This window comes from Kitasatospora sp. NPDC059599 (assembly GCF_042735125.1).
Taxonomy (GTDB): domain Bacteria; phylum Actinomycetota; class Actinomycetes; order Streptomycetales; family Streptomycetaceae; genus Kitasatospora.
The window spans coordinates 1-56,893 of the sequence record NZ_JBHWCL010000033.1 but is presented as its reverse complement, the minus strand read 5'-3'; the positions used below and the strand labels follow the sequence as shown (position 1 = coordinate 56,893).

Here is a 56,893-nt window from a genome sequence, read left to right as displayed (position 1 = left end):
CCGGAGCCGCCGACTCCCCCGCCGGAGCCGAAGAGGCCGGCGTAGGAACCCAGGCCGCCGCTGCCGGAGGCCGAGCCTGCGCCCGACGTCGAGCCGGAGCCGTAGTCGCCGAAGGAGGAGCCGAGGTCCAGGTTCCAGTCGGACCCGGTGGACGGCGGACGGATGCCGCCGCCGCTGCCGGTCCCGCCACCGCCGCCGCCACTGCCGCCGCTGCCGACCATCGCGTCGATGGCGTGCTGCCGGTCGGTGTAGCGCTGGGAGATGTCGGAGATCGGACGGCCGGTGGAGTCGAGCAGCGTGCCGTCCCCGGCGATGGAGCCGCCCTTGGGCACCACCACGGGGTTGCCGTCGCGGTCCAGCACGTCCTTGTCGTCGGGGCCGACCACCGTCCCGTCGTCGCGGATCTTGGAGCCCTTGGGCACCTTGGCGTTCTGCCCGTAGATGCCGCCGCCGGTGCCGGGCGGGACGTCCGAGCCCGGCGGGACGATCACCGGCTTGTGGTTCTTGTCGAGCACCTTCTGGCCGTTGGCGTCGTAGACCTGGCCGTCCTTGCCGATGTAGCCGCCGGGGGGCAGCAGCACCGGCTTCTTGTTGGCGTCGAGGACGGGCTTGTGGTCCTTGTCGAGGATCGGCGTGCCCGCGCCGTCGCCCCCGATGCCGGCGCCGCCGCCACCGCCACCGCCGGCCCCGATGACCGGGGGCGGCGGCGGCAGGTGGGTCTTGGAGCTGCCGCCCTTGCCGTCGCCGCCCTTGCCGCCGCCGGCGCCGCCCGACAGGTCGAACTTGCTGCCGCCACCGCCGCCACCGCCGCCGGCGCCGTCACCCAGGCCGAGGTCGCCGCCCTTGCCGTCACCGCCCTTGCCGCCGCCGGCACCGCCCTTGCCGTCACCACCGGTGCCGTCGCCCGCCCCCGGGCCGGGGGGCGCCGCGGTGGGCAGGTCCAGGCTGATGTTGACGTAGCCGCGGCCGAAGTCCGCGACCAGCGTGGAGTAGGAGGTGGCCAGGGCGTCCGTCGGATCCGTCCCGGTGCCGTACATGCCCTTCCGCGCGTCGAGGTACATGACGACGTTGGACAGCCAGATCTCCTTCGCCTTCTTCTCCAGGGCGACGTAGAAGGCGTCCTGGGTGGCGTCGCCGAGCGTCTTGGAGGGGATGGACGTCACTTGGCCGTTGGCGTCGAACACCGGCCTCTGGCCGTCCATCTCCTCCGCCAGCGCCCAGTAGATGGCGTGGGAGGGCCACAGATCCCCGGAGTCCCACCAATCCTTGTGGACGGTGTAGAGGCCGTTGACCGTCTTCGGTATCTGGTCGGCTGCCGCCTCCAGGTCCGCCGGGTGCTTCACCGTGTCCAGCTGGAGTCGCATGGTCTCCATCTCCAGCGCGTACCGCTTGAGCAGCATCTTGAACTCGCCGGCCGCGTCGCCCTGCCAGTTGCTGTCCGGGCCGTCGATCAGGTCGGCCCATTTCTTCGTCCGCGGGTACCAGGTGTCCAGCCAGGTGCCCACGTCCCGCAGGCCCTGCGCGGCGACCCGCAGGCTCCGGGGGTCGACCGTGCCGTTGCCGCCGCCGCCCGCCAGCGGCCCGAGGATCCCCTCGTGCTGGTGGATGAACTGGGACAGCGGCTTGTCCGCGTCGTTGCCCCAGTCCGTGTAGTTGACCGGGATCCCGATCAGGACAAAGTGGTTGACACTGTTGAAGGTGTAGTTCCACGCCCACCACACGTCGGGCTTGCTCTCGCCCGTCTTGGCCGTGTCCGCACGCCCGGTGTCCTTTGTTGTGCCGAAGTAGAAGTTGGCGCCGGACGTACCCTTCTGGACCTGGTCCGGCCTGATCCAGGACTTGGCCCCGGCGGGCAGCTCCGCGACCTTGCTCCTGTCGACGATCTTCTGGTCCGGGCCCGCGAAGAACGCGAGCACCTGCTCCCAGGTCCCGGCCATCAGTGCCCCCACATGCCTTGTACGGTCAACTACTGTGTTACTTGCCTGACTTGGGCGGAGCGGCGCCCGACACCTTGGTGAGGACCTCCATCATCTCGGCCGCCGTCATGGCTTCCTCGTGGGCCTCGTCCATGATGGTCAGCGTCAGCTGGATCTTCACCTGGGCCTGGCGCATCTGGGCCTTGAGGGTGCCGAGGTCGGTGGCCAGGCCGGTGGCCAGGTTCTTGAAGTCGAGGACGACCGAGTCCGCGAAGAACAGCCTGTTGCCCACCAGCAGCGAGTTGCCCGTGTCGTCCAGCATCCCCGCGTAGCGCTGCATCACGTTGTAGCCGGAGTTCTTGTTCAGGTCGTCCAGCAGGGCACCGATCTCCGTGTTCGCGAAGTACTGGAGGTCCTCCTTGTGGACGCTGAGCGTGTGCTCGTAGTTGGGCTCCGTGGGGGTGCCCATCAGCCGATGCCGGCGGCGGCGCGCTTGTCGGCGTCGCGCAGCAGGCCGTGCATGGTGCGCAGGACCTCGGCGCCCTTGACGATGTCGTCGTTCATGGTGCCGTTCTGGGTGGCGAGCACCTGGTAGAAGGCGTGGGCGGCGGTGGCGAGGTCACCGCTCAGCTGGGCCTCGGCGGTCTTGATGGCCGCCATGCAGTTGTCCATGGCGGTGTGCATGCCCTGGCCGGCCTGGGTGAGGGCGTCGGCGGCCTCGTCGATGTTGGCGTGGTTGAGCATGATGTTGGCCATCGGGGGTCCTCTCGGTGGGGTCGTCGGGTGGGGTCGTCGGGTGGGGCGGGCGTGGCGGGGGGCGGGGTCAGGGGTTGAGGCCGTTGTAGATGTCGGCGGAGGCGCCGCCCCAGTTGGCGCCGACGCCCGCGGCCTCGTCGTGGGCGGTGTTGACCTGGCCGTGCCCGGCGCTGAAGCTGCCGTGGAAGGTCTGGTAGGCGTTCTTGAGCTGCTGGTAGCGGTGCTGCCAGTCCTGGATCTTCCCCTGGTACTGGGTGCTGCAGGCGGCCTTGAAGTGCTGCTGGACCTCGCTGTTGACGTTCTCGACCTCCGTGCCGGCGCGCGTCATCGCGTCCATGTGGCTCTCCAGGGTCGCCAGGATGCCGCGGACGACCGCGTCGTCTGTCTGCAGGTTGGGGGCCATCGGGTGGTTCCTTTCGTCGGCCCGGGCTTGAGGATGCCGGGTTCATTTCAGGTCAACGGCGCCGTGTCGGCGGCGGGTTCACCGCGGGCAGGCGGGTGCGGGGGCGGCGGGCGCGGGGGTGGCGGGGGTGCCGGTGAGGGCGGCCGGGTCGAGGCTGGGGCCGGTGGGCAGCAGGGTCAGCAGTGCCTCGGGGATGCCCGGCGGGGCGGCGTCGCCGTAGCCGAGCTGCTTGGCGACGGCGGGTGAGGGCAGCGGGTACTTCACCCCGTTGTCGGTGACCAGGTAGAGGGTCGCGCCGGTGCCGGCGGTGGACAGGGCGCGGACCAGGGCGCCGCCGCCGGGGCGCACCGCGATGGTGTCGGCGGTGGCGCAGGGCGCCTCGACGCCGGGCTGGGCGGTGGGGGCGGAGCCCTGCAGGGCGGTGTCGTCGACGAGGGTGACGGCGGTGGTGGGCCCGGGGTCGCCGGGGCGCAGTTCGGCGCAGACGTCGCGGCCCTGGGGGGCGGTCAGGAGTTCGGGCACGGTGGTGGGCAGGGCGGTGGCGGCGGTGGCGGCGGGTGCGGGGGGTGCGCTGTGGGCGGCGAGGTCGGCGGCGCCCACGTCGGCGGGGGTGACGGCGGCGTTCTGGTAGGCGCTCTGCTGGGTGCGCAGGTCGTTGCGCAGCAGTTCGAAGGCCATCGGGGTGAGCGGGGTGAGTCCGGCGGGGGTGAGGAGGTAGTGGTCGCCGTTGGGGCCGGTGAAGAGTTGTCCGATGCGGGTGGGGTGGGTGGCGAGGTCGGGGCCGGGGGTGCCGCGCTGGTCGAGGTCGGGGGCGGCGAGGTCGGGGCCGGCGGGCAGGGCGTTGAGGAAGGCCTGGGGGACGGGCTGGGCGGTGGCGGCGCTCTGGCCGAGGGCCTGGCGGGCGCCGTTGCGGGTGTCCAGGCGCAGGCGGCGGCCGTGCCACAGGAGGTGGGTGGTGCCGTCGGGGGCGGTGACCAGGAGGGCTTGGTTGTCGGTGAGGGCGGTGCCGCGGGTGGCGGGGTCGACGGCGAGGGCCAGGTGCGGGCGGCGGTCGCCGGAGGGGCTGGGGCGCAGGGCGGCGCAGGCGAGCCAGGGGGCGGTGGTGAGCCGGCCGGGTTCGGGCAGGCCGTCGGGGGCGCCGAGGAGGCCGAGGGGGGTGCCGCGCGGGGTGTCGGCGAGGGAGTGGGTGCTGACCTGGTCGACGGTGAGCTGGTCGCCGGCGAGCAGGCGGGCGGTGGTCTCGTTGAGCAGGGGGTGCAGGGTGCCGTCGAGGTAGAGGTAGCGGGCGCCGCTCTCCTTGACCAGGACGAGGGTGCCGGGTTTCTTCCAGCCGGTGGCGCCGCCGGGGACGAGGACGCCGTAGACGGTGGCGCCCAGGCAGGCGAGGACGGCGAGGACGGTGCCGGTGACGATGCCGCGGGAGGTGCGTCCGGTGGGGGCGTCGGGGGCGTCGGGTTCGCCGCGGAGCATGCCGGTGGCGAGACGGCCCATCACGAACAGGTGGGCCTGCACCTGGTCGCGCTTCGACTGCATGGCGTGGTTCTCCTCGGGGGCGGGGCGGGGCGTGGGGCCGGCGGGGCGCGGTCGGGTGGCGGCGGGGTTCAGCCGGCGATGGCGCGCAGCCCGTGGTAGGTGCCGGCGGCGGCGAGGGCGAGCGGGAGGACCGTGACGGCGGCGAGGGTGTGCAGGAGGTCGGCGGCGCGGCCCCAGTAGGGCAGCAGGCGCCGGCCGGGGACGGTCCAGGAGACGGCGGCCAGGACGGCGGCGGTGGCGAGCAGGGCGGCGAGCAGGCCCAGGCGGGCGGCGGTGGACTGGCCGGCGGCGAGGTGGGCGGTGAGCAGGGCGGGGCCCAGGGCGCCGGGGACGAGGACGGCCAGGCGCTGGGGGATGCTGCCGATGCCGCGGGAGTGCAGCAGGAGCAGGAGGGCGAGGGCGCAGGTCAGGGCGGTGGGGGCCCAGCCGTCCTGGCCGGTGAGGGTGACCAGGGCGAGGGCGAGGACGGGGGCGAGGGTGAGGTGGAAGGCCGTCAGGAAGTCGTCGGCGACGGCACTGCGGGAGCGCACGGAGGCGGCGGGGACGGCTTCGATGCCTTCCTGGAGTTCCTCGGCGTTGCGGGGCAGGGCGGGCAGGCGCATGCCGGACAGGCGGAAGCTCAGGCCGGGCAGGAAGGAGGCGGCGGCGACGGGCAGGACGGCGAGGACGGCGGCGGTGGCGGGTGCGGTGAGGCCGGCGAGGAGCAGGGCGCCGGCGGTGGTGACCTGCAGGGCGAGCAGGACCAGGCCGAGGAAGAGCGGGGCGGAGCAGCCGACGGCGGCCATGGCGAGGACGGCGGCTCCGGCGCCGGCACAGCCGCCGGCGAGGAGGCGGGCTCCGGTGGCGGAGGGTCCGGTGCCGGTGGTGAGGAGGGCGCCGGCGAGGGCGAGGTAGGGCACGGCGGTGGTGCCGAGGGCGGTGCCGGCGCCGGCGTCGCCGACGGCGCGGGAGGCGCTGAGGGCGCCGAGGAGCAGGAACAGGCCGGTGATGGCGGCGGCGCCGGCGCGCAGGTGGGGCGGGCCGGGCAGGAGGAGGAGGGCGAGGCCGCCGGCGAGGGCGGTGACGGCCAGGGCGAGGGCGACGTGGTGGGTGAGGGCGGGGCGCCAGGTGTCGGGGCGTTCGCGCATGCCGGTGGCGACGCCGTCGGCGAGGTCGTCGTAGTGGACTTCGGGCAGGGGGTCGCGGCGCGGGCGCAGGTGGAGGTCCTCGCCGTCGTGCAGGCCGAGGGCGTCGGCGCCGAGTTCTTCGTCCAGGGGTGGTTCGCCGAGGCGTTGGAGGATCCAGCCGTCGTGTTCGGCGCCCTGTTCGTCGAGGTCGTCGCCGGCGTGGGCGAGGACGGCCGGCAGCAGGTCGGCCAGTGGCACGTCGGCGGGGACCGCGAGGTCGAACACCGCGTCGGGTGCGTGGAACCTCAGTCGGCACAGTCCGGCGACTGCGGTCCCGTTGGCGCTCCCGTTCAAGGCTCTCCTCACGTCCGTACGGCCTGGGCCGTCCCGCCCGGCGGGGCGGTCTCCCTCACCCTGGGCCACGGGCCGCGGGGGCTGCGGGGTTCACCGGCGGGTGGCGGGTTCCGTACGGCGGGTGAACCCGGGGCGGGGCGCCGTCCGTGGTCCTGGGCGGACGGCGCCCCGGACCGCGGGGGCTTCGCGGCCGTCCCCCCTGGTGCGAGGAGCCGTTCGTTGAGTGTGGTGCTGGTCGACCGTCCGCCCCGGCGCCCCGGTCCGGCGATGCCCGACGGCGAGATCCAGTTGCAGGAGCCGCCGGTGCTGCCGGAGGCGCAGAGCGGCATGTCGAGCATGATCTCGATGGCGCCGATGGCGCTGAGCTCGCTGTCGATGGTGTTCATGTTCCTGCGTCCCGGTGACGGTGGCGGGATGCTCGGCTACGTGGCGATGGGCATGATGGGCCTGTCGGCGGTGGGCATGCTGGTGACGTCGCTGATCCGCGGTTCCAGTGACCGCAAGCGGGAGTTGCGGGCCGAGCGGCGGGACTACCTGCGGTACCTGTCGCAGATGCGCCGTCAGGTGCGCGGGCACATCGTGCGCCAGCAGGAGGCGCTGGCGTGGCGGCACCCGGCGCCGGGGGCGGCGGCGTCGCTGGTGCGGACCTCGCGGCTGTGGGAGCGGCGCGCCGCGCACCCGGACTTCGGTGACGTGCGGGTCGGGGTGGGGCACCAGCGGCTGGCGGTGCGGCTGGCGCCGCTGTCGACGAAGCCGGTGGAGGACCTGGAGCCGTTGTGCGCGCACGCGCTGCGGCGGTTCATCCACGCCTACGGCACGGTCGCGGACCAGCCGATCGCGGTGTACGTGCGCGGGTACGCCCAGGTGCTGGTGCGCGGTGACGACCGGGAGGCGGCGCGGGCGCTGACGCGGGCGATGCTGGCGCAGCTGGCGCTGTTCCACGCGCCGGACGAGCTGCGGATCGCGGTGGTGACGGACGCGGAGCACCGGGAGCAGTGGGAGTGGGCGAAGTGGCTGCCGCACGCGCTGCACCCGGTGGACACCGACGCGCTGGGGCCGGTGCGGCTGGTGGCGGGGTCGACGGCGGAGCTGGAGCAGCTGCTGGGGGCGGAGTTCGCGGGGCGCGGGCCGTGGGAGCCGGAGGCGCAGCCGGGCCGGGACGAGCCGTTCACGGTGATCGTGCTGGACGGTCCGCAGGCCGGTGCGGGCAGCCGGGCGGCGCTGGCGGGGTGGCGCAACGCGGTGCTGCTGGACCTGGGTGACGCGTTGGAGTGGAAGCCGTTGCGGCACCGGTTGCGGCTGCGGATCGAGGAGGGCCGGCTGGCGATGGTCGGCGCGGACCGCAACCACCGTGACGAGGTGACGGAGCTGGGGCGGCCGGACGCGTTGTCGCTGCCGGCGGCGCGGCGGCTGGCCTCGCTGATGGCGCCGTACCGGCTCGGGGACCGGGTGGAGGCCGGGGAGCCGCTGGCGGGCGATTTCGACCTGGCGTCGCTGCTGGGCATCCGGGACCTGCACCGGCACGACGTGGTGCAGAGCTGGGCGCGGCGCGGGATCGCGGACCGGCTGCGGGTGCCGCTGGGGATCGCGGCGGACGGCACGCCGGTGGAACTGGACATCAAGGAGTCGGCGCAGGGCGGCATGGGTCCGCACGGGATGCTGATCGGGGCGACCGGGTCGGGCAAGTCGGAGCTGCTGCGCACGCTGGTGCTGGCGCTGGCGCTGACGCACTCCTCGGAGGTGCTGAACTTCGTGCTGGTCGACTTCAAGGGCGGTGCGACGTTCCTGGGGCTGGACCGGCTGCCGCACACCTCGGCGGTGATCACCAACCTGGCCGACGAGGCGGCGCTGGTGGACCGGATGCGGGACGCGCTGCACGGTGAGCTGGTGCGCCGTCAGGAGCTGCTGCGGGCGGCGGGCAACTACAGTTCGCTGCTGGACTACGAGACCGCGCGGGCGGGCGGGGCCGATCTGGAGCCGCTGCCGACGCTGTTCGTGGTGGTCGACGAGTTCTCCGAACTGCTGGCCGCGCACCGGGACTTCATGGAGCTGTTCATCATGATCGGCCGGCTGGGCCGGTCGCTGGGCGTGCACCTGCTGCTGGCCTCGCAGCGGCTGGACGAGGGCCGGATGCACGCGCTGGAGTCGCACCTGTCGTACCGGGTGGGGTTGCGGACGTTCTCGGCGATGGAGAGCCGGGGCGTGCTGGGGGTGCCGGACGCGTACCACCTGCCGTCGCAGCCCGGCAACGGGTTCCTGCGCAGCGACATCGCCACGCTGACCCGGTTCAAGGCCGCGTACGTGTCCGGCCCCTACCGGGCGCCGCGGCCCGCGGCCGTGCGCCGGCAGGCCGCGGCCGGGCAGGTCGCCGCGTACGGCACCGGGTACGTGGCGCCGCGTCAGCCCGTGCTGGTCCTGGAGGAGCCGGAGGTGGAGGAGGAGCAGGAGAGCGGCAGCCTGCTCGGCATCGCGGCCGGGATGCTGCTGGACGCGGGGCCGCCGGCGCACCAGGTGTGGCTGCCGCCGCTGGGGGTGCCGCCCACCCTGGACCAGTTGCTGCCGCCGCTGGCGCCGCACCCGGAGCACGGGCTGACCACGGAGGGCGCGGCGGGCCGCGGCACGCTGAGCGTTCCGGTCGGTGTCGTCGACCGGCCCTTCCAGCAGGTGCGCGACCTGCTCACCGCCGACCTGTCGGGAGCGGACGGCCACGTGGGGATCGCGGGTGGTCCGCAGAGCGGCAAGTCCACCCTGCTGCGCGCCCTGATGACGGCGCTCGCGCTCACCCACACCCCGCGCGAAGTGCAGTTCTACTGTCTGGACTTCGGCGGCGGGACGCTGTCCTCGCTGCGCGGGCTGCCGCACGTGGGCGGGGTCACCGGGCGGCACGACCCGGAGCGGGTGGTGCGCACGGTCGCGGAGGTCAACGCGATCCTCGCGCGGCGTGAGCAGCGCTTCGCCGAGCTCGGCATCGACTCGGTGTCGGCGTTCCGGCGGATGCTGGCGGCCGGTGAGCTGCCGCAGGAGGCGCACGGCGACGTCTTCCTGGTCGTCGACGGCTGGAACACCGTGCGCCAGGAGTTCGCCGACCTCGCGCCGGCGCTGACCCTGATCGCCCAGCGCGGCCTCAACTACGGCATCCACCTGATCGTGGGCACCACCCGCTGGGGCGAGGTCACCGGCGCGCTGCGCGACCTGCTGGGCACCCGCTTCGAGCTGCGCCTGGGCGACCCGGTCGACTCCGCGATCGGCATGCGCGTCGCGGGGACGGTGCCCAAGATCCCCGGCCGCGGCCTGACCGTGGACGAACTGCACTTCCTCACCGCGCTGCCCCGGATGGACGGCAACGGCAGCACCGACGACCTCGGCGACGGGGTCGCGGACCTGGTCGACGCCGTCGCCGAGCACTGGACGGGGCCGCGCGCGCCCGAGGTCCGGATGCTGCCGCTGCAGCTGCCCGCCGCCGCGCTGCCCGCGCCCGAGGGCCGGCTGCGCGTCCCGCTGGGCCTGCAGGACGTGTCGATGGACACGCTGTGGCACGACTTCGAGGAGACGCCGCACCTGGTGGTGGTCGGTGACAGCGAGTCGGGCAAGACGAACCTGCTGAAGCTGGTCGCGGCCGGCATCACCGGCGCCTACCGGCCCGACGAGGCCCGCATCATGCTGGTCGACTACCGCCGGGTGCTGCAGGGCGCGGTGCCGCAGGAGTACCGGCTCGGGCACGCGGTCGCCGTGGACGTGCTGCGCCAGATCGTCGACGGCGCGGCGCGGGCGATGGCCAACCGGCTGCCCGGCGCGGACATCCCGCCCGAGCGGCTGCGGCTGCGGGACTGGTGGGAGGGCCCCGAACTGTTCATCCTGGTCGACGACTACGAGCTGGTCGCCGGCTCCCCCGGCGGGATGGCCGCCCACCCGTTCGCGCCGCTGCTGGACTACCTGGCGCAGGGCGCCGAACTGGGCCTGCACCTGATCGTGGCGCGCAGCGCCAACGGCATCGGACGGGCCTCCTCGGACCAGCTGCTGCGCAAGCTGGAGGAGGTCAACACCCCGGCGGTGCTGCTGTCCTGCCCGCCGAGCGAAGGCTTCCTGTTCGGCAACACCAAGCCCCGGGCGTTCCCGCCCGGACGGGCCCTGCACATCACCCGGCGGCGCACCGTCCAGGTGCAGACCGCCGTCGTCGACGACACCGAAGGGGCGCAGCAGTGAGCGCCGGGACCGCGCCGGTGCGGCGCTGGCTGACCCGTCACCGCGACGTCCCCGCCGCCCCGGCGGTGCTGCACCAGGCGGGCCCGCACTTCGTCATCGCGCCCGGGCCGGCGGAGGGTGCGCCGGAGGGGGCGGCGGTGCTGCCCGCCGAACTCGCCGACGCGCTGGCCCTGCTGCCGGCCGTGGTCGGCACCGTGACGGTGCTGGCGGCGGCCGCCGACGCGCAGCCCGTCCTGCTCGCCGGCCTGGACGAACTGGCACGCACCGCGGCCGCCCGCCGGGCCGCCACCCTGGTCCTCGCCGCCTCCGGGCTGGCCGCCGACCAGGCGGACGGGCGGCGCCCCGCCCAGCGGATCGCCGAACTCGCCGCCACCAGCATCGTCGCCCCCGACGGCGTCGTCACCCTGCGGCCCGACGGGACCCTGCTGACCGGCGGCGCCGAGGACGGCGAACCGTCCTCCTGGTGGCTGTGCACCCCGGCCGGGCGCACCCGCCGGCTCGGGCCGGTGTGGCCGCTGCCGGAGACGGCGGCGGCCGCGGCTGCTGCTGCGGCTACGGCTACGGCGGCCCGGGCTCGGGCGGTGGACCCGGCGGGCACCGCGGGCACCGCGGGCACCGCAGGGCCGGTCGCGACGGGACCGGTGCCCGCCGCCGTCCCCTCCCCCGACCCGACGGCCCTGCCCGCACCGACGGCCTTGCCCGCCCCGACCGCAGGCACGGCCGTGCCGGTCGTGACCGGCCCGGTGCCCGCTGCCGTCGCCTCCCCCGCACCGGTTCCCGCACCTGCACCGACGGCCCTGCCCGCGCCGGTGGCGGGCACGGCGGTACCGGTACCGGTCGCGACGGGCCCGGTGCCCGCCGCTGTCCCCTCCCCCGCACCGGTTCCCGCACCTGCACCGACGGCCCTGCCCGCGCCGATGTCCCTGCCCGCCCCGACCGCAGGCACGGCCGTGCCGGTAGCGACCGGCCCGGTGATCCCTCGGACGCCACCACCCACCCCCTCCCCCGTGGCGGGCGGCGACCGCGACCCGTTCGACGGGGACCCGCTGGTGACCGTGCTGCCGCGCGGCTACTGGTTCCGCGACGAGCCCGCCCCCGACGTCCGGCCCGGCCTGCTGGCCCGCGCCACGGCGACGCCGGGCACCCTGGTCCTGGTGGTCGGTCACCCCGGTGCGCCGCTGCCCGCAGCCGCCGGCATCGCCGAGCGGCTGCGCCGCGTCCGCCCGGCCCCGGACGAACTGCTGGTCAGCGCGCCCTGGGCGCCCACCACGGCCCTGGTCGCCCTGGCCGCCGCCCTCGCGGCCGAGCTGGGCCGCGACGTGCGGGCCGCCGTCGGGCTGCCGATGCGCACCGGGGACGGCTGCTCCGCCCGGGTCCTGGCCGCCGACGGCATCCCCGGCTGGGAGCCGTGGCTGACCGAGCTGACCGCTTCCCCCGGCCGCGGCCGCGTCGTCGCCTCGGCCTGGCGTCCCCTGCCCGACGGCACCACGTCCTGCGGCCCCGCGCTCTACCGCGCGCCGGTGGCGGGCTGGCGTCTGGAGGCGGTCCCGGCCGGCCTGTGGCTGCGCCCGGAGGACCCGCCACTGGACCACGGCCCGCGGCTGCTCGACCCCGACCCGGCCCGTCCGGTGCTCATCGCAGGCGTGGCCGACCGTACGGTGCCGGCGGAGGTGCTGGCCGCCCTGAACGGCCTGCTGACGGCGCTCACCGTCCCGGGCGCGGCAGTACCGGGGCTGCTCCTGAACGCGGGCCCCGCACTGGAGACCGCCCACCCGGCCGAGCCCGGCCGAGCGCCGCTCCCCGACGCACCGGACACCGACCCCGGCTTCCCCGACCCGCCCACCTGGGCAGCCACCTCCGCCGGCCCCGACACCACGACCGGCACACAGGAACCCGCTCCCGCCCGTACACCGCTCCCCGACGCACCGGACCCGGACGACACCGACGCCCCCGGACAGGACACCGACCCCACCACCGACCCCGGCTTCCCCGACCCGCCCACCTGGGCAACCACCTCCGCCGGCCCCGACACCACGACCAGCACACAGGAACCCGCCCCCGAGCCGACGGCGCCGCCCGTCGGACCGGCCCCGGACGACACCGACCCCACCACCGACCCCGGCTTCCCCGACCCGCCCACCTGGGCAGCCACCTCCGCCGGCCCCGACACCACGACCGGCACACAGGAACCCACCCCCGCCCGTACACCGCTCCCCGACGCACCGGACACCGAGCCCGAACCGGCCCCCGAACCGGCACCGGAGCCCGTGACCGAGCCGGCGACGGCACCCGTCGATCCGGGCGCCCGACCCGCCGCCGTGGAACCCGCCGTCACCGAACCCGTCGCCGTCTCCGTGGACCCCACGGCCGGGCCGGACCGCGACGGCGACATCCGCAACGGCAACGGCAACGGCGTCAGCGGCACCGACGCCGGCGACAGCCCGGCCGAGGTCCCCGCCGTATCCCGGCTCATCGCGCCGGACGGCGCGTTCGCCGTCGGCCGTCCGTCCACCGCCGCGGAACGGGCGGCGTTCCGGGCCCTGCTGGGCCCGCACTTCCACCGCTACGCCAGCCGCGCCGAGCAGGTCGCCCTGCGGTTGCCGGCGCTGCGTTCGCAGGCCCGCGACGACCTGAAGGACGACCTCGCAGCGGTCTACCTGCACCACGCGGACACCGGACTCCCCGCGTCCCGGGCCGAGTTGGTGGCGGCGGCCCGCCGGCCCGGCGGCCCCGGGGCGCTGGACCCGTACCTGGCGTGTCTGGGTTCCGGGTTGCGCCGGCTGCCCAATCACCGGGGCCCCGTGCTGCTGGGCGCCGACGTGGACGAGGAGGTGCTGCGGCACTACGTGCGGGACGCGCTGCTGACGGAGCCCGCACCGCTGGTCGGGACTCCGGAGGCCGATCTCGTTCCGGGGACGTCGGCGGAGTTCCTGGTGTGGTCGGCCACCGGCCGCCGGACGTCCGTGATCGCCGAGGACGGGGACCCGGAGGTGGTCTTCCCGCCGGGCTCGCGTTTCCTCGTCCTGGACGTCCTGCCCGGTGCCGAGGAGCGTCCGGCCCGGGTGCTGATGCGCGAAGCGGACGCCGTTCCGGCCGCGGACGGGGCGGCGGCGGAACGCAACCAGCAGGCCCGGGTCCGGCTGCTCGCCTGGCAGGCCCGCCGCGAGCTGCTGACGCCCGATCAGCTGCGCCCGCCGGCCCGTCCGGAGCGGCTGGGCCTGACGCCGGGAGTCGCCACCGGGTGAGACGCCGGGAGTCGCCACCGGGTGAGACGCCGGGGGTCGCCCCCGGGTGAGACGCCCCCCGGGGGGCGCGGGCCGAGGGCGCGGGGCGGCCCGGGGCAAGGCGGCGCGCCCCTGTCAGATGTCAGGGACCGCCGCCGCCCGCGCGTTCCTAGGCTGACGGGCACCGGTCCGGCCGATCGCCGGGCCCCGCACCAGCCAAGGGAGTACCACCCCATGCGCAGGATCACCCACGCCCTGGCCGCCCTCGGCCTCGCCACCGCCGCCCTGACCGCCCTGGGCACCGGCAGCGCCGGTGCCGCCGACGGCTCCTGGGCGGGCTGCCCGTCCGGCGCGGTCTGCATCTACCCGCAGAACCAGAACCCCGCCGTCTCCCCCACCGACATCTACTACAGCTACGGTGCCCACAACCTGAGCAACCAGTACGGCAACCACTGGGTGCTCAACAACCAGACCGGCGGCGCGCACGCGCACCTGTGCCGCGGCTCGGGCGGCGGCGACTGCGTCTACGACATCCCGGCCCAGAACGGCGTCTACTACGACCTGGGCCCGATCAACTCGATCACCCTGGACCGTCCCTGACGATCCGCCACCATGATCCGGGGGTGTCCGCCGCCCAGGGGGAGCGGCGGGCACCCCCGTCCCTCGTGCTGCCGCCCCCCCCGGCGGGATCTTCACGAACACAACGAGCGGACGCGGATTGCCCGCAGACCGGTTTTGCTGATTGCTGTGACCGAGAAGGTTCGCCGGGTCGGTGCGATCAGTCGGAGCGCGCTGCTTTCCATATCCACGAGGTTCGGCGGGGCAGGTCGTCCAGTTCCTGGCGGCCGGTGCACCAGAGGAGCACCTGGACGGGGTCTCCAGGAGGGGCGTCGGGGAACAGGCGACCGAGCACGGCCGCGCATAGCGGTGCGGGCGGCTGCCAGTCCACGGCCAGTCCCTGCGTGATGTCGTGTGTGTGCAGCAGGGCTTCGGCGACGCCCATTGCTGCGAAGCCCTCGGGATCACAGGGCCCCCAGTGCCAGGCCCGCAAGGTCGGACCGGCTGCGGCCAGTACGCAGCTGAGGAGGCGGCCGCAGGCGGTGACCGTCTGGAGTACCTCGGCCGGGGAGGCAGTGGGGCGGATGTTCAGGTCGAAGGGGAGGTAGGAGTCGGCGGGACGTGCTGCCACCTGCCCCGCGTAGGCCAGCAGGTCGTGCCCGATGTGCGCCGCCGTCTCCCAGCAGCTCCACTTCAGCGGACCTGCCGGCACCGTCCAGTCCTTGTCGGCATGCGGTCCGAGTACCTTCAGCAACTCGGCCAAGGCCGTGTCGACGTCCCGATGGTCCATGCGGAGCTCCTCGTGAGATTCGTGCTGTGCAAATGGGCTGTGCTCGTGGCGTCTTTCACGCCGCTTGGGTTCCGGGTCGCCCGCTACACCGGGTGCCCTTCTCGCTGCGGATGCGGGCTCGTTCCTTGCGCTGGGCCGCGCGGACGTCGGGATGGCGGGCGTTGGCATTGCGCCGGCGCGGGTAGGCGTGCAGCGCACGGTGGATCACCTCGCGCACGGTGTCCTCGTCCGCCTGGACCGGCTGGGCGATCACCGGCACCCGGTTCCCGCCGGCGGAGGCCGGCAGCATCATGGCCCACCGGTAGCGCACGGTATTCGCGCTGCCACGGCGCACGATCCGCTGCACCTGCCGGCCCTCCTGGTCCGTAAGCCTGCGGCCCCTGACCGGCTCTGCCACCGGCCTCGCTCCTCCGAGTCGAACGTCTCGCGGCATCCGACCGGCTCAAGACCTGCCGGCACCAACACGGTGGACCTTCTCGGTCACAGCATTATTGACGTCATGTCCGCGCCCGGGGTTGACTCCCCCCACCCCGCCGTGAAGCCGCGGCGACCGCAGGGAGAGGCACCGAATTGAACGCCGTACTGCGTCGCGTCCTCGTCTCCACCACCGGCCTCGCGCTGGCCCTGTCCATGACCGCCGCCTGTGGGAAGGCCGGCGGCGACAAGAAGGACTCCGCCGGCGCCGGTGACACCAAGTCCATCGGCCTGCTGCTGCCCGAGAACGCGTCCTCGACCCGCTACGAGTCCTTCGACCGCCCGTTCATCGAGGCCAAGGTCAAGGCCCTGTGCGCGGACTGCAAGGTGCTCTACAACAACGCGGAGGGCAGCGCCGCCAAGCAGAAGCAGCAGTTCGACACCCTGATCGCCCAGGGTGTCAAGGTCATCGTCCTGGACGCGTTCGACGCCAAGTCCACCGAGGGCTGGGTCAAGGAGGCCGCCGCCAAGGGCGTCAAGGTCGTCGCCTACGACCGGCTCGCCTCAGGCCCGGTCGCCGCCTACACCTCCTTCGACAACGAGAAGGTCGGCGAACTCCAGGGCCAGGCCCTGCTCGACGCGCTCGGCGCGCAGGCCGCCGACGCGAACATCGTCATGATCGACGGCGACGAGGCCGACCCCAACGCCGCCCAGTTCAAGTCCGGCGCGCACAAGGTCCTCGACGGCAAGGTCAAGAAGGTCGTCTACGAGCAGTCCGGCGAGTGGAACCCGACCGTCGCCGGGCAGAAGATCTCCGCCGCCGTCACCCAGCTCGGCAAGAACGGCTTCCAGGCCGTCTACTCCGCCAACGACGGCATGGCGGGCGCCATCATCACCCAGCTCAAGGGCGCGGGCATCAAGGTCCCCGTCGGCGGCCAGGACTCCGGCCTCGACGCCATCCAGCGGATCGTCAACGGCGACCAGGCGTACACCATCTACAAGGCGTACAAGCCGCTCGCCGAGACCGCCGCCGAGATCGCCGTCGACCTCCTCCGGGGCAAGGACGTCAAGTCCGTCGCCACCGCGAGCGTCGACAGCGCCACCGCCAAGAACGTCCCGGCCAAGCTGCTGGACGCCAAGGTCGTCACCAAGGACAACATCACCGCCACCGTCATCGCCGACGGCCTCTACAAGGCCGCCGACATCTGCACCGCCGACTACGCCGCCGCCTGCGCCGCCGCCGGCCTCAAGTAGCCCCCACCCGCCGCGCTCCCCGGGAGCCCGAGCCGCCCGCTCCACACGGCGGTTCACGTGACCGGAGCACCCGTCGCTCCGCCCGCGCTCGGCCTCCAGGCCCTTCGGCGCGGTCGGGCCGTCACCGACGTCGACCTCACCGTCCGCGCCGGCACGCCGGCACGCCGGTGAGGTCCTCGCCCTCGTCGGCCATCCGGTACGCGCTCACCGGCCCCGGCGGCCGAGCAACCGCCACCCCCGCCTCCTCCCACCCCCAACCCACCAGCCGCGCGCGGGAAGTCGGCGGGTCCGACTTCCCGCGCGCGGCATGAGGTCGGCCGGAGACCGCATCCCCGGAGATGATCCGCAACGCCCGAAAGGAATGCCGATCACGACCGACCGCGTCGACCTGCCCGGCGCTTCCCGGGGCAAGTCCTGGTGCTTGCCTGAGCACCCGTCCTGATGTTCCGTCACCAGGATCGGGATCGGGATCAGAAGTATCCGATGCCGGCGATCTGCCAGGGTGCTCCGACGTGGGTGGGGTTGCCGTTCTCCTCCAGCACATCCGCCCGGCCGATGATGCGCTCGCTGGACAGGTACCAGATCTGGGTCTCGTTGGTGCCGGTGTTGTGCCAGAGGATGTCCGGGCTTCCGTCGTTGTCGAAGTCTGCGGTGCCTGCGATCTGCCAGGGTGCTCCGACGTGAGTGGGGCTGCCGTTCTCCTCCAGCACGCTCCGCCGTTGGGCGATGCGGTGGTTGCCGTCCATGAACCAGATCTGGGTCTCGTCGGTGCTGGTGTTGTGCCAGAGGATGTCCGGGCCTCCGAAGGCGTTGAAACCTGCGACGCCGGCGATCTGCCAGGGCACTCCGACGCGGGTGGGACTGCCGTTCTCCTCCAGCACATCCGCCCGGCCGATGATGCTCCTGTCGTCCATGAACCAGATCTGGGTCTCGTCGGTGCTGGTGTTGTGCCAGAGGATGTCGGGGCGCCCGTCCCGGTTGAAGTCTGCGGTGCCGGCGATCTGCCAGGGTGCTCCGGCGTGCGCGACCTTGCCGTTCTCGTCGAGCACGACCCGGCGGGTGGTGTTGCGCTGGTTGCCGTCCAGGTACGCGATCACGGTCTCGCCGCTGTCGACGAGGTGCGTGAGAACGTCCGCGATTCCGTTGCGGTCGAAGTCTGCCGCGCCGGCGATCTGCCAGGGTGCCGGGGCCCCGGTCGGGCTGCCGTCCGGGCCGACCACGGTCCGCCGGGTGATGATGCGGCTGTCGTCCATGAACCAGATCTGGAGCTGGTCGAGGCTGGTGTCGTACCAGAGGATGTCCGGCTGCGCGTCGCTCAGCAGGTGGTCAGCGGGTGGCCCGAGGACCTTGGCGGGCGCGGTCCCGTCCAGGGTGGGGCTGCCGTGCCTCACCGACACCGCCGGAACGGTCCCCTCGTCCCTGGCCGGGTCCGACGCGCTGTGCGCCGGGCCGGCACTCGGAGCTGTCAGAGCGGCGACAACGGCGATGGCCGCACCCACCAGGGTCGATTTCCTCCTGGGCATGGTGGTTCCTCCTGTACGTGCCCACGGCCTGACGCCGCGGCCTGTGATCCGACGGGCCGGAGGAGGCGCCCTTGCGCCGGCCGGCACGCCCACCCGGCGGCCCAGCACCGGGGCCGGCCGGCGAACCCGCCGGTGGTCCGGGGCGGAGGTGCGCTGCCTCGCGCACAGGCCGTTCCACGAAGTCGGCCGCCGGTCACAGACACCGGCCCGAAACCACTCCACTGCATGAAGCCCGGCGAACCGGCCCGTCACGTCGACACGCTCGGTGTCACGGTCGCGGATTCGGCGCGGCTACTCGCGGCCGGCGCTGCCGTCGCGCTCCGAGGGGAGCCGGGGTCGAAGGCCACCGCCCGGCCCGCCGGGGCCCGGGGTGACGGTTGGATGGGCGGAGTCCCGCGCCCCCCGACCGAAGGAGGAGTCTGCATGGCGATCGAGGCGGAACTCAAGGCCGTCGTACGCGATCCCGGACGCGTCCTCGCGCGACTGGAGGAGCAGTCGGAGCAGTACGGATCCGGCCGCGCCGAGGTCTACCACGACACCTACTACGACGCGCCGGACGGCAGCCTGCTGGGCGGCGACCGCGAACTCCGGATCCGCACCGTCCACGGGCCCGACGGCACCCGCACCGTGCTCACGTACAAGGGCGCCCGGGTGGACGAGGCGTCGGGGTCGAAGTGGGAGGCGGAAACACAGGTGGAGGACGCCGAGGCGACTCAGCAGATCATGCGCGGCCTCGGGTTCACCCCGCGCATCCGGTTCGAGAAGCGGTGCCGCAACCACGCCTTCGAGCGCGACGGCCGGCGGTTCCTCGCCACCCTCGTCCGTGTCCTGGAACTCGACGTCCCGGGACTCGATGCGACGTTCATCGAGGTCGAGACCGCTGCGGCCGACCGGGGCAGCCTCGGGGCGGCGCTCGACGCCGTACGGGCGGTGCTGGCCGACCTCGGGATCGGCGAGGACGACCTGACGACCGAGCTGTACACGGACGCGGTGGCCGCGACCCGCACCTGACGGAAGATCCGATGGCCCGCCTGATCCTGCCTCCTGCCCCCCTGGGGGTGCTGCGCAGGAAGTCGGCAGGTCCGACTTCCTGCGCACCGCAGGAGGTTCGCCCACCTCAGCAACCCAGGCACTCCCACCGCGCTCCTGGCAGCAGCAGTCACCGCCCGGGACCAGAGCAAGGGCACTACACAGGAAGTCGGCAGGTCTGACTTCCCGCGCGCGGCAGGGGTTCGCCCACCTCGGCGGCCCAGGCAGTCCTGCGTTCCCGGCAGCAGCGGTAGCAGTCTCCCTCCGGGGCCAGAGCGGGGGCGCTGCGTGGAAAGTCGACAGGGCCGACTTCCTGTGCGTGGGGTTCAGGTGTGGGTGGTGTGGGTGGTGGCTTGGGTGCGGCAGTGGGTGAGGGCGAGCTTGATGCGGGTGTCGGGGGTGGGGGTGGTGGTGAGGAGTTCGCCAGCGGTGACGAGGGTGGTCCAGTAGCGGGCCGGGTCGCCGGTGCGGGGCATGGGGTGAGCGGCGGCGAGGGAGAGGTAGGCGGTGGTGAGGTTGCCGGTGGTGAACCAGCGGTCGAGGCCGTGGCGGTGGCCGGGGCGGATGCCGCCCATGGCGTCGATGGCGACCAGGAAGAGGTCGATGACGGCGCGGTCGGTGTCGGTGAGGGTGGCGGGGACGTCGAAGACGCCGAGGGCTTCGAGGAGTTCGCCGGTGTCGGCCTCCGAGCCGGGCCGGGGGTGGGCGAGGAGGGCGGCGTGGCAGTCGTCGAGGCGGCGACTCGCCTCGGCGGCGGGGATGGAGAGGGCGAGGCACACCGCCCGGGCGCAGGCCAGCGGTTGACGGGTACGGCGGGCGAGGAGGGCGTAGGCGGCGGCCGGGGTCGTGCCCCGGGAGAGCGCGTGCCGGGCAAGCGTGGTCAGGGAGGGCGAAGGCATCGGGTGAGCGCTTTCAGACGGTGACGGCGACGGGGAGGGCAGGGGCGACCAGGGCCCAGACGAACTTGCCGATCCCGCCGGAGCGGGCGCAGCAACCCCAGCGTTCGGCCAGCGCGTTGACGAGGAACAGTCCGCGTCCGCACTCCTCGTCCGGGAAGGCCGAGCGGACCACGGGACGCCCGGATCCGGCGTCGTGCACCTCGATGCGCAAGCGGTCGCCGACGATCGCGAAGCGGACCTCGACCAGCCGGTCGTCGGGCGCGTCGCAGTGCCGGACCGCGTTGGCGAACAGTTCGCCGAGGAGCAGTTCCGCGGTGTCCGAGTAGCGCTCACCGGACGGGAAGCCGGCGAGGTAGGCCCGCAGGAAGAGACGGGCCAACGGCGTGCAGTCCGTACGGGAGTCCAGCCGGGCGGCGAACGTACGGGGGCGGAGGGAAACGAGCATGGGGGTACCTCGGAGGGTGGGCGGAGGACGTCACAGGGTCGCTTCGCTGTGTAGCGATACGGCTACTCAGCGACTCCACTTTCGCCTAGACTTCAGAGCTGTTCAACGTGTCCGTTCCGTTTGATTGATGGGGTGAATCACCGTGAACAAGCGGGAACTTGACCCTCAGTCCTCCCCTGCGGCCGAGTTCGGGGCGTTCCTCCGCCAGTCACGCGAGCAGCGGGGCTGGACTCAGGAGCACCTTGCGGGGTTGGTCGGCTGCACTTCGTCCCACGTCTCGGCTCTTGAAAATGGTCGAAGGAAACCAACTCGACAGATCTCGGCAGCACTTGACAGCGCGTTCGGCACATCGCAGGCGGGCACGTTCAAGCACAAGGCAAGCGATGTCAAGTACAGCGCACTGCTGGAAGGCTTCGCAGAGTTCGTCACTCAAGAACATCGGGCCGTTGAGTTGCGGCTCTTTGAACTCGGAATCGTGCCGGGCTTGCTGCAGACGCAGGAGTACGCAACGGCCATTGCGGCGGGCGCCGTGCGCCGGAGAAGCATCACTCAGGACCAGGCGGACGAACGAGTGCGCGTCCTCATCAGCCGTCAGGCGGGCATGCGGCGGGAACCACCGCCTTTGGTCCACGTGGTCATGGATGAGAGCTGCATCCGTCGGGCCGTGGGTGGAAGTGCTGTGATGGCGGCTCAGCTCGACCGTCTGGTCGAGTTTGCCGACGAGCCCACCGTGAGGCTCCAGCTTGCCCCGTACCAGCTCGGGGAGGACAGGGCATTTGATCTTCCGGTGTCCATTCTGACGTTGCCGGACCGATCGCTGATCTCCTATGCAGAGAGCGCGCATCAAGGCCGATTGGAACGGGATGCCAGCACCGTCGCGGCCGAGTTGGCGGCCTACTATCAGCTGCAGACGCATGCCCTTTCACAGGCGGACTCGGTGGCGATGATCCGCGAGCTTCGGAGGCAACTATGACCCTCGACTGGTTCAAGTCCAGCTACAGCAGCAATGGCGGGCAGTGCGTCGAGGTATCCGACAGCGCGCCTGGCACCGTCCCCGTTCGCGACTCGAAGGACCCTCACGGCCCCGTGCTCGCCTTCCCGGCGGACGCATGGCAGTCGTTCGTGACCGCCATCCGCTCCGGTGAGTTCGGCGACGTGTGACGGCCCCTGCGAACAGCCGAAGACCCCACGACCCGTCTGCGGGTCGTGGGGTCTTCGGCTGCTGCTTCCTGACATTGGTGCGGCGGGTGGGTTCCGCCGTTGCCGGATCCTCCGGCCAGAAGTGGCGGGGGCAGCGGCCCCCGAGATCGGCGCGGACGGCGAGGACCGCGCCCGGCAGCGCCCCGGACCGGACCTGGACCGCGTACACCCACGACACCTGGAGAACCACCGCGTGACCGTCGAACTCCGCCACCGCACCGCCCTGGACCCCGAAATCCGGCAGGATCTGCTGGATGTCTACGCCGACGTGCGCGCCCCGCTGCTGCACCTGCCGAACTACCGCGTCGCCGTGTTCGCCGAACGCCTCGACCGGCACGCCGTCGAACCCGGCTTCGGACTCGTCCTCGGCTACGACGGCGAACTGCCGGTCGGATACGCCTACGGCAACACCGTCGAGGCCGGCGACCGGTACTGGGCGCGTATGACCGAGCGCCTGCCCGACGGGTACACCGACACCCCGGCCCTGGCCGTCAAGGAGATCGGCGTCCGCACCCCCTGGCGCGGCACCGGCACCGCTCGCCGCATCCACGACGCATTGCTGGCCGAGCGCGCCGAAGACCGTGTCACGCTGCTGGTCAACCCGCTCGCCGGGGACGGCAAGGTCCAGCGCCTCTACGAGGCCTGGGGCTACCGGGCGTTCAACACCCAGCAGCCCTCACCGCACTCACCCCGACTGACCGCCATGATCCGCCCGACCCGCTGAACTCCCCCACCCACCGGGCAGAACCGCCCGTGAACGCCGCCGGACGGAGGCTGCGCAGGAAGTCGGCGGGTCCGACTTCCTGCGCAGCGGGCTCTGGTGCAGGCAGCGGGTTCGCTACGGAAGTGGGGGCGGGCGTACGTGCGGCGGGTATAGGGGTCGGGGGTGGTAGAAGCGCTGCCGAAGGCCGCATCCCGGGAGATGATCCGCAAGGCCCGAAAGGAATTCCGATCATGACCGACCATGTAGACCTGTCCAGTGCCTACTGGGTCAAGTCCTCGTACTCCAACAACGGCGGCGACTGCGTCGAGGTCACTGCCGACGCCCCCGGTCTGGCTCCCGTCCGCGACTCGAAGGACCCCCAGGGGCCGGCTCTGCTCTTCCGGGCCGAGGCGTGGGTGTCGTTCGTCGCCGCCGTCCGCAGTGGCGAGTTCGGCGACATCTGAACCGAAGCCTGAACCCGGCGGGCCGGACCTGGACCGCGTACATCCACGACACCGGAAGGGCTTTGATCATGGATGACCTGCGCAGCGCCGTTTGGCGCAAGAGCTCGTACAGCGCCCAGCAGGGACAATGCGTCGAGGTGGCCCTCGGGTCCGGCCAGATTCCGGTCCGCGACTCGAAGGACCTCGAAGGCCCCGCACTGGCCTTCCCCGCCGACGCCTGGTCGAGCTTCATCGCCGCAGTCCGCAGTGGCGAGTTCGGCCAGATCTGAACCGAAGCCTGAACCCCGGCCGCTGGGGCTGGGAGGTACCGGCCGGACGGGCAGGGCCCGGTGAGGATCCGGCGGCGGCCGTCGTCCGCGAGGTCGGGGAGGAGACCGGCTGGCGGCCCGGCCGGGTCGAGCCGAGTCGAGTCGTTGACCGAGTACGACTCCATGGGCGGCATCAGTGATGCCCACTCCCGCGTCCACCGCAGCATCGCCCAACGCCGCGACGCCATGCGGCGGTCCATCGCGATCACTACCGTCTGCCTCGCCAGGGCCCAGCTCGGCCAGGGCGACCTGGAGCCCGCAGTCGCCACGGCGATGTCCGTACCGGCCGAAGCCTCCGCCCATCCCCGCATCAAGCGGATGCCGGCGGCCTTCGGCACCAGCTTGCATGGACACGCGCCCGGCAGTGCCCCGGACCGGATCTGGACCGCGTACACCCACGACACCTGGAGAACCACCGCGTGACCGTAGAACTCCGCCACCGCACCGCCCTGGACGGCAAGGTCCAGCGCCTCTACGAGGCCTGGGGCTACCGGGCGTTCACCACCCAGCAGCCCTCACCGCACTCACCCCGACTGACCGCCATGATCCGCCCGACCCACTGAACTCCCCCACCCACCAGGCAGAACCGCCCGTGAAGGCCGCCGGACGGAAGCGGCGCAGGAAGTCGGCGGGTCCGACTTCCTGCGCGCGGCGGGTGGGGGTCGGCCTGCTCCTTGCCGGCCTTGCCGAAAGTGGTGTCGCGGTGTGCCTGTTCCGCCGGACGACGCAGCGGCGGGTCGTGCTGCCCTGGGCGCGCCGGCACGGCGTGACGCGCCGACCGAGGCGGTGCTCGGACGGCGCGTCACGACAGCAGGGCGAACGTTGCCCGATGTGCCTAGTGCAGGACGTCGAGGACGTTGTCGGCGTCGTTGACGAAGTAGACCGCGTCGTGGTCGAGGTCCAGCGCGAGGCCGAAGAGGGCGCCCGCGCCGGGCGGGGTGCCTTCGCTGTTGATCGTCTTGGTGGCCACCTGACGTCCGGTCCTGGTGGTCTCGACGATGTTGCCGTCCCCGCCGTTGACCGTGAGGATGTCGCCCCGGGGCGTGATGGCCATGCCCAGCGGGGCGTTGAGGTTGCCACCGGAGGTGACGACCCGTCCGGTGCCGGCGCTGTCCGTGCGAGTGATCGCGTCCGGAATGGCGGTGATCCGGCTCCGTACGGTGTCGGCGACGTAGAGCGTGCCGTCGTGCAGGCCGACCCCGGTCGGGCCGAGGACGAGGGCCGCCGGGTCCGTCCGCTCGGGGAAGCCGGAGCCGATCTCGGTGAAGGCCATCGGGACCGGCGGCTCGTCGCCCTCGGTGCACAGGCTGATCCGCAGGACGGTGCCCTGGTCGACCTCCGCGCCGCCGCCGGCGACCGTCCCGTTGAGCACGTTCGTGACGAACAGCTCGCTGCGCCCGCCGGAGCTGACGGCGGTCATGTCCCACGGCCCGTTGATGGCGTCGTTCGCGATGGTCTCGCGGACCGTCCCGTGCTTGTCGAGGACGAGCAGGCAGCCTGCCTGGGCGGTGGCGGACGTGCCGTCCGAGGTGGGGAGGCTGCCGACCACGACCCAGCCGCCGGGCAGGACGGTCAGTGCCGTGGTGAGGCCGACCCCGCCGGGGCAGGGGCCGGGCAGGGCGCCCGGGTCGATCGTGGCGAAGGTGCTCAGGGTGCCGTCCGGGGCGACCTGGACCAGGGTGGTGCCGGTGCCCTGGAGGTTCGCCGAGTCGTTGAAGTTGCTGATCAGGACGTTGCCCCGGCGCAGGCTGCCGGCGTTCTCGCGGATCGTGAACGTGCCGTACGGGTTCACGTCGCCGTTGGCGGGGACGGTGGACCCGACGAGGGACACGGTGTTCAGCCGGTCGAGGAAGGGCCGCGGCTCGGCGGCGCCGGCCGGGGTCGCGGCGCCCGGGGTCGCGGCGCCGGCCGGGGTCGCGCCGGCGGTCAGGCCGACGGTCAGCGCGACGGCTGCCAGCGCGCTCGGACATGCCCGAAGTCTCATGTGCAGTGCCTCCTGGAGGACGGGCCCGGACGGGATCGTCCCGGCCCGTGGAAGTGCTCGGATCGCCCCCAGGACGCCACGCTAGGCACGCACCACCGACCCCGCTCGACGACGTACACCGAATGCCGGGCGCCCGGGTGACGGCCGCGCCGGGCGTGCGGCCTCCCGGGCGAGGCGGGTGCGGATCGCCCCGGACGGGCCCGCGCTCACCGCCGTCTCGACGGCCGCCAGGGCGCGGACCTCGGCGAGGACCGTGGGGACGGCGTCGACCGAGCCGGAGTCCGGGACGGGCAGGCCCGGCGCCGGCAGGTTCGCGGCCGTCCTGTCCGGGGTCGTCGGGCACGGGAGCTTCCCGCTGCCCGGCGGCAGGACGGACATCGGCGGGTCGCTCGCCGGGTGCGGTGTCCGCGAGACGCGCGAGGAGGCCGGCATCGACGTCGAGATCACCGGGATCGTCGGCACCTAAGGGCTTGCAGATCATCAACACGTCGTCTTGATCTTGTCGTTGTCACTGCGGTTGTGGTCTCTGACTCGCTTCTGGAGGGCGTCGAGAGCGTCGGGCGGGGCGGTGGCCGACGGGATCGCGACGTCGTGTGCTTCGAACACTCTCCTGATCTTCAGGAGAGTGCGATGCATGGCGGTCCGGCTGCTGACGAACAGCACGGCGAGGGGTTCGGCGGCCAGGCCGACTCGAAGGTGGAGCACGGTGGCCAGGACCTGGTCGGGGAGGGCGAGCCGTGGCGGGCGGCCACGTTGGCCGTCCCCGTGCGGTGCCAGGGTCCGGGTGAGGTCGTCCAACTGCTGCCTACTCATCCCAGCCAGTGAGGGATCGGACAGTAGAGCCGGGTTCCACCCGGCCTCGGGGTTCTCCGGTGTTCGTGGTGCCGGGACAGCTGGGGTTGACTGCGGGTGGAGGACGTAGTTCCAGTCTCCGTGGAAGGCATGCCGGGCCAGCGGCAGGGCCGCCATCTCCGCGTCGCGCTGTCCGGCCTGCGAGGACGCCCTGAGGCGCCTCTGAAGGCTGTTTGAGGCCACGAAGAAGCCCCACCAGCTTCAGGGTGCCAGCGGGGCAGGCTCGAACTCTCAATCTCCTTTCACATGACTGGTTTTGGCCTTCTTGGGGCCGCCTGTGCAGCCCCTAGGCTCGACGACAGCCAATGGAGCACGGGACTCTTCTGTCTTGTCCGCACGAGGGGGGACCATGAAGTGGAAGTTGGGGCAGCGCGTAATGCGTGCTGCTGTGGTTGGCACGATGGCTGCGAGCGGCCTGCTCTTGGCGAACGCCCCGTCAGCCATCGCGGCCGAGTCCCCTGCCTGGGCCGCTCAGATCGGTCCGAGCGGCTCGGGCTGCTTCGTCTATACGACTTACACCAACAACATCGTGACGGCGCACATCTGGCAGCAGGAAGGGAACAGGACCGACCGGTGTGGTCTGCAGGTGCTGCACTACGGGCAAGACAGCAGCGGAACGGACCAGTACCGCAACTGGTGGCCTTCGTCGAACTCCGTCGCCTATACGAGCGGTGCCGCCACGGTGGTCGACGGCCCTGACTGGTACTACGGCCCGTGGACCAGCGGCAAGATGTGCGTATCCATCCTGGCCTTCGACGAGGTCTACTTGCCTCCCTACATCGCGCTGAGCAAGAACGTCTGCCCGTGGTGAGGGCTGTCGCAGAAGCCTGATTCGGGGTGGCTACGTCGAATCACCGTCTACGGTCAGGGCGCTGGTCAGCCGTGCGGTGCCCAGGATGACTGCAAGGGTAAGTGCAGCCTTCCCCGCGTCAGCGGGGGTCTTCGCCCCCGGGCCTTGTGCCCGGGGGCGACCGGCATTTCAGGCCTCGGATGCTCGGGCCGGTACGATGCCCAGGTGCACCGCGTTCACGGGCCAGTTGTCAGCTGGCCCGTGGAAGCAGGAGGTCTGCCCCCCGAGTTCCAACTCCGGGGGCAGCACCGTTTCCAGACCAGGGCCCAGTGAACGAACTGATCCGCACCCCCTGGCGCGGCACCGGCACTGCCCGCCGCATCCACGACGCGCTGCCGGTCGGGCGCGCCGAAGACCGTGTCACGCTGCCGGTCGACCCGGTCGCCGGGGACGGCAAGGTCCAGCGCCTCTACTAGGCCTGGGGCTACCGGGCGTTCACCACCCGGCGGCCCTCACCGCACTCGCCCCGACCGACCGCCGTGATCCGCCCGACCCACTGAACTCCCCCACCCACCGGGCGAAACCGCCCGTGGGGGCCGCCGGACGGAGGCTGCGCAGGAAGTCGGCGGGTCCGACTTCCTGCGCGCGGCGGGCCGGGGGCAGCACCGAATCTGTCACGGTGTCATGGCAGTTGTCGTAAAGGCCCGTTGTGCGCGTAATCACCGTGGTACGTTCCGTGGGCAAACTGAAAACAGGTGACCCCGGCGGTGCTACCAACACCCCGGGGTCCGGCACCAGGAGCCAACACTCCCCATGCGCGTTCATCGTAGCGCCCACGTGCGCGACTTCACCGTGTTGCCCAACGGCATGCTGCAGGACCGGCGGCTGTCCTACACCGCCCGCGGCCTGCTCGCGGACCTCCTCTCCCGCCCCGACGGCCGACGCGAGGACGGCCGGCAGATGGCCGACACCAGCCCTCAGGGGCGCGGCGCGGTCCGCAAGGCCCTCAAGGAGCTGACCCAGGCCGGGTACTACCGGGTCGAGAAGGTCCGTCTGCCCGACGGCACGATCGTCACCGAGACCCACGTGTACGACACCCCGCAGCTCGCGCCGCCGGGTGCCACCCGTCCGGTGCCCGGTGGAGCGGCCACCGGCGGTGCTGACGCCATTTCAAAGAACCGGTGGAAAGAACCACCCTCCCTCCCCCCGCGGCAGTCCGAACGACCGCCGCCCGCAACTCCCGGGGAGGAAACCGACGGGCAGCTGCGCGAGGCGGTGGCCACGCTGTTCCGGGTGGTCCGCCCCGAGCCGCGCCTGCGCCTGGGCGAGGCCGAGGCACGGGAACTCGCGCCCCTGGTCGCGCAGTGGCTGGAGCGCGGCAGCAGCGCCGCCGACCTCGCCCGGGCCCTGCTGCCGGGCCTGCCCGTTCCGATGCACTCGGCGGTCGCGGTGCTCCGCCACCGCCTGGAGCGCAAGCTGCCGCCGCCCGTCCGGGCCGCCGGGCAGCCCCCGGCGGCCCGGTACACCGAGTGCGCCCGCTGCCACGACCCGGTCCCCGAACCCGGTGTCTGCCGCCCCTGCGCAGGCCTTCCACCCCGCCCGGTCGGAGTCGGCGGGGGCGGGGCGGCTGCCCGTTCCGGGGCCGCCCGGGCCCGGGCGGCCCTGCGGGCCGGGACGACGGCCGGCCTGCCCCTGGACGGCCTCGCCGCCGCCTGACGGCCGGATGCCGCCCCGGGAGCGGATGGGCAGGCCCCGGGGCTCGCCACGGAGGCGCCGAGTGCATCCGGGGGCTGATGAGGATCCCGGAGAACGGCCAGGACTACGCACGCTTCCCCACTCGCTCCGGTGTTCAACCGAGTGGGGCGTTTCGGTGGGCGCCGAGGTCCCGGCCCCTGGCTCCTTCTTGATGCCGTGCCCCGCCAGGGCCGGAGCTCGCGCGGATCGCAGCGGCCTGCCGCGAAGTGGGGTAGGGGCTGCTGGGCGGGCCTCTGAGCTGGGCGGTAGGCTCCGCGCGATCATCGTCGGCCCGCGCGGGCCGGCCGAGCTGTGCGGGGGTTCTCCGATGACGTTCCGACTGCGTGCCCTGCGGGCGGTGGTGCTGCTGGGCGGCTTCCACCTGATGGGTGCGGGCCTGCTGGCGGCAATGGCCGTACTCGACTGGCTGCTGGTGACGCGGCTGCTCACCGAGCAGGCGGCCTGGTTCGAGGGAACCGTGCTGGCCGTCACCCTGTTCCTTGCGGTGGCTATCATCCGGGGCACGGTCGCCTCGCTGCGCGCAGGAAGGCTCGGCCCGGTGCCGGGGGCCGTGGCGGTCACGCTGCAGGAGCAGCCGGAGCTGTGGGAGGAGGTCCGCGCCGCCGCCCGGGCAGCGGGGGAACGTGCGCCGGAGGAGCTGTTCCTGGTCGGAGAGGTCAACGCGAGCGTCGCCGAGCAGAGCCGTCTCCTGGGGCTGCTGCCCGGACGGCGCCGGATTTCCCTGGGGCTGCCGCTGCTGGCCGGGCTGAGCGTCCCGCAACTGCGTGCCGTCCTCGCGCACGAGTTCGGACACTTCGGCCACGGGGACACCCGGCTCGGCGGCCTCACGATGCGTGGCCGGGCGGCGGTCGTGCACACCGTCCGGGCGTTCGAGGCCGGTGGCACCTGGCTGCACCACCCGGTAGGGCGCCTCTACGCGGCGTACGCCCGGATGTTCCTACGGGCTTCGCAGTCGGTCGCCCGTCAGCAGGAGCTCGTGGCTGACCAGGTGGCCGCCCGGCACGCCGGCCGCGAGGCGGTGGCCGCCGCGCTGCGCGTCACCTGGGTGCTCGAAGCCGCGCACCGCCACTACCTGGCGACGTACGCCGCCCTGGGTGCGCCGCTGGGGGCGCTGCCGCCGGTGGGCGAGGTAAGCGGCGGCTTCCGTCGGCTGCTCGCCGCCCGGACTGCGGAGCAACTCGCTGGGCTCGCCACCGGGAGCCGCCCGGCGCGCCCGCACCCGTACGACTCCCACCCGCCGACCGCGGAGCGAATCGCCTTGATCGAGGCGCTGCCACCTGGCGGCGTCGACCGGCCGGACGGCCCGGACGCGCTGAGCTTGCTGCGCGAGCCGGACCAGCTGTTCGCGGTGCTAGAGGCGCGCACGCTGCCACCGGAGGCTTCGGCGATGCGGCGAATCAGCTGGGACGGGCTCGTCATGGCCCGAGCGGTCGCCGATGCCGAGGGCTGGTCCCGCCCCCTGCGCCTCGCGGTGGCCAGGACGCTGCGCTCCTCGGAGCCGGACGGAGAACTGCCCGGGCTGGAGGAGGTACTCGACGCCTTCGACCGTGGTCTGCTGTGGCCGGAGGTGGCCGACCGGATGCCGAAGCCGCCCCAGGCGGCGCGGCTGACCGGGCAGTCGGCCCGCAACTTCGTCCGGCCCAGGGTCTTTGACGCGCTCGCGGGCCTGGTCCACCTCCGCCTGGTCGCCGTCGGGCAGGCCACGGCGGACATCGCGTGGGCAGGACGGCCCGGGCTGGCGCTGCCCGGGGCGTGGGAGGAGGGTATGGACGACGCCCTCGACGCTGCCACCGCCGACGCGCCCGACACCGTACCCCTGCGAGCCCTGCTCGCCTCGCAAGCCCCCGCGCCTTCCGCATGACGGTGTCGGTGACTTCAGCGAATACGGCGGCCTCTCCCGAATGGCATCCGTCTGCAGGTCAGCGCGCCACAGGGTGGGGAATCGCGTGAGCAGGTCCGAGGAACACCCGAGCCTGTGGTGGGGAAATCCAGGGAGTCTCATCAGGCGGTCCGGCACCGGCATGCTCAGGTGTGGAAAGGGGTTCTTGCGCAGGTCGACGAGGAACGCCACCACTGCGGAGGCACGTCGGCCGGCGTGCCCGGGTCGTCGAGGAACTCCTCGACGGCGGGGAGAGGGTGAGTGGGTCGTGCTCGTCGTCCGGGAAGTCGCCGTGGTCGCTCACCGGGCCCCGAGGCGGCGCAGGACCGCAGAGGCAGAGGTGCCGGGGGCTGCGCCGGCTTGGACGGCCGCGTGGATCCGGTCGCCTTCCGGGTCGCGGTCAAGCTCCGCACGCAGCCACCACCGCTTCAGCGCACCGCTGATCGTTTCGACGTCGGCCTCCCCCATCTCCCGGTAGAACTCCGTCCGCTGGGCCGGGGGCAGAGCGGCGGCGACGGTGTCCTGGGTACGCGGGATGGGCTGGTGGCCGTCGTGGTGGCCGTGCCGGGGCGCTGCGCTCACAGTCTCTCCGGGCGTCTCGTGCGGGCGGGACCGTTACCGGTGTCCCCGTCGGGGGTTCCTGGCGGTCCCCGGGGACTTCCGGTACCCGATGAGCCGCCGGTCGGCCTCCCCGGGGTCGGAGCGCGGCTTCCGGTGCGCGTGCCGGTCGCGCCCGCTCTTGTGTCCTCCGACCTGCCGGATCCGGCGGGTGGGGACCCCGCGCTCGCGGGGAGATCCGGGCAGCGCACCGGGTCGGCGGCGGTCCCGGACCGGGCGCGCCTCGGCGATCACGGTGCGCAGCGTGGCTGCGTCCGCACTGGTGAAGGTGGCGGCCCCGGCGTCGGGGAGGGCTTGGCGCAGAGGGTCCGTGTCGGCACTGTGCGGCTCGATGGCGTTGTCGGGCGCGGGGCCTGCTCGGGCATGGACCGGGCTTCTGCGGTCGGTTTCTCCTGGCCGCGCCGCACCGCCCGGCCCCGGCGCGAAAAAGGTGGAAGAGGTGACCTCGGGGGCGCCCGGAACGGCCCCTTGTGCGGCCTCGGCGGGGGCGTGGCCCTGCCCCGGGGGTGGTTCGCGACTGCCGGGGCGGGGGCCTTCGGGCGGGCGGTTCACAGGGCCGTCCACGCCTTCGCCAAACCGGCTCTGACCTGGCATTATTCCGAAACTCGCCTAGGCTGTGGAGCTCTGCCGGCCACCTTCGGAGGGGACACTGTGAGCCAGGGGAACAACACGTACGACGCCGTCCGTATCGAGGTGCTGGAGGGGTGGGAAGCCGTCCGCAAGCGGCCCGGGATGTACATCGGCTCGACGGGTGAACGAGGCCTGCAGCACATGGTGTTCGAGGTCGTCGACCGGGCGGTCAACGAGATCCTGGCCGGGTGCGCGGGCCGCGTCGAGGTCACGCTCACGTCCGACGGCGGCGTGCGCGTCGAGGACGACGGCCCGGGCGTTCCCGTCCACGAGAGCGGGGACGCCGGCAATCCCGGCCTCGAAACCCTTCTGACCCGCATCGGGACCAGGACCGGGCCCGGCGGCCGTCACGACGTGGCGGTCGGCGGTGTCGGGCCCTCCGTCATCAACGCCCTGTCGCGCCGGATGACGGCCGAGGTCCGGCGCGAGGGGACCCGCTGGGTGCGGGAGTACGCGCGCGGGGTGGCGGTCACCCCGCTCACCGAGGCGGGGCCGGCGGCCGGGAGCCCCGGAAGCGGCACCACCCTCACCTTCTGGCGCGACACCGACATCTTCGGGACCGCCGAGTACTCGTTCGACGGGCTGGCGGAGCGGTTCAGGGAACTGGCGCTGCTGAACCGCGGCGTGGACATCTCGCTGACGGACGAGCGCCGCCCGGGCGAGGACCGGTCGGGCGAGGGCCGGTCGGTTCGCTTCCGGTTCCCCGGCGGGGTGCGGGACTTCGTCGCCCTGCTCGACGCCGAGGAGCCGGCACCCGACCCCGCAAAGGCGGCGGGCGCGGGCCCGGGCGCGGACGCGGGCACGGACATCATCGCCTTCGAGGGCGAGGACCCGCGGATGGCGGGGACGGTGGAGCTGGCCTTCCGCTGGCGCGGCTGCGGTGCGGAGCGGATCCGGAGCTTCGTCAACAGCCGTCCCATCGAGGGCGGTTCGCACGTGGTCGGCTTCCGTGACGGGGTGGTGGCCGCGGTCACCGCCTACGCGAGGAAGCGGCTGCTGCTGACTGCGGCGGACCCTGGCCCCACTCCCGAGCAGGTCGGCGCGGGCCTGACGGCGGTCGTGTCGGTGAAGCTGGACCGGCCCGAGTTCGAGGGTTCCAGGCGCGACTGGCTGGGCAACGCCGCCGTGCGCACCTGTGTCGGCGAGGCCGTCCGGGAGCAGCTGGATGCCTGGCTGGAGGGGCACCCGGAGCAGGCGGCCGCTGTCGTCGGCCGGATCGTCCGGGGCGGCTGAGCCCCCGGCTCCCCGGCCCCGCTGCCTCCCACGGGGTGGCGGGGGCCGGGGTGCGGGTGCGTCAGGCCGGGTGGAGGCCCGGGTTGCCGGCTTCGGTGGTGAAGGAGGCGGCGGTGGACAGGGTGCCGCCGGGGCGGGTGATGTGGGAGACGACGCGGTGGTCGGCGCGGGCCCGGTGGCGGTCCAGGGTGACGACGGTGTAGCCGCGGCGGCCGTCGTAGAACTTCATGTGCGGGTTGGCGGCCATGAGGGTGGTCCAGTTGGACGGCTTCTGCTCGCCGTCGCCGTCGCTGCTGATCGAGGTGCCGACGAACTCCACGCCCACCGTGCGGGAGTCGGGGTCGTCGAAGTCGCGCTTGACGTCCAGGGCGTAGGCCACGTGGACGTCGCCGGTGAGCAGCACCAGGTTCTTGACGCCGGACCGGTCGACGGCCTTGAGGAAGCGTTCGCGGGCGGCCGGGTAGCCGTCCCAGGCGTCCATGGAGAGTTTGGAGGGCCCGGCGGTGGTGTTCCTGCGGCGGGAGAAGACGACCTGCTGCGGTACCACGTTCCAGGTGGCCCGGGAGCGGCGCAGGCCTTCGGCGAACCAGCGTTCCTGGGCGGCGCCCATCAGGGTGCGTGCGGGGGCGTCGGATTCGGGGGTGGGGTACTGCCAGCCGTCGCCGTTGGCCTGGTCGTCGCGGTACTGGCGGGTGTCGAGGATGTCGAACTGGGCGAGTCGTCCGAAGTGGACGCGCCGGTAGAGGGTCAGGTCGGTGCCGCGCGGCCGGGGCATGCGCAGCGGCTGGTTCTCCCAGTAGGCGCGGTAGGCGGCGGCGCGGCGGGCGACGAAGGGGGCCGGGTCCTGGTTCTTCTCGGGGATGCCGGCGGCGTAGTTGTTCTCCACCTCGTGGTCGTCCCAGGTGACGTACCAGGGGTGGGCGGCGTGCGCGGCCTGCAGGTCGGGGTCGTTCTTGTAGAGGGAGTAGCGCAGCCGGTAGTCCTCCAGGGTGGTGGTCTCGTGGTTGTGGTGGGCCGGCAGGGTGCGGTCGGTGTAGTGGCGGTCGCCACCGGCGGCGTCGATGCCGTATTCGTAGATGTAGTCGCCGACGTGGAAGACGGCGTCGACGTCCTCGGTCGCGAGGTGGCGGTAGGCGGTGAAGTAGCCGTCCTCGTAGGCCTGGCAGGAGACGAGGGCGAGGCGGGCGCTGTCGGGCCGGTGGCCGCGGGGGGCGGTGGTGCGGGTGCGGCCGGTGGGGCTGGCCCAGGGGCCGACGGTGAAGCGGTACCAGTAGGTGCGGGCGGGGTCGAGGCCGTCGACGTCGACGTGCACGGCGTAGCTGAACTCGGCGTGGGCGCGGGCGCTGCCGCGCTGTTCGACGCGGCGGAAGCGTTCGTCGCGGGCGATCTCCCAGCCGACGCGCACCGAGCCGGCGGGTGGCAGGCCGGCGCCGGGTTCCAGCGGGCGCGGGGCCAGGCGGGTCCACAGGACGACGGATTCGGGGGTCGGGTCGCCGGAGGCCACGCCGAGGGTGAAGGGGTCGTCGCCGATGGCGCGGGGGGTGAGTTCGGCGTCGGCGGCGTGCGCGGAGGGGAGGTTGACGCCGAAGGCGAGGGCTGCGGCGGCGGAGGTGACGGTCAGGAAGCGGCGGCGGTCGAGGCGGGCGGCGGCTTCGCGCAGCAGCCGGTCGGGGGTGGGGCGGTCGGCGGGGCGGGTCATGGGGGTGGCCTTTCGCTGCTCGGTGCTCGGTGCTCGGTGCTCCGGGGGTGTGCGAAGGGAATTGGAGTGGACCGCCCGGTCCTGCGGGGGTCGGGATTCCGGCAGCGGGGTGATCATCGGGTGGGAGACCCGTGAAGGTCCGACGTATCGTCACGAACCATGAGGAACCGGGGTCTTCGGGTGCGGAACGGCGTCGTGTCGGTGCTGTGCGGACGCCGGAGCCGGCGCCGGAACCGTTCTGCTCCGCCCGTGGTGGCGGCGGTGTGGCATCCGTGCCATGGGTGGGTCAAGTCCCCAGCAGGCGGGCGAAGCGTTCCAGAGCCCGGTCGGCGCGGTCGCGGTCGCCGGTGGTGGTGAGGTCGAAGAGCAGGCCGCGCAGGACGGCCATGACCAGGGTGGGGGTGGCGGTGTCGTCCTCGCCGTCGGCGACGTCGCGGAAGGCGGCGCTGAGGGTGTCGAACCAGTCGGTGATCGCGCGGGCGCGGTCCGGGTAGTGCTCGGGGTGGGCGAGCCCGTCGGCGTGGACCTCGAAGAACAGCCGGACGAACGGGGCGCGTTCGGGCGCGCTCAGCCACGCCCAGATGCCGCGCAGCCGTTGCGCGGGCGTGCCCGTTCCCGGTGGCGGGCAGCCGGTCAGGCGGGCCGCGCCGCGGCGGCGGGCCTCGGCGAGGACGGCGGCGACCAGTTCCTGCTTGCTGCCGAAGTCGTAGAGCAGCATGCGCGGGCTGGTGTCGAGGGCGGCGGCCAGGGGGCGCAGGCTGAGTCCGGCCAGGCCGTGGGCGAGGACGTGGTCGGTCGCCCGGGCCAGGGTGCGTTCGCGGCGGGCGGGGTCGGCGGGTCGTGCCACGGTGGCCGGTCCTTTCTGCGGGGCCCGATGATGCCTGGTCGGTTTCGGGCGGGACTGCCGGACGGGTTTATGGTACGACTGTTTCAAGAATGGTCGAAAACGGCGGGGCCGCCGTGACGAAGGGGGAAGCCATGCGGAACGAGAGCGTTGTGACGGACAGTCACGGAGACGGGAACGGAGACGGGAACGGAGACGGGCACGGCATCGGGCGGGCTCTGGTGCTCGGACCGGGGGGCCGGCCGGGCGCCGCGTGGACGGCCGGGCTGGCGGCCGGGCTGCGCGGAGCCGGGGTGGACCTGGGCGCGGCGGACCTGACGGTCGGCACCTCGGCCGGGGCGATCGTGGCCGCGCTGCTGGCCGGAGGGCAGGACCTGGAGCGCCTGGTGGACCCGGCCCGGCGCCCCGCAGCCGCCGCGGCCCCTGCCACTCCCCCGGTCCCCCCGGCCGCCGCGGCCCCTGCGGCTCCCGCCCGCCGGCCCGGTCCGGCCGTCACGGGCGAGGTGTTCGCCGTGCTCGGCCAGGGCCTGGACCCGGCCGAGGCGCGCCGCCGGGTCGGGGCCATCGCGCTGGCGAGCGCCGACGCCGGGGCCGAACGCGACCTGCTGGCCCGCCGCGAGGCCCTGATCGGCACGCCCGCCTGGCCGGAGCGGCGCCTGCTGGTGACCACCGTCGACGCGGTGGACGGCGAGCCCCTGGTGCTCGGCGCCGGCGACGGCGTGCCGCTGCTGCGGGCGGTGGCCGCCTCCAGCGCCTTCCCGGGGACGGAGGTGCCCGTCACGCTGCCCGGGGGCCGCCGCGGCATGGACGGCGCGCTGCGCGCGGGCGCCAACGCCGACCTGGCCGCCGGGGCCCGCGCGCTGGTCGTGGTCGAGCCGCTGGCGCACCGCCACCCGCCCACCGACCTCACGCCCTGGCCGTCGGCCGTGGCGCTCGCGCCCGACGCCGGCGCGCGGGCGGTGCTGGACTCCGAGCGGGCGGACTGGGACACCTGGGTCGGCGCGTACCGGGAGGGCGTGCGCCAGGGCGGCGAAGCGGCCGACCGGGTGCGCGCCGTCTGGGGATCCGCCTGACCCGCGACCCCCGTGCCTGACCGAGCGTCGGATCCTCGGGTTTTCAGACGACTTCGAGGTTGGCCATCATCCCCATGTCCTCGTGCTCGGCGTTGTGGCAGTGGAAGAGGTAGCGGCCGCGGTAGCCGTCGAAGCGGGTGATGATCTCCGCGGACTCCCCGGGGCGCAGCGAGACGGTGTCCTTGAGGCCGGCGTCGTGGGGCAGCGGGGGGCGGCCACCGCGGGTGAGGACGCGGAAGCCGGTCAGGTGCAGGTGGACGGGGTGGTGGACGTCTGCGACCAGGCGCCAGACCTCGGTGTCGCCTAGGCCGACGGTGACGTCGGTGCGGGCGGGGTCGAAGGGTTTGCCGCCGATGAGCCAGCCGTGGCCGCCGTTCATGCGTCCGGCGCGGAAGGAGAAGTCGCGGACGCGGACGGCGTCCTGGCGGCGCCAGTCGGGCAGGTCGGTGGCGAGGACGGGCGGGATCCGGCTGTCGTCGGCGGCGGGGCGGGCGACACGGAAGGCCATCACGTCGCGGGTGCGCCCGGTGCCGAGGCGGTTGACGATGCGGACCAGGCCGCCGGTCGGGACGGGGGCGAAGTCGATGACGACGTCGTGGCGTTCGGCGGGGGCCATCGGCAGGGTGCGGTGGGTGACGGGGGCGGCGAGCAGGCCCTGGTCGGAGCCGATCTGGACGAGGTCGAGGCGGCGTCCGTCGTCGGTGACCGCCTCCAGTGCGTAGTGGCGGGCGTTGGAGGCGTTGAGCAGGCGCAGCCGGTGGCGGGCGGCGTCGGTCTCGTGGACGGGCCAGGGGGCGCCGTTGACGAGGATGACGTCGCCGAGGACGCCGGCGAGGTAGGGCTCGCGCACGCCGGGGCGTTCGCGCAGGGTGGGGTCGAGGGACGGGTAGTGGAGGCTGCCGTCGGCGGTGAAGGCGCGGTCGGTGATCATCAGGGGCAGTTCGCGGGGGCCGGCGGGCAGGCCGAGGGAGTCCTCGGTGTCGTCGCGCACGATGTGCAGGCCGGCGAGGCCGCGCCAGATCGCGGGGGCGGTGAAGTCCATGCGGTGGTCGTGGTACCAGAGCAGGGCGGGGCGCTGGTCGTTGGGGAAGGTGTAGTCGCGGGTGAGGCGGCTGGTGACGGCGCGCGGGTCGGCCATGCCCTGGGCGTCCCGGGCCATGCCGGGCATGCCCGCCATGGCGTGCGCATCCGGTCCGGCGGCGGGGTCGGGCCAGGCGGCGGGCAGCACGAGGTCGGTGGGGTAGCCGTCGGAGGCGGCCGGGGTGCGTCCGCCGTGCAGGTGGACGACGGTGGGCACCGGCAGTTCGTTGCGGTGCGTCACGGTGACGGGGCGGCCGCGGCGGGACTCGATCGTGGGGCCGGGGAAGGTGCCGCCGTACGTCCACAGGCGGGTGCGCAGGCCAGGCAGGATCTCGGCGCTCGCCTCGCGCTGGGTGATCTCGTAGCGGTCGGCGGCGCCGTCGGTGGCGACGGGCCTGAGCACGGCGGGCAGGGGCAGCGGGGTCCGGAACGGGGGCGGCAGCGCGGCGGTGCTGCGCAGTTCGGCGCCGGTGGCGGCGGGACGGCGGGCGAGGGCGGCGGCGGAGGCCAGTCCGGCGGTGGTGAGCAGGCCGAAGGCGCCTCCGATGCCGAGGATCTGACGTCGGGTCAGGCCGAGCGGGCGGGGGTCGGAGGGGCCGGGGGCGGCGGTGCGGGTCTCGAAGTCCTCAGGCATGGTCGGCCTCCGGCTCCGGCCCGGTCTGCTGCGCCTGCTCCGGTCCGGTCCGGCGTTTCGGGGTGCGCGGCGGCAGCGGGGTGCGCGGCGGCAGTGGGGTGCGCCAGAGGGCGACGGCGAGGACGACGATCCCGGTGACGGTGGCCACCCCCAGCGGCAGGTGCAGCCACAGCGCGCCGCGCAGCCCGGCGACGTACTGCACGGTCTCGGCCGCGACCACGGCCAGCGTGGCGAGCAGCGGCCAGGAGCGGCGCAGCCGTACCCGGACCACGACGGCCGCGATCAGCTGGAGGTAGCCGAGCGAGGTGACGGCGTCGGCGCCGGCGGCGTGCCAGCCCAGGCCGTCGAAGTCGCCGCTGAGGTAGACCCCGGCGAACACGGGCTGGCCGGAGACGGCGACGGTGTGGGCGGTGACCAGGGCCCGCAGTGTCCAGCCGGCGGGCCCGGTCCGCTCCCCCGTGGCGGACCGGGCCGGTGTGCCCGGACGGGACCTGTCGGCTGCGATGGCCATGGCGCGCGTCCTTCCTCGCTCTGCTCGGGCCGCGCTGTTCCCGGTGCGCGGCCTGCCCATGACGCTATGACCCGCCGGTTATCGTGTCTAAGATCAATAGTGCTATGGCGTTATGCCGCAGAGGACATGGCAGCTGGGGGCGACCGGTGGACCTGAACACGCTCACCCAGTTCCTGGCGGTGGCGCGGCTGGAGCACCTGAGCCGCGCCGCCGAGGAACTGCGCGTCGCCCAGCCGTCGTTGAGCCGCAGCATCGCCCGGCTGGAGGCGGAGCTCGGCGCGCCGCTGTTCGACCGGGGCGGGCGGCTGCGCCTCAACGAGGCCGGGCGGGTGTTCCGCGGCCACGTCGAGCGCTCGCTCGGCGAACTGGAGGCCGGACGGCGGGCGGTGGCCGAGGCCGCGGGGCGGGGCCTGGGCACGGTGCGGCTGGCGTCGGAGACCTTCCTGGCCTTCAGCGGGCCGCTGGCCGCGTTCAAGCGGGCCCACCCCGAGGTGGAGATCGAGCTGCACCAGCTGTCCGCCGAGGAGATGGGCCGCCGGCTGCGGGCCCGGGAGATCGACCTCGCCGTGGCCTCCCAGCCGATCGCCGCCGAGGGCCTGGAATCCGTCCTGCTGCTGGACGAGGAGGTCGGACTGGCCGTCGCCCTCGGGCACCCGCTGGCCGCCCGCGCAGCGGTCGGCATCGACGACCTCGCCGACCAGCCGTTCATCGCCGCCCGGCCCGGGCACTGGCAACGGCGTCTGCTGGAGCGGCTGTTCGCCGGGCGCGGCCTGGTGCCGCGGATCGTCTGCGAGGGCGACGAGGCGGGCACCATCGCCGAACTCATCAGCGCGGGCCTGGGCATCGGCCTGGTGCCTGCCATCGCCCGGCGCACCGCCACCCGCCTGCCGCTGACCTGGGTCGCCGTCGACAGCCCCGACTGCCGGCGCGCCCTCACCCTCTCCTGGGGCGCGGGCGGGCGCCTGCCCACCGCCGCCCGCCTGCTGCGCGACGCCGTCGCCGCCTGGGACTGGACGGGCGGCGGACCGGCCTGACGACGACGGCGGCGGCCGGGCCTGACGGCGGGCAGCGGGCGGGGGCGGCCGGCGGCCCCCGCCTCGGACCGTGCGGGTACGAGCGGTTTGGCCCACAATGGGAGGAGAAACAGGACAGAGAGTGACGCAGAGTTAACGCAACCGGCACGCGGTTCCCCGTCCCGTGGCCTGTGTCCTCGTGAGTTCCGGCATGCCGCAGGAGCACTGACAGGTCGACGGTGCGGCGCGGTCGCGGCCTCCGGCCGGTGACGCCGCCGTCCGGCACGCCCTCCGGCGGGCCGGGGACGGCACACCCCGGGGAACGCGTACCCTGCGCAACCGTCGCCGACGCGAAAGCGGACAGGAACCGCTCCAGGAGCACCCGAGGTTGACATGGCCGGCAAGAACTCCGAACCCGGTGGGCCCAGCGGTATCGGCGACCGCCCACAGGACGACTTCGTGGCGAGGAACCTGTCCGACCCGACCGAACGGCCCCCCAGGACGCTCACACTCAGTGGCCTGCTCGGCGACAGCGACCGCACCGGCTTCCGGCGCCTGTACTTCAACAAACAGCTCGACTACTACGCCGAGTTCGCCTCCGCCGACGTCCTGTCGGCGGAGGACGTCGGCAGCGACCAGCCACCCTTCGTCGGCCTCGACGCCACCAAGGTGACCCTGCGTCGCGACGCCACCGTCCACTTCACCCAGGTGGCATCCGCCACCCCCGTCGACGAGTTCGACCTCGACCTGCGACTCGGGCAACCGCGCCGCACGGGGACGGTACCGACGACCCTGCCCGGGCCGGAGACCTTGCCGGGACCGACCTTGGACGGCTGCCGCACCGACCTCGGCTGCATCACCGACTTCGACTGTCCGACGGAGTTCAACACCGGCTGCAGGCACACATGCCAGTGCACCGCGGACACGGCGTGCGTCACCTTCGACAGCACGTGCCGGTGCACCGCGGACGCGAGGTGCGCCACCGCAGCGTGCCCCACCATCGAGGTCACCTGCCAGTGCACCGCGGACGCGGCGTGCGCCCGTATCGGCGTCACGGGCCGGTGCACCGCGAACGCGGCGTGCGCCACCATCTTCGACACGTGCGGGTGCACCGCGGACGCGTGCGTCACCCGTGCCGGGGCCACCTGCGCCACCTGCGCCACCTGCGCGGTCGTCACCAGCCGCACCTGCTTCGACACCTGCGACCCGAACGTGTTCACCTGCGGACCGAACCCGCAATGCAAGGTCTGACGACATCCGGCACGCTGTGGAAGCGGAGCAGGAACCTCACCAGTAGCATCCGAGGCCGAAATGACCGGCAAGAACTCCGAACCCGGTGGGACCGGCGGCATCGGCGACCGCCCACAGGACGACTTCGTGACGAGGAACCTGTCCGACCCCTCCGACCGCCCGCCCAGAACGCTCACACTCAGTGGCCTGCTCGGCGACAGCGACCGCACCGGATTCCGACGCCTGTACTTCAACAAGCAGCTCGACTACTACGCCGAGTTCGCCTCCGCCGACGTCCTGTCGGCGGAGGACGTCGGCAGCGACCAGCCGCCCTTCGTCGGACTCGACGCCACCAAGGTGACCCTGCGTCGCGACGCCACCGTCCACTTCACCCAGGTCGCCCAGGCCACCCCCGTCGACGAGTTCGACCTCGACCTCCGGCTGGGGCAGCCGCGACCGACGGGGATGGTTCCCCGCGGACCGGAGACCTTCCCGGGGCCGACGTTGCGCGGCTGTCGCACCGAATTCGTCTGCGCCACCGACTTCGGCTGTCCGACGGAGTTCAACACCGGCTGCAGGCCGCACACCTGCCAGTGCACCGCGGACACGGCGTGCGTCACCTTCGACAGCACCTGCCGGTGCACCGCGGACGCGGCGTGCGCCACCGCGGCGTGCGCCACCGTCGGCCCCGAGATGCGTCAGTTCACCGCGAACGCGGAGTGCGCTACCCAGACCACCTGCCTCACCTGCGGCGAGGCCACCTGCGCCACCTGCGCCACCTGCGCGGGCGCCACCTGCCGCACCTGCGACGGAGCCACCTGCGCCACCTGCGCGGGCGCCACCTGCCGCACCTGCGACCAGGCCACCTGCGACACCTGCCACGGCGCCACCTGCCGTACCTGCGACACCTGCAACCCGCACGTGTTCACCTGCGGGCCGAACCCGCAGTGCAGGGTCTGACAGCGTGGAGACGGGACAGGAACCGCTCCAGTAGCACCCGAGGTTGACATGGCCGACAAGAACTCCGGATCCGGTGGGCCCAGCGGTATCGGCGACCGCCCACAGGACGACTTCGTGGCGAGGAACCTGTCCGACCCGTCCGAACGACCGCCCAGGACGCTCACGCTCAGCGGCCTGCTCGGCGACAGCGACCGCACCGGGTTCCGACGCCTGTACTTCAACAAGCAGCTCGACTACTACGCCGAGTTCGCCTCCGCCGACGTCCTGTCGGCGGAAACCGTCGACAGCGACCGGCCGCCCTTCGTCGGACTCGACGCGACGAAAGTCACCCTGCGTCGCGACGCCACCGTCCACTTCACCCGGGTCGCCCAGGCCACCCCCGTCGACGAGTTCGACCTCGACCTGCGACTCGGGCCGCGCCGGGCCGGGACGGTGCCCACGAAGCAGCCCGCCGAGCCGCAGACCTGGGAGGCCGAGTGCCCCGGGCCGACGTTCGGCGACTGTGTCACCGAATTCGCCTGCGCCACCGACGTCGACTGTCCGACGGCGATCACCGTCTGCAAGCCTCGCACGTGCCACGTCACCGAGAACGGCACGTGCGAGACCTGTGTCGGCGCCACCTGCGAGAACACCTGCTTCCAGCAGACCTGCGCCACCTGCGGCGAGAACACCTGCGTCACGTGCGGCGGGGCCACCTGCCGTACCTGCGACCGGGCCGCCACGTGCGTCACCTGCATCACCTGCGCCACCTGCCGCGAGGCCACGTGCGTCACCTGCCGCGGGCAGACCTGCGTCACCTGCGACCGGGCCACCTGCGACACCTGCCACGGCGCCACCTGCATCACCTGCGACACCTGCAACCCGCACGTGTTCACCTGCGGGCCGAACCCGCAGTGCAGGTTCTGACAGCGTGGAGACGGAGCAGGAACCGCTCCAGTAGCACCCGAGGTTGACATGGCCGACAAGAACTCCGGATCCGGTGGGCCCAGCGGTATCGGCGACCGCCCACAGGACGACTTCGTGGCGAGGAACCTGTCCGACCCGTCCGAACGACCGCCCAGGACGCTCACGCTCAGCGGCCTGCTCGGCGACAGCGACCGCACCGGGTTCCGACGCCTGTACTTCAACAAGCAGCTCGACTACTACGCCGAGTTCGCCTCCGCCGACGTCCTGTCGGCGGAAACCGTCGACAGCGACCGGCCGCCCTTCGTCGGACTCGACGCGACGAAAGTCACCCTGCGTCGCGACGCCACCGTCCACTTCACCCAGGTCGCCCAGGCCACCCCCGTCGACGAGTTCGACCTCGACCTGCGACTGGGGCCGCGCCGACCGGGTGCGCCCCAGGGACCGGCCACCCTGCCGGGGCCGACCTTCGACGGCTGTCGCACCGAATTCGGCTGTCCGACGGAATTCAACACCGGCTGCAGGCCGCACACCTGCCAGTGCACGGACGCGGGGTGCGTGACCTTCGACGCCACGTGCCGCTGCACCGCGAACCCGGCGTGCGTGACCTTCGACGCCACGTGCCGCTGCACCGCGGGCCCGGTGTGCGGCACCGTCGCCACCTTCCGCTGCACCGTCGGCGTGGAGTGCGGCAACGTCGACACCTTCCGTTGCACCGCGGGCCCGGCGTGCGGCACCGTCGACACCCTGCGCTGCACCGGCCCGGCGTGCGGCACCTTCCCCACGCTCACCGAGGTCCCCGGCGAAGCGCCCCGGATCCAAACGGGCGCTCCCTGCCTCACCGAGTTCGCCCACACGTGCCAGACCTGCCCCGGTGACACCTGCAGCACCTGTGACGACTCCACCTGCAACACCTGCCACGGCGCCACCTGCCACGGCGCCACCTGCCAAGGCGCCACCTGCCAGGGCGCCACCTGCCACGACGCCACCTGCCAGGGCGCCACCTGCCACACCTGCGTCACCTGCCACACCTGTGCCACCTGCGCCACCTGCGCCGTGTGCCAGACCCGCTCCACCTGCAACCCGGACGTGCTCACCTGCGGACCGAACCCGCAATGCACAGCCTGAGAATCCGGCGCACCGTGGAGACGGAGCAGGAACCGCTCCAGCAGCACCCCGGAGGTTGACATGGCGGACAGGAACTCCGGATCCGGTGGGCCCCGCGGTACCGGCGACCGCCCACAGGACGACGTCGTGGCGAGGAACCCGTCCGACCCGTCCGGACGGTCGCCCGGGACGCCGACGCTCAGCGGCCTGCTCGACGACGACCGCTTCACCCACCGTGGACACAGCGTGTGTGGACACAGCGTGTGCAGGACCGGCGTATGCAACCGATGACGACACCCCGCACGACGCCGGCAGCAACGGCGACGGCAGCAACAGGAAACGGCGGCTGGGCGCCGCGGCTGGGGCCGGCGGCGGGGGAGCGCGCGCTCGAAGCCGCCCGGCTGATCGCCGACCGGGCCACCAGCCCGCCACGGGTACGGGCCGCGATCGAACTCGCCGCCCGGCAGACCTCGTTCCCCGGCTCGGTGCACTGGGACCCGGTGTCGCTGGCACAGGGGGACACCGGCCAGGCGCTCCTCTGCGCCCAGCTGCACCGCTGCTTTCCCGCCGAGGGCTGGGACCGCGCCGGGCACGCGCACCTCGCGAGCGCGGTGACCGCGCTGGAGCGGCGCGGCGGCGCCGGGCCGAGCCTGTTCGGCGGGCTGAGCGGCCTCGCGTTCTGCGCGGCGGTGCTGGGTGAGGGCCGCGGCTACCGGCGCCTGCGCCAGGTGCTCGACGCCCCGATCGCGGCGGCGAGCCTGTCCGGGGCGGCGGAACTACGCGGGCGCAGCGGCGTGCCGGTGTCGACGTTCGACCTCATCTCGGGACTGAGCGGCATCGCCACCCACCTGCTGCCCGCCGGGCCGGACCGCCCGGCGCACCCGGCGCTGGCGCAGGTGCTGCGCGCCCTGGTCGGCCTGGCCCGCCCCGACGGGGGCCCGCCCGCCTGGTACACCCCGGCGGCGCTGCTGCACGACGAGGAGCAGGCCCGCGCCTATCCGCTCGGCAACCTCAACTGCGGTCTGGCGCACGGCATCCCGGGCCCGCTGGCGCTGCTGGCGCTGGCCGCGCGCAGCGGGGTCGAGGTCGAGGGTCTGGAGGCGGCCGTGCGCGGGCTGGCCGGGTGGCTGCTGGCGCACCGGGCGGACGATGCGGCCGGGCCGAACTGGCCGGCCGTCGTCCCGCTGGTCGACGGCGGCCCGGGGCTGCGCGAGGGCCGGGCGGGCTTCGCCACCCGCAGTGCGTGGTGCTACGGCAGCCCGGGGATCGCCAGGGCGCTGTGGCTGGCGGGCAGCGCGCTCGGCGACGACGGGCTGTGCGGCACGGCGGTGCGGGCGATGGAGGCGGTCTACCGCCGGCCCGTGTCCGAGCGCCACATCGACTCCCCGACGTTCTGCCACGGCGTGGCAGGTCTCCTCCAGGTGACGCTGCGCTTCGCCGACGACACCGGGCTGCCCGTGTTCACGGAGGCCGCCGCCGGTCTCACCGAGCAGATCCTGGCGCACGTCGACCCGGCGCGGCCGATGGGGATCGCGACGCTGGAGCCTGCGGGCAACCGTGTCGACCAGCCCGGGTTCCTCGACGGGGCGGCCGGGGTCGCCCTCGTCCTGCTGGCGGCGGCGACGGACCGGGAGCCGGTGTGGGACCGCGCGGTGGCGCTGTCATGACGCCCGCCCAGGCCCCCGCCGGCAACACGCCCGCCCCGGACCCCGCCCAGGCCCCCGCCGGCAACACGGCCGCGCCGCGGCGCCGCGGCCGCGGCCCGCTCTACGAACCGGCGCCGTGGCTGATCGTCCGCACCCCCGTGCTGCCGGCCCGCGGGCCGGGCGCCGCCGCCCCGGGCGACCCGCGCGCCGCCCTCGCCGACCCGCGCGTGCTCCGGGCCCTGGCCGTCGCCAGCCCCGACCTGCTCGACGCCCTGCAGCGCCCCGGGGCGAGCGCGCGCGACGCCGCGCGGGCCGAGCTGAAACTGGCCCGCTACCTGATCCGGATGAGCACCCGGCCCACCCCGTACGGGGCGTTCGCCGCCGTGTCCCTCGCGGGCTGGGGCGAGCGCACCACGCTGTCCGTGCGCAACGACGCCGACCGCATCCGCACCCGTCCCGACATGGGCTGGCTGACCGAGCTGTGCCTCGCCCTGGAGCAGGACCCCGCCGCCCGCGCCGACAGCCGCTGGACGGCCGGCGCCCTCGCCGTGGAGCGCCACGGACGGATCGCCCCGGCCGACGGCACGGGTGCCGGGAGCGGCGGCTCGGTGCGCCTGACCGCCGCCGTCCGCGAGGCGCTGCGCGCCGCCCGCCCACCCCTGCCGTACGGGGTGCTGCGCCGGCGCCTGCTGGAGCGCACGGGCGGCAGCGCCGAGCAGGTGGAGCGGCTGCTCACCGAGCTGTGGCGCCAGCGTCTGCTGGTCACCGACCTGCGGGCCGCGCTCACCACCGCCGACCCGGCCGAGGAGCTGCGGGGCCGTCTCGCCGAGCGCCCCGCCTGCGCCGCCACCGCCGCTCTGCTCGGCGGCCTGCTCGCCGAGATGGCCGACCTCGACGGCGCTGCGGCGGAGGAGGCGCCGAAGCGGGCCCGCGCCATCGCCAGGCGTGCCGAGTCCGTGCACCCGGCGGGCGGGTCGGCGTTCCAGACCGACATGGCGCGGCCGTTGGGCGGTGACCGGCTCGCCGCCCGCGTCGGCGAGGACTGCGCCCGGGCGGCCGAGCTGCTCCTGCGCCTGTCACCGCAGCCGCTGGGCAGTGTCGAACTGGCGGCCCACCGCGTCGCGTTCGCCCAGCACTACGGCTACGACCGGGAGGTGCCGCTGCTGGAGCTGCTGGACGAGCACACCGGGATCGGCCCGCTCTCGCACGCGCACGGCGCCCGTTCCGCGCTGGCGCCCGACGTGGCCGCCCGGCGTGCGAACGCGCTCACCGACCTGGCCCTGGGGGCCCTGCGGGACGAGCGGCGCGTGGTCGAGCTGACCGACTCCCTGCTCGCCGACCTCCAGACCCTCGATCCCGCGGCCGCCCCCGTACCCGCGCCGCTGTCGCTGGAGCTGTCCGCCTTCGTCGCCGCCGCCTCCCGCCAGGCCGTGGACCACGGGGACTTCCTGCTGGTCGTCGGCCCCAACCTGGGCGCCAGCAGCGCGGGTCGCTCGCTGGGGCGGTTCGCCGACCTCCTCGCGCCGCAGGGCCCGGCGGCGCTGCGCGCCCTGGGCGAGGCCGAGGACCGGGCCCGCCCCGGCGGCGCGCTGCCCGCCGAGGTCGTCTACCTGCCCGCGAACCACCGGATGGCGAACGTCGTCGTGCGCCCCGCCGTGGCCGGGTACGAGATCGTCCTCGACGTGCCCGCCGGGGTGCCCGCCGAGCGGGTCGTGCCGCTGGACGACATCGTGGTCGGCATCCGCCGCGACCGCTACCGGCTGCGGTCGCGGCGCCTGGACGCCGAGCTGCGTCCGACCGCGCGGCACATGCTCAACACCCACCAGGCGCCCGCGGTCTGCCGGTTCCTGGACGAGGTGGCCCGTGACGGCTCGCCCGAGTTCGCGCCCTTCGACTGGGGTCCGGCGGCCGGCTTCCCGTTCCTGCCCAGGGTGCAGTGCGGCCGGATCGTGCTCGCCCCCGCCCGGTGGCTGCTGCGACCCGCCGCCGAGGGCGCCGACGCCGACGGCGGGGGGCGGGCGGGCGACGCCGGGTCCTTCGCCGCCCACGTGGCCGCCTGGCGCACCGAGTGGTCCGTCCCGGCGCGTCTGTACCTGACCATGGCCGACAACCGGCTGCTGCTCGACCTCGACGACCCCGGCCAGGTCGAGCAGCTGCGTGCCGAGGCCCGCAGCAGCCGCGCCGGGCTGCTACTCCAGGAGGCGCTGCCCGACACCGCCGACGCGTGGGTGCCCGGCACGGACGGCGTGTTCATGAGCGAGCTCGTCGCCCCGCTCGTCCTGCGCCCGCAGCCGGCCACGCAGGCCGTACCGCAGCCGGAGCCCGCGGTGGCGCGGGCGGAGCCCGCCGCGCCCGTACCCGTCCGGGACCGGGTGCGCCTGCCGGGCAGCGACTGGCTGTTCGCCAAGTTCTACGGCGACCGCGACCAGGAGAACGCCCTGCTGGCCGGGCCCCTGCGGCGGCTGTGCGAGATGGCCGAGGTCTCCGGGCTCGCGCACCAGTGGTTCTTCATCCGGTACACGGACCCCGACCCGCACCTGCGCCTGCGCTTCAAGGGCGATCAGGAGGCCCTGACCCGGCACCTGCTCCCGGAGGTCGCCCGCCTCGCCGCCGAACTCACCGACCAGGGCCTGCTCTCCCGGCTGGTCATCGACACCTACGAGCGCGAACTCGAACGCTACGGCGGCTCGCAGGGGACCGACGTCAGCGAGGAGGTCTTCTGTGCCGACAGCCGGGCGGTGATGCGGCTGCTCGCCGAGACCGGAGCGGACTCCCCCGCATCCCCCGCCTCGCCCGCCTCCCCCGTCGACGGCGACCTGACCGAGCTGGCCGCCGTGAGCACCGACGACCTGCTCGCCGGGCTCGGCCTCGACGCCGGGGAGCGCCTGCACTGGTACACCGACCAGGCCCGGCAGCTCTACGGCTCCGCCCGCCGCCAGGCCGGCGAGGACTACCGGGTGCGCCAGCGGCGCCTGCGCGCCCTGCTCGGCAGCCCGCAGGGGCCGGACCTGCTGGGCGGCGCGGTGCAGGAGATCCTGGCGCAGCGGCGCGACGCGCTGGCCGGGGCCGTCGAGCGGCTGTCCGCGCTGGAGGCCGCCGGGGACCTGTCCACCGACCGCGAGCGGCTGCTCGGCAGCTACGTCCACCTGCACTGCAACCGGCTGCTGGCCGAACGGCGCCCGGCGGAGGGGCTGCTGGTCCAGCTGCTCCAGCGCACCCGCAAGGGCCTGAGCGTGGAGCCGGCCCCCGCCCGTGCCCGCGGCCGCCCCTGACGAAGGGTCCTAGAGCTTCGCGGCCGAGAAGGTGTCGCACTGGGCGAGGTCGCCGCTGCGGTAGCCGGTGGTGAACCAGGCCTTGCGCTGCTCGGAGGAGCCGTGCGTCCAGGCTTCCGGGTTGATCCGCCCGGTGGCCTGCTGCTGGATGCGGTCGTCGCCGACGGCCGCGGCCGCGTCCAGGCCCTGGGCGATGTCCTGGTCGGTGAGGGAGGCGATCAGGGGCCGCCCGGTGGAGGGCTGCGGGGTCGTGGTGGCGTGGTGCGCCCACACCCCGGCGTAGCAGTCGGCCTGCAGTTCCAGGCGCACCGAGGCGCTGTTGGCGCCCGAGCGGTCGTTGCCGACCTTCTGCATGGTGCCGGTGAGGGTCTGGATGTGGTGGCCGTACTCGTGGGCGACGACGTAGGACTCGGCGAACGGGCCGCCCTTGGCGCCGAAGCGGCTGGAGAGTTCGTTGAAGAAGCCGAGGTCGACGTAGGCCTTCTTGTCGCCGGGGCAGTAGAACGGGCCGACCGCCGAGGTCGCCGACCCGCAGGCGGTGGAGACCTGGTTGGTGAACAGCACCGTCTCGGCGCTCTTGTACGGGATGTTGGTGCGGCGCGGCAGTTCGGTGCGCCAGAAGTCCTGGAGGCTGTTGGTGACGGCCACGATCCGGCAGTCCTGGCGCTTGTTGGCGTCGGCGCCGGTCTTGCAGGCCTGCTGTGCCTCGCCGGCGGTGCGCGCGCCGTTGGAGGAGGTGGAGCCGCTGCCGGAGGACAGGCCCAGCATCTTGGGGTCGACGCCGAGGACGATCGCGAACAGGACCGCGATCAGGCCCACGGCCCCGCCGCCGATGGCGACCTTCCCGCCGGGGATGCCGCGCCGGTCGTCCACCTGCGAGGTGTCGAGGTCGCCCTGGTCGTCGAACTGCATTGCCCTGCCTGCCCGCCTGTGTCGTGTTCCGCCCTGCTGGTGACGGTCTGTACCGCCGACGGCCGGCCCCAGCCTACGGGCAGCGGCTCCCGGCACGGAGCAGTGGGGCCGGGGCCTCAGGCGGGGGCCGGGGCGCCACGCGGGGGCCGGAGCCTCAGGCGGGGGCCGGGGCCTCAGGCGGGGGCCGGAGCGCCGACGACGCGCAGCAGGTCCAGGCGGGAGGCGGAGTCGCTGCCGGGCGCGGCGGTGTGCACGAGCAACAGCTGGTCCTCGCCGCCGGCGGCCAGCACCTCGCACTCCAGCTCCAGCGGCCCGACCGTCGGGTGCAGCACGCGCTTGTGGCCGCTGCGCCGCCGGGCGACCTCGTGGCGCTCCCAGTGGGAGGTGAACTCCGTTCCGGTGGCGAGGAGTTGTTCCAGCAGTTCGGTGGCGCGCCGGTCCCCGGGGCGGGCGGTGCGGGCGGCGCGCAGGGCGGCGACGTGGGCGCGGGCGAGGTCGTCGTGGTCCTCGGGCGGGAAGAGCGCGCGGGCGCCGGGTTCGGTGAACCAGCGCAGCAGCAGGTTGCGGCGCTCGGGCGGCAGGGCGGCGGTGTCCCCGAAGACGGCGGCGGCCATCGGGTTCTGCGCGAGGACGTCGCCGACGTCGGTGACCACCTGGGCGGGTGTGTCGTGCAGCCGGTCCAGGATGAGCAGCAGTCCGGGCCGGACGTGCCCGAGCGGGCCGTGGCGGCGCGGCGGTTCGTGTCCGGCGAGGCGGAACAGGTGGTCGCGTTCGTCCTCGCTGAGCCGCAGGGCCCGTGCCAACGCGGCGAGCAACTGCGGTGAGGGCTGCGGCCCGCGCCGCTGTTCGAGGCGGGCGTAGTAGTCGACCGACAGTCCCGCCACGTGCGCCACCTCCTCGCGCCGCAGTCCGGGGGTGCGACGGCGCACCCCGGGCGGCAGGCCGAGATCGGCGGGGGTGAGGCGGGCCCGGGTCCGGGTGAGGAAGTCGGCCAGTGCCGGTCGGTCGATCATGCCCCCAGCATGCCCCCCGGGGGGTGGGCGCAGCCAGGGACCGGCGGTCCCCGGCTGCGCGGGAATTCGGGTGCCCCGCCGGTGAGGGCCGTGCGAGCATCGGCGGGTGATCGACATCGAGGAGCTGTCCGGCGCCGGCCTGGTCGGCAGGCGGCTGGTCGGGGTGACCGCGGCGTGGCACCACGACGGCGACGACGAGCCGTCGTTGCTGCACCTCTGGCTCCACCTGGAGGGCTTGGGCCCGGTGCTGTTCCACACGCCGTCGACCGGCCTGTCGTTGCGGGCCGAGCAGCCGTGCGCGCCGTACTCGATGGCGCCGTACGGCAGTGTCCGGGTGGCCGACGATCCGCCCGGCGTCCCGGTGACGGGGTTCGTCGGGCAGGTGGTCCGCTCGGTGCGGGAGATCGGCTACGACGACGGCCGGGTCGGCTTCCCGGCCGGTCTGGCGCTCGGGTTCCCCGGCGGGAGCGTCCGTCTGCTCGCCCTCGTGGACGAGCTGGTCGTCGCCCGTGACCGGCACCTGGGCGCGGTCGAGGCGCACCTGTCCGAGGGCCAGGACCTCGCCGCGGCGGGCGGCGTGCCGTGCGCCGGCGGGAGGGGCTGAGGGCGGTGGCCACCCACCCGGGCCGCGACTACGCGGTCACCGCGATGTACTCCGTGGCCGACGACTCCTGGCACCTGGAGCTGGAGTTCGTCCGCGAGCAGCGCACGATCGCGACGGCGCTGGTCCCCGACGAGGACCCGGCCCGGGAGCCGGTGGTGCGTTGGGACGCCCAGGAGCCGTGCCCGGACGTCCCGTTCGAGGTGCTGCGCTGGTTCGTGGCGCTGGTCGAGGAGGAGATCCGCACCTGCCGCGCCTGGATGCGGCTGCGGCCCGGGCTGGTGGAGGTCGTGCACGGCCTGCGCCGGGAGTACGCGGGCGCCGTCGACGACGGCGGCTTCCCCGCCGTCCTCGCGCAGGTGCGCGCCGCGGTCGCCGGGGCGGACGTGCCCGCGGTCCTGGCGGCCGCCTTCGGGCGGAGTCCCGACGGCGCCGAGCTGAGCGGCGCAGGGGCGCTGCGGATCGTCGAGGAGGCGGCAGCGGCCGGCTGACCGGCCGTCAAGGACCCGGCGGAGGGGGATGCCGCACGCTCCGGGAGCGACCCCGCCGCGTGAGGACCCCGCCGTGTGAGGACCCCGCCGCGTGAGGACCGCTCCGCGGGGGCGGTCCGGCCGGCCCGGCCCCAGCCAGGGACCGGCGGTCCCTGGTTCGGGAGGTCTCTGCCGCGGCGCTCGGGGCCCGGGCAGGGTGATGGGTGTCGGAGGACGGAAACTTTCCTGGAGGAGACGGGCGATGGCGACGATTCTGGTGACGGGCGCAACCGGTGCGGTGGGCAGCCGGCTGGTGCCGCGGCTGCTGCGGTGGGCCGGGGCTCAGGGCTCCTCGGTGCGGGTGCTGGTGCGCGACGAGGCGAAGGCCCGGGCCCTGGCGGGGCTCGGCGCGCAGGTGGTGGTCGGCGACCTGCGCGAGGAGGCGGACCGGGAGCGGGCGCTGACGGGGGCCGACGCGGTGCTGAACGTGGCGGCGGCGCCGCGCGGGGTGTCGGACGAGGCCGCGTGGGAGGTCAACCGGGACGCGGCGGTGGCACTGGGCCGGGAGGCGGCGAAGGCGGGGGTGGCCCGGTTCGTCCAGACCAGTACGAACCTGGTGTACGGGCGGGGACTGGGCCGCCCCGCCGTGGAGGACGACCGCCTGGCGCCGGACCCGGCCTGGGGGGCGTACGCGGCGTCCAAGGCCCGGGCGGAGGAGGGGCTGCGCGCACTGGGCGACGAACTCCCGCTGGTGGTGGCGCGGTTGGCGTTCGTGTACGGGGAGGGCGATCCGCATCTGGCGCAGTCGCTGCGGTGGGCGGCCGGCTGGCCCGCGCACCAGCGCCTGGCGGTGGTGCACCACGCGGACGTGGCACGGGCACTGTGGCGGGCGGTGTCGACGCCCGGCATCGAGGGGCGGGCGTACAACGTCGGTGACGACGCCCCGCTGACGGCCTGGGACCTGCACGCGCTCAACGGGCGCACGCATCCGGGGGGTTCGCCCGAGGCGGCGGCGTTCGACCCGTGGGAGGGCCAGGTGTCGACCGCCGCCGCCCGCCGCGACCTGGGCTGGCACCCGCTGTTCCCCTCGGCCTGGGCGGCGGCCGAAGCCGGGGCGCTGTAGCGGGCGCGCCGGGGCGCAGACGGGACACGACACGGCGGGCACGGCACGGCGGGCACGGCACGGCGGGCACGGCACGGCACGGCGCCGCGGGCGCGGGACGGCGGGCGCGGGACGGCGGGCGCGGGACGGCGGGCGCGGGACGGCGGAACCGTCGGGTGGGTGTCGGGCCGACGTCGTGGCCCGCCGGTGTGCCCGGCCGCGAGGATGATCCCTGGCCGCGGGACCGGGGGCACCGCTGCGGCGCGGACGGCGGAGGCCGGGCACCGGGCACCTGGCACCTGGCACCTGGCACCTGGCGGACCGGCCCCGCACCGTCATCCCCTGTTCCGCCCGGTGCACGGACGCACGGGCCCGGGAAGTCGTCACGAGGAAGGTGTTCGCCGCACGCGCCGCGAGCGGGGCGCTGTCCCTGGCCGTGCCGGCCGCGACCGCGGTGCCGGCCCCTGTCGATCGGTCGACCACAGCGGCGGCCCCTTCGCTCGCCCCAGCGGTGCGAGGACCGGGTGCCGCAGCGCGGGCAGGTGGGGCATCGACGACTGCGGCTTCGTCCGGGGCCACTGGTACGCCTTCGCGCCGTGACGGCGCAGGCGCCCGCCCGGACGAACCCCGGCGGCGGCTGAACCGGACGGGCCCGGACGGGCCGGTGCCCGGCCCTCCCCGTGCGGGGACGGGGAGGGCCGGGCGGCGGGCTCAGCCCGCGTTCACGGGTGCGGGCGCGTAGCCGGCCGGGCGGGTGGTGAAGGTGCCGCGGCCCTGGGTGCGGCCGCGCAGGCGGCTCGCGTAGCCGAACAGTTCGGCCAGCGGCACCAGTGCGCTCACCTGCGCGGTGGCGCCGGGTGCGGCCGTGGTGGCCCGGACGTGGCCGCGCCGGGCCGCGAGGTCGCCGAGGACGGTGCCGAGCGCGTCCTCGGGCACCGTGACCGTCACCTCCGCGACCGGCTCCAGCAGCCGCATCCGCGAGGCCCGCAGTGCCTCGCGCAGCCCGAGGCGGGCAGCGGTGCGGAAGGCGAGCTCGGAGGAGTCCTTGGGGTGGGTGGCCCCGTCGGTGAGGGTGACGGCGACGCCGGTGACCGGGTGGCCGCCGAGCGGACCCTCGGCGAGGGCGTCCCGACAGCCCGCCTCGACGGCCTGCACGTACTCGCGCGGCACCCGCCCGCCGGTGACGGTGGACGCGAACGCGAAGTCCGCCCCGCTGTCGTCCGGCAGCGGCCGGACGTCCAGCACGAGGTGCGCGAACTGGCCCGCGCCGCCGTCCTGTTTGGCGTGCCGGTACACGAAGCCGGCCACGCCCTCGACCAGGGCCTCGCGCAGCGCGACCGTCGGCCGTCCGGTGACCGCCTCGACGCCGCTGTCGCGCCGCACCTTCTCCACCGCGACCTCCAGGTGCAGTTCACCCAGCCCCGACAGGGTGCGCTGCCCGGTCTCGGGGTCGGTGGCCAGGCGCAGCGAGGGGTCCTCCTCGGCCAGGCGGGCCAGGGCGGCGGCGAGCTTGTCGGTGTCGGTGGCGCGGCGGGCCTCGACGGCGACGGTGACGACGGGGTCGGCGCTCACGGGGGCCTCCAGGAGGATGGGGTGGTCGGGGTCGCACAGGGTGGCGCCGACGCGGGCGGCCTTGGGGCCGATGACGGCGACGATGTCGCCGGCCCGGGCGTGGTCGGTCTCGGTGTGGCGGTCGGCGGTCACGCGCAGGATGCGGGCGACGCGTTCGCGGCGGCCGGTGGCGGTGTCGAGCACGGTCGCTCCCTTGTGCAGGGTGCCCGCGTACAGGCGCAGGTAGCTGAGGCGCCCGGTGGGGGCGGCGGTGACCTTGAACGCCAGGGCGGTCAGGGGCTGTTCGGGGTCGGCGGTGCGCTGCTGCGCGCCGTCGGCCGAGCGGACGGGCGGGACGTCGAGCGGGGAGGGCAGGTAGGCGACGGCGGCGTCCAGGAGGGGTTCGATGCCGCGGTTGCGGTAGGCGGAGCCGCACAGCACGACCACGGCCTCGCCGGTGCGGGTGAGTTCGCGCAGGGCGGTGGCGAGGGTGGCGGCGGTGACGGTGCCGTGGGTACAGAACTCCTCCAGGGCTTGGGGGTTCAGTTCGGCGACGGCCTCTTCGAGGGCGCGGCGGCGCTGCGCGGCCAGGTCGGCGAGGTGCGCGGGCACCGGGGCCTCGGCGGCGGGGGTGCCGTCGTCGTGCCAGGTGTGGGCGCGCAGGTGCAGCAGGTCGATGACGCCGGTGAACGACTCCTCGGTGCCGATGGGGAGTTGGACGGCCAGCGGGTGCGGGTGCAGGCGTTCGCGGATGGAGGCGACGGCGGTGTCCAGGTCGGCGCCGGCGCGGTCGAGCTTGTTGACGAAGGCGATGCGGGGCACGCCGTGGCGTTCGGCCTGGCGCCAGACGGACTCGCTCTGCGGTTCGACGCCGGCGACCGCGTCGAACACCGCCACGGCGCCGTCCAGGACGCGCAGCGAGCGTTCGACCTCGTCGGCGAAGTCGACGTGGCCGGGGGTGTCGATGAGGTTGATGCGGTGTCCGGCCCAGGCGCAGGTGACGGCGGCGGCGAAGATGGTGATGCCGCGGTCGCGTTCCTGGGGGTCGAAGTCGGTGACGGTGGTGCCGTCGTGGACCTCGCCGCGCTTGTGGGTGGTGCCGGTGAGGTAGAGGATCCGTTCGGTGACGGTGGTCTTGCCGGCGTCGACGTGGGCGAGGATGCCGAGGTTGCGGACGGCGGCGATGGCGGCCACGTCGGTGGCGGTGGTGACGGCGGCGGTGGTGGTGGTGTCGGTGCGCATGGCCCGGGTGCCTTTCGAGGCGGTTTCCTACGGGTGGGCGCGCGATTCGGCCGGTGCTGACGTGTGCTGAACGTGTTCTGACGCCGACATTCGGTGACGGATCGTCAGGTTCGTTCCCGCCGGGCCCGTACGGGAGCAGCGGGGCGGTGCGGGTTCAGGGTTCAGACGGTGGCAGCACGGCTCCGGTGCCGGCCGCGCAGCGGGCACCGGGAGGGCGGGGACACCAGGATCACCTCGTACCGGGAGGCGGGAGAGGGGGCGGCGGCGCTCTGCTTCGGCACGGCCGCTCGCCTCCTCTCTCGTCTCGTCCGTCGGCACGGTGGGCCGCGCGTCGGAGCGCGGCTGCGTGGCGAGTGTAGGGACGCCGGGTCACCGGGCGCGACGGGTTTTCCGGCGACGCACTTTCCGGCGAAGCGCTCTCCCGCGCCGGGCCCAGGGCGCCGGGCGACGCGCAGCGGGCAACGGGCAACGGGCCCGGCGTCGGCGTGCGCTACGGCGCGGTGAAGCGCAGCACGGGTTCGGACCAGCCGTCGTCGGGCACTCCGGCGTCGAGGGCAGCACCGATGGCGCGTTCCTCGTAGCCGAAGTGGGAGTCCATGATGGCGGCCAGTCCGTCGAGTTCGCGGCCGATGGCCTCCAGATCGGCCGGGTCCGCACCGGGTGCTCCGCCGGGCGCCGGGCCGGCCGTTGCACCGGCCTGTTCGGCGAGCTCGCGCACCCGGGTGAGGATGGCGGAGATGAAGCCGTGGTCCTCGACGAGTTTGGCGACGGTCGGTGCCAGATCGGGCCGTTCGCGCAGGAGTCGGGCGAAGAGGCCGTCGTCCTCGCCCTGGTGGTGGTTGGTCAGGGCGGTGCAGAAGGCCAGGCAGTGGGTGAGCAGGGTGTCGCCGTCGGGGCGGGGCCGGCCGAGGTTGGCACGGATGTCGGCGAGGCGGCGGCGCAGGTCCTGGTGCGCGCGGGAGAGTTGAAGGCTGAGGGCGGCCGTACGGCCGTTGACGGGGGAGGCCACGGGTGGCGGTCCCTTCGGTTCCGCACCTCCATGCCTGACGCGGTCCGTCACCGGCACGCGATGCTGGCGCCAGCAGATCACGCGACCCGATCGCCGGGCAAGCGCGCCCGCGGCGGCCCGGCGGGCGCGGTCCCGGCTCCGGCAGGCGCGGGCGCGGTCCCGGCTCCGGCAGGCGCGGGCGCGGTCCCGGCTCCGGCA

General features: G+C 74.1%; 50 protein-coding genes and 2 pseudogenes (1 of these 52 cut by a window edge). 30 read left to right on the top strand and 22 right to left on the bottom strand.

All coding sequences use genetic code 11. The features are described from left to right. From ACFV04_RS14745 to eccD, 6 genes are all read right to left on the bottom strand, one after another. A protein-coding gene (locus tag ACFV04_RS14745) for a hypothetical protein (protein WP_380529251.1) crosses the window boundary here: on the bottom strand, positions 1–1,937 show its 5' portion. The gene continues 382 nt to the left of window position 1, outside the view; the window shows 1,937 of its 2,319 coding nt (coding positions 1–1,937); it begins with the start codon at positions 1,935–1,937; the stop codon falls past the left edge of the window. 37 nt (positions 1,938–1,974) lie between these two features. Beyond that, the gene (locus ACFV04_RS14740) at positions 1,975–2,385 is read right to left on the bottom strand and encodes a hypothetical protein (RefSeq protein ID WP_380529249.1); all 411 of its coding nucleotides are present in this window, start codon (positions 2,383–2,385) and stop codon (positions 1,975–1,977) included. Next, complete coding sequence (locus ACFV04_RS14735; protein ID WP_380349197.1) at positions 2,385–2,672, bottom strand: hypothetical protein; 288 nt, start codon at positions 2,670–2,672, stop codon at positions 2,385–2,387. Before ACFV04_RS14735 ends, ACFV04_RS14740 begins: the two co-directional genes overlap by 1 nt. A gap of 67 nt (positions 2,673–2,739) precedes the next feature. Beyond that, positions 2,740–3,075, bottom strand: a complete 336-nt coding sequence (locus tag ACFV04_RS14730) for a hypothetical protein (RefSeq protein ID WP_380349195.1) — start codon at positions 3,073–3,075, stop codon at positions 2,740–2,742. Between the two features lie 78 nt (positions 3,076–3,153). After that, positions 3,154–4,608, bottom strand: a complete 1,455-nt coding sequence (eccB, locus tag ACFV04_RS14725; RefSeq protein WP_380349193.1) for a type VII secretion protein EccB — start codon at positions 4,606–4,608, stop codon at positions 3,154–3,156. A 68-nt stretch (positions 4,609–4,676) separates the two neighbouring features. After that, the gene (gene eccD, locus ACFV04_RS14720; protein ID WP_380349191.1) at positions 4,677–6,068 is read right to left on the bottom strand and encodes a type VII secretion integral membrane protein EccD; all 1,392 of its coding nucleotides are present in this window, start codon (positions 6,066–6,068) and stop codon (positions 4,677–4,679) included. Positions 6,069–6,335: 267 nt separating this feature from the next. On the opposite strand from eccD, the gene eccCa reads away from it, so the two are divergent. The 3 genes from eccCa (at position 6,336) to ACFV04_RS14705 (ending at position 14,095) form a co-directional block, all read left to right on the top strand. Continuing rightward, positions 6,336–10,271: a type VII secretion protein EccCa gene (eccCa, locus tag ACFV04_RS14715; RefSeq protein WP_380349204.1), complete on the top strand. Its 3,936-nt coding sequence runs from the start codon at positions 6,336–6,338 to the stop codon at positions 10,269–10,271. Then, positions 10,268–13,516: a hypothetical protein gene (locus ACFV04_RS14710; protein WP_380529247.1), complete on the top strand. Its 3,249-nt coding sequence runs from the start codon at positions 10,268–10,270 to the stop codon at positions 13,514–13,516. The genes eccCa and ACFV04_RS14710 overlap by 4 nt, the downstream gene beginning before the upstream one ends. A 213-nt stretch (positions 13,517–13,729) precedes the next feature. Then, positions 13,730–14,095, top strand: a complete 366-nt coding sequence (locus ACFV04_RS14705; protein ID WP_360263590.1) for a hypothetical protein — start codon at positions 13,730–13,732, stop codon at positions 14,093–14,095. A 178-nt stretch (positions 14,096–14,273) separates the two neighbouring features. Here ACFV04_RS14705 and ACFV04_RS14700 read toward each other — a convergent pair whose 3' ends face one another. Together ACFV04_RS14700 and ACFV04_RS14695 are read right to left on the bottom strand one after the other, a co-directional pair. Then, on the bottom strand, positions 14,274–14,843 hold the full coding sequence (locus tag ACFV04_RS14700) for a DinB family protein (protein ID WP_380349186.1): 570 nt from the start codon (positions 14,841–14,843) through the stop codon (positions 14,274–14,276). Positions 14,844–15,039: 196 nt separating this feature from the next. Next, positions 15,040–15,240, bottom strand: a pseudogene (locus tag ACFV04_RS14695) (IS630 family transposase); the annotation flags it as partial. Between the two features lie 173 nt (positions 15,241–15,413). On the opposite strand from ACFV04_RS14695, the gene ACFV04_RS14690 reads away from it, so the two are divergent. After that, positions 15,414–16,511: a sugar ABC transporter substrate-binding protein gene (locus ACFV04_RS14690; protein WP_380529245.1), complete on the top strand. Its 1,098-nt coding sequence runs from the start codon at positions 15,414–15,416 to the stop codon at positions 16,509–16,511. 470 nt (positions 16,512–16,981) lie between these two features. Here ACFV04_RS14690 and ACFV04_RS14685 read toward each other — a convergent pair whose 3' ends face one another. Further along, complete coding sequence (locus ACFV04_RS14685; protein WP_380529243.1) at positions 16,982–17,908, bottom strand: FG-GAP repeat domain-containing protein; 927 nt, start codon at positions 17,906–17,908, stop codon at positions 16,982–16,984. Positions 17,909–18,457: 549 nt separating this feature from the next. Here ACFV04_RS14685 and cyaB point away from each other — a divergent pair. Then, positions 18,458–19,045: a class IV adenylate cyclase gene (gene cyaB, locus ACFV04_RS14680; protein ID WP_380529242.1), complete on the top strand. Its 588-nt coding sequence runs from the start codon at positions 18,458–18,460 to the stop codon at positions 19,043–19,045. A gap of 344 nt (positions 19,046–19,389) precedes the next feature. Here the strand turns inward: cyaB and ACFV04_RS14675 are convergent, their stop codons facing one another. Together ACFV04_RS14675 and ACFV04_RS14670 are read right to left on the bottom strand one after the other, a co-directional pair. Beyond that, positions 19,390–19,962, bottom strand: coding sequence for a hypothetical protein (locus ACFV04_RS14675; protein WP_380529240.1), 573 nt, complete (start codon positions 19,960–19,962; stop codon positions 19,390–19,392). A gap of 13 nt (positions 19,963–19,975) precedes the next feature. Further along, positions 19,976–20,407: an ATP-binding protein gene (locus ACFV04_RS14670; RefSeq protein WP_380529238.1), complete on the bottom strand. Its 432-nt coding sequence runs from the start codon at positions 20,405–20,407 to the stop codon at positions 19,976–19,978. Between the two features lie 142 nt (positions 20,408–20,549). Here ACFV04_RS14670 and ACFV04_RS14665 point away from each other — a divergent pair, with 142 nt between their 5' ends. The 8 genes from ACFV04_RS14665 (at position 20,550) to ACFV04_RS14630 (ending at position 23,645) form a co-directional block, all read left to right on the top strand. Next, positions 20,550–21,380, top strand: coding sequence for a Scr1 family TA system antitoxin-like transcriptional regulator (locus tag ACFV04_RS14665; protein WP_380529236.1), 831 nt, complete (start codon positions 20,550–20,552; stop codon positions 21,378–21,380). Further along, positions 21,377–21,568 carry a DUF397 domain-containing protein gene (locus ACFV04_RS14660; protein ID WP_380529234.1) on the top strand — a complete coding sequence of 64 codons (192 nt, stop codon included), beginning with the start codon at positions 21,377–21,379 and terminating at the stop codon, positions 21,566–21,568. The genes ACFV04_RS14665 and ACFV04_RS14660 overlap by 4 nt, the downstream gene beginning before the upstream one ends. A 217-nt stretch (positions 21,569–21,785) precedes the next feature. Then, entirely contained in the window at positions 21,786–22,331 is a 546-nt protein-coding gene (locus ACFV04_RS14655) for a GNAT family N-acetyltransferase (protein WP_380529258.1), read from the top strand. 230 nt (positions 22,332–22,561) lie between these two features. Further along, positions 22,562–22,774, top strand: a complete 213-nt coding sequence (locus tag ACFV04_RS14650; RefSeq protein ID WP_380529232.1) for a DUF397 domain-containing protein — start codon at positions 22,562–22,564, stop codon at positions 22,772–22,774. Between the two features lie 68 nt (positions 22,775–22,842). After that, on the top strand, positions 22,843–23,043 hold the full coding sequence (locus tag ACFV04_RS14645) for a DUF397 domain-containing protein (RefSeq protein ID WP_380529256.1): 201 nt from the start codon (positions 22,843–22,845) through the stop codon (positions 23,041–23,043). Next, on the top strand, positions 22,992–23,222 hold the full coding sequence (locus ACFV04_RS14640; protein WP_380529255.1) for an NUDIX domain-containing protein: 231 nt from the start codon (positions 22,992–22,994) through the stop codon (positions 23,220–23,222). The genes ACFV04_RS14645 and ACFV04_RS14640 overlap by 52 nt, the downstream gene beginning before the upstream one ends. Beyond that, on the top strand, positions 23,188–23,505 hold the full coding sequence (locus ACFV04_RS14635; RefSeq protein WP_380529259.1) for a hypothetical protein: 318 nt from the start codon (positions 23,188–23,190) through the stop codon (positions 23,503–23,505). The genes ACFV04_RS14640 and ACFV04_RS14635 overlap by 35 nt, the downstream gene beginning before the upstream one ends. Continuing rightward, a complete protein-coding gene (locus tag ACFV04_RS14630) occupies positions 23,502–23,645 on the top strand; it encodes a hypothetical protein (protein ID WP_380529230.1) in 144 nt (47 codons plus the stop codon). Before ACFV04_RS14635 ends, ACFV04_RS14630 begins: the two co-directional genes overlap by 4 nt. A 272-nt stretch (positions 23,646–23,917) precedes the next feature. On the opposite strand, the gene ACFV04_RS14625 is transcribed toward ACFV04_RS14630, so the two are convergent. Next, on the bottom strand, positions 23,918–25,066 hold the full coding sequence (locus ACFV04_RS14625; protein ID WP_380529228.1) for a hypothetical protein: 1,149 nt from the start codon (positions 25,064–25,066) through the stop codon (positions 23,918–23,920). 178 nt (positions 25,067–25,244) lie between these two features. On the opposite strand from ACFV04_RS14625, the gene ACFV04_RS14620 reads away from it, so the two are divergent. After that, complete coding sequence (locus ACFV04_RS14620) at positions 25,245–25,532, top strand: NUDIX hydrolase (protein WP_380529226.1); 288 nt, start codon at positions 25,245–25,247, stop codon at positions 25,530–25,532. A gap of 14 nt (positions 25,533–25,546) precedes the next feature. Here the strand turns inward: ACFV04_RS14620 and ACFV04_RS14615 are convergent. Continuing rightward, positions 25,547–26,047: pseudogene (locus tag ACFV04_RS14615) on the bottom strand (ISAzo13 family transposase); the annotation flags it as partial. Between the two features lie 220 nt (positions 26,048–26,267). Between ACFV04_RS14615 and ACFV04_RS14610 the strand changes: the two are divergent. From ACFV04_RS14610 to ACFV04_RS14595, 4 genes are all read left to right on the top strand, one after another. After that, positions 26,268–26,729 (top strand): hypothetical protein, encoded by a 462-nt coding sequence (locus ACFV04_RS14610; RefSeq protein WP_380529224.1) that lies wholly within the window; start codon positions 26,268–26,270, stop codon positions 26,727–26,729. 308 nt (positions 26,730–27,037) lie between these two features. Continuing rightward, a complete protein-coding gene (locus ACFV04_RS14605; protein WP_380529223.1) occupies positions 27,038–27,184 on the top strand; it encodes a hypothetical protein in 147 nt (48 codons plus the stop codon). Positions 27,185–27,521: 337 nt separating this feature from the next. Further along, positions 27,522–28,424, top strand: a complete 903-nt coding sequence (locus tag ACFV04_RS14600; protein ID WP_380529221.1) for a hypothetical protein — start codon at positions 27,522–27,524, stop codon at positions 28,422–28,424. Positions 28,425–28,770: 346 nt separating this feature from the next. Continuing rightward, positions 28,771–30,324 carry a M48 family metalloprotease gene (locus ACFV04_RS14595; RefSeq protein ID WP_380338158.1) on the top strand — a complete coding sequence of 518 codons (1,554 nt, stop codon included), beginning with the start codon at positions 28,771–28,773 and terminating at the stop codon, positions 30,322–30,324. A 318-nt stretch (positions 30,325–30,642) separates the two neighbouring features. Here ACFV04_RS14595 and ACFV04_RS14590 read toward each other — a convergent pair whose 3' ends face one another. Beyond that, the gene (locus tag ACFV04_RS14590) at positions 30,643–30,924 is read right to left on the bottom strand and encodes a hypothetical protein (RefSeq protein ID WP_380529219.1); all 282 of its coding nucleotides are present in this window, start codon (positions 30,922–30,924) and stop codon (positions 30,643–30,645) included. Positions 30,925–31,611: 687 nt separating this feature from the next. On the opposite strand from ACFV04_RS14590, the gene ACFV04_RS14585 reads away from it, so the two are divergent. After that, complete coding sequence (locus ACFV04_RS14585) at positions 31,612–32,823, top strand: ATP-binding protein (protein WP_380529217.1); 1,212 nt, start codon at positions 31,612–31,614, stop codon at positions 32,821–32,823. A gap of 61 nt (positions 32,824–32,884) precedes the next feature. Here the strand turns inward: ACFV04_RS14585 and ACFV04_RS14580 are convergent, their stop codons facing one another. Together ACFV04_RS14580 and ACFV04_RS14575 are read right to left on the bottom strand one after the other, a co-directional pair. Beyond that, positions 32,885–34,522, bottom strand: coding sequence for an alkaline phosphatase D family protein (locus ACFV04_RS14580; protein WP_380529215.1), 1,638 nt, complete (start codon positions 34,520–34,522; stop codon positions 32,885–32,887). 286 nt (positions 34,523–34,808) lie between these two features. Then, positions 34,809–35,369: a TetR family transcriptional regulator gene (locus ACFV04_RS14575; protein ID WP_380529214.1), complete on the bottom strand. Its 561-nt coding sequence runs from the start codon at positions 35,367–35,369 to the stop codon at positions 34,809–34,811. Positions 35,370–35,587: 218 nt separating this feature from the next. Here ACFV04_RS14575 and ACFV04_RS14570 point away from each other — a divergent pair, with 218 nt between their 5' ends. Next, entirely contained in the window at positions 35,588–36,439 is an 852-nt protein-coding gene (locus tag ACFV04_RS14570) for a patatin-like phospholipase family protein (RefSeq protein ID WP_380529212.1), read from the top strand. A gap of 43 nt (positions 36,440–36,482) precedes the next feature. On the opposite strand, the gene ACFV04_RS14565 is transcribed toward ACFV04_RS14570, so the two are convergent. After that, positions 36,483–38,153, bottom strand: coding sequence for a multicopper oxidase family protein (locus ACFV04_RS14565; RefSeq protein WP_380529210.1), 1,671 nt, complete (start codon positions 38,151–38,153; stop codon positions 36,483–36,485). Beyond that, positions 38,146–38,664, bottom strand: coding sequence for a hypothetical protein (locus tag ACFV04_RS14560; protein WP_380529208.1), 519 nt, complete (start codon positions 38,662–38,664; stop codon positions 38,146–38,148). The genes ACFV04_RS14565 and ACFV04_RS14560 overlap by 8 nt, the downstream gene beginning before the upstream one ends. 146 nt (positions 38,665–38,810) lie before the next feature. On the opposite strand from ACFV04_RS14560, the gene ACFV04_RS14555 reads away from it, so the two are divergent. The 7 genes from ACFV04_RS14555 to ACFV04_RS14525 all read left to right on the top strand — a co-directional run bounded on the left by ACFV04_RS14555 (position 38,811) and on the right by ACFV04_RS14525 (position 48,795). Then, positions 38,811–39,698, top strand: coding sequence for a LysR family transcriptional regulator (locus ACFV04_RS14555; protein WP_380529206.1), 888 nt, complete (start codon positions 38,811–38,813; stop codon positions 39,696–39,698). Between the two features lie 372 nt (positions 39,699–40,070). Next, positions 40,071–40,928, top strand: a complete 858-nt coding sequence (locus tag ACFV04_RS14550; RefSeq protein ID WP_380529204.1) for a hypothetical protein — start codon at positions 40,071–40,073, stop codon at positions 40,926–40,928. A 60-nt stretch (positions 40,929–40,988) separates the two neighbouring features. Next, the gene (locus tag ACFV04_RS14545; RefSeq protein ID WP_380529202.1) at positions 40,989–41,867 is read left to right on the top strand and encodes a hypothetical protein; all 879 of its coding nucleotides are present in this window, start codon (positions 40,989–40,991) and stop codon (positions 41,865–41,867) included. Positions 41,868–41,915: 48 nt separating this feature from the next. Next, positions 41,916–42,773, top strand: coding sequence for a hypothetical protein (locus ACFV04_RS14540; protein WP_380529201.1), 858 nt, complete (start codon positions 41,916–41,918; stop codon positions 42,771–42,773). A 48-nt stretch (positions 42,774–42,821) separates the two neighbouring features. Then, complete coding sequence (locus tag ACFV04_RS14535) at positions 42,822–43,898, top strand: hypothetical protein (protein ID WP_380529199.1); 1,077 nt, start codon at positions 42,822–42,824, stop codon at positions 43,896–43,898. Between the two features lie 266 nt (positions 43,899–44,164). After that, entirely contained in the window at positions 44,165–45,544 is a 1,380-nt protein-coding gene (locus ACFV04_RS14530) for a lanthionine synthetase C family protein (protein WP_380529198.1), read from the top strand. Continuing rightward, entirely contained in the window at positions 45,541–48,795 is a 3,255-nt protein-coding gene (locus tag ACFV04_RS14525) for a lantibiotic dehydratase (RefSeq protein ID WP_380529196.1), read from the top strand. The genes ACFV04_RS14530 and ACFV04_RS14525 overlap by 4 nt, the downstream gene beginning before the upstream one ends. Positions 48,796–48,804: 9 nt before the next feature. Here the strand turns inward: ACFV04_RS14525 and ACFV04_RS14520 are convergent, their stop codons facing one another. Further along, positions 48,805–49,707, bottom strand: a complete 903-nt coding sequence (locus tag ACFV04_RS14520) for a neutral zinc metallopeptidase (RefSeq protein ID WP_380529194.1) — start codon at positions 49,705–49,707, stop codon at positions 48,805–48,807. A 173-nt stretch (positions 49,708–49,880) separates the two neighbouring features. Next, positions 49,881–50,717, bottom strand: coding sequence for a helix-turn-helix transcriptional regulator (locus ACFV04_RS14515; RefSeq protein WP_380529253.1), 837 nt, complete (start codon positions 50,715–50,717; stop codon positions 49,881–49,883). Positions 50,718–50,826: 109 nt separating this feature from the next. Here ACFV04_RS14515 and ACFV04_RS14510 point away from each other — a divergent pair, with 109 nt between their 5' ends. The 3 genes from ACFV04_RS14510 to ACFV04_RS14500 all read left to right on the top strand — a co-directional run bounded on the left by ACFV04_RS14510 (position 50,827) and on the right by ACFV04_RS14500 (position 52,914). Next, a complete protein-coding gene (locus ACFV04_RS14510) occupies positions 50,827–51,324 on the top strand; it encodes a hypothetical protein (protein WP_380529192.1) in 498 nt (165 codons plus the stop codon). 5 nt (positions 51,325–51,329) lie between these two features. After that, entirely contained in the window at positions 51,330–51,812 is a 483-nt protein-coding gene (locus ACFV04_RS14505) for a hypothetical protein (RefSeq protein WP_380529191.1), read from the top strand. A gap of 241 nt (positions 51,813–52,053) precedes the next feature. After that, entirely contained in the window at positions 52,054–52,914 is an 861-nt protein-coding gene (locus ACFV04_RS14500) for an NAD-dependent epimerase/dehydratase family protein (RefSeq protein WP_380338204.1), read from the top strand. A 690-nt stretch (positions 52,915–53,604) separates the two neighbouring features. On the opposite strand, the gene fusA is transcribed toward ACFV04_RS14500, so the two are convergent. Beyond that, a complete protein-coding gene (fusA, locus tag ACFV04_RS14495; protein WP_380529189.1) occupies positions 53,605–55,686 on the bottom strand; it encodes an elongation factor G in 2,082 nt (693 codons plus the stop codon). A gap of 490 nt (positions 55,687–56,176) precedes the next feature. Next, entirely contained in the window at positions 56,177–56,695 is a 519-nt protein-coding gene (locus ACFV04_RS14490; protein ID WP_380529187.1) for a hemerythrin domain-containing protein, read from the bottom strand. Positions 56,696–56,893 lie beyond the last annotated feature (198 nt).

Coding starts and splice junctions, on each gene's coding strand:
- ACFV04_RS14650 (WP_380529232.1), top strand. CDS start 22,562: ATGACCGACCATGTAGACCTGTCCAGTGCCTACTGGGTCAAGTCCTCG.
- fusA (WP_380529189.1), bottom strand. CDS start 55,686: ATGCGCACCGACACCACCACCACCGCCGCCGTCACCACCGCCACCGAC.
- ACFV04_RS14700 (WP_380349186.1), bottom strand. CDS start 14,843: ATGGACCATCGGGACGTCGACACGGCCTTGGCCGAGTTGCTGAAGGTA.
- eccB (WP_380349193.1), bottom strand. CDS start 4,608: ATGCAGTCGAAGCGCGACCAGGTGCAGGCCCACCTGTTCGTGATGGGC.
- ACFV04_RS14535 (WP_380529199.1), top strand. CDS start 42,822: ATGGCCGACAAGAACTCCGGATCCGGTGGGCCCAGCGGTATCGGCGAC.
- eccCa (WP_380349204.1), top strand. CDS start 6,336: ATGCCCGACGGCGAGATCCAGTTGCAGGAGCCGCCGGTGCTGCCGGAG.
- ACFV04_RS14560 (WP_380529208.1), bottom strand. CDS start 38,664: ATGGCCATCGCAGCCGACAGGTCCCGTCCGGGCACACCGGCCCGGTCC.
- ACFV04_RS14500 (WP_380338204.1), top strand. CDS start 52,054: ATGGCGACGATTCTGGTGACGGGCGCAACCGGTGCGGTGGGCAGCCGG.
- ACFV04_RS14520 (WP_380529194.1), bottom strand. CDS start 49,707: ATGCAGTTCGACGACCAGGGCGACCTCGACACCTCGCAGGTGGACGAC.
- ACFV04_RS14610 (WP_380529224.1), top strand. CDS start 26,268: ATGAAGTGGAAGTTGGGGCAGCGCGTAATGCGTGCTGCTGTGGTTGGC.
- ACFV04_RS14565 (WP_380529210.1), bottom strand. CDS start 38,153: ATGCCTGAGGACTTCGAGACCCGCACCGCCGCCCCCGGCCCCTCCGAC.
- ACFV04_RS14550 (WP_380529204.1), top strand. CDS start 40,071: ATGGCCGGCAAGAACTCCGAACCCGGTGGGCCCAGCGGTATCGGCGAC.
- ACFV04_RS14540 (WP_380529201.1), top strand. CDS start 41,916: ATGGCCGACAAGAACTCCGGATCCGGTGGGCCCAGCGGTATCGGCGAC.
- ACFV04_RS14525 (WP_380529196.1), top strand. CDS start 45,541: ATGACGCCCGCCCAGGCCCCCGCCGGCAACACGCCCGCCCCGGACCCC.
- ACFV04_RS14675 (WP_380529240.1), bottom strand. CDS start 19,962: ATGCCTTCGCCCTCCCTGACCACGCTTGCCCGGCACGCGCTCTCCCGG.
- ACFV04_RS14545 (WP_380529202.1), top strand. CDS start 40,989: ATGACCGGCAAGAACTCCGAACCCGGTGGGACCGGCGGCATCGGCGAC.
- ACFV04_RS14730 (WP_380349195.1), bottom strand. CDS start 3,075: ATGGCCCCCAACCTGCAGACAGACGACGCGGTCGTCCGCGGCATCCTG.
- ACFV04_RS14705 (WP_360263590.1), top strand. CDS start 13,730: ATGCGCAGGATCACCCACGCCCTGGCCGCCCTCGGCCTCGCCACCGCC.
- ACFV04_RS14660 (WP_380529234.1), top strand. CDS start 21,377: ATGACCCTCGACTGGTTCAAGTCCAGCTACAGCAGCAATGGCGGGCAG.
- ACFV04_RS14625 (WP_380529228.1), bottom strand. CDS start 25,066: ATGAGACTTCGGGCATGTCCGAGCGCGCTGGCAGCCGTCGCGCTGACC.
- ACFV04_RS14740 (WP_380529249.1), bottom strand. CDS start 2,385: ATGGGCACCCCCACGGAGCCCAACTACGAGCACACGCTCAGCGTCCAC.
- ACFV04_RS14645 (WP_380529256.1), top strand. CDS start 22,843: ATGGATGACCTGCGCAGCGCCGTTTGGCGCAAGAGCTCGTACAGCGCC.
- ACFV04_RS14595 (WP_380338158.1), top strand. CDS start 28,771: ATGACGTTCCGACTGCGTGCCCTGCGGGCGGTGGTGCTGCTGGGCGGC.
- ACFV04_RS14670 (WP_380529238.1), bottom strand. CDS start 20,407: ATGCTCGTTTCCCTCCGCCCCCGTACGTTCGCCGCCCGGCTGGACTCC.
- cyaB (WP_380529242.1), top strand. CDS start 18,458: ATGGCGATCGAGGCGGAACTCAAGGCCGTCGTACGCGATCCCGGACGC.
- ACFV04_RS14530 (WP_380529198.1), top strand. CDS start 44,165: ATGACGACACCCCGCACGACGCCGGCAGCAACGGCGACGGCAGCAACA.
- ACFV04_RS14735 (WP_380349197.1), bottom strand. CDS start 2,672: ATGGCCAACATCATGCTCAACCACGCCAACATCGACGAGGCCGCCGAC.
- ACFV04_RS14580 (WP_380529215.1), bottom strand. CDS start 34,522: ATGACCCGCCCCGCCGACCGCCCCACCCCCGACCGGCTGCTGCGCGAA.
- ACFV04_RS14600 (WP_380529221.1), top strand. CDS start 27,522: ATGCGCGTTCATCGTAGCGCCCACGTGCGCGACTTCACCGTGTTGCCC.